This is a genomic window from Algoriphagus aquimarinus (assembly GCF_900112005.1).
Lineage (GTDB): Bacteria > Bacteroidota > Bacteroidia > Cytophagales > Cyclobacteriaceae > Algoriphagus > Algoriphagus aquimarinus.
In genome coordinates, this window is record NZ_FOKK01000016.1 from 57,672 (window position 1) to 109,644 (window position 51,973).

Annotated in this window: 48 protein-coding genes and 1 rRNA gene (1 of these 49 running past the window's edge); 24 read left to right on the forward strand and 25 right to left on the reverse strand. The window is 40.7% G+C overall.

The window, feature by feature from the left end:
* Together BM291_RS17425 and BM291_RS17430 are read right to left on the reverse strand one after the other, a co-directional pair.
* A protein-coding gene (locus BM291_RS17425; protein WP_092899806.1) for a sensor histidine kinase crosses the window boundary here: on the reverse strand, positions 1–13 show its start. 1,277 nt of this gene lie to the left of the window's left edge; the window shows 13 of its 1,290 coding nt (coding positions 1–13); it begins with the start codon at positions 11–13; its stop codon lies beyond the left edge, outside the window.
* A complete protein-coding gene (locus BM291_RS17430) occupies positions 10–684 on the reverse strand; it encodes a response regulator transcription factor (RefSeq protein ID WP_092899808.1) in 675 nt (224 codons plus the stop codon). Before BM291_RS17430 ends, BM291_RS17425 begins: the two co-directional genes overlap by 4 nt.
* 726 nt (positions 685–1,410) lie before the next feature.
* On the opposite strand from BM291_RS17430, the gene BM291_RS17435 reads away from it, so the two are divergent.
* Complete coding sequence (locus BM291_RS17435) at positions 1,411–2,193, forward strand: glycerophosphodiester phosphodiesterase (RefSeq protein ID WP_092899810.1); 783 nt, start codon at positions 1,411–1,413, stop codon at positions 2,191–2,193.
* A gap of 9 nt (positions 2,194–2,202) precedes the next feature.
* Here the strand turns inward: BM291_RS17435 and BM291_RS17440 are convergent, their stop codons facing one another.
* On the reverse strand, positions 2,203–3,213 hold the full coding sequence (locus BM291_RS17440) for a cytochrome d ubiquinol oxidase subunit II (protein ID WP_092899812.1): 1,011 nt from the start codon (positions 3,211–3,213) through the stop codon (positions 2,203–2,205).
* Between the two features lie 11 nt (positions 3,214–3,224).
* On the reverse strand, positions 3,225–4,565 hold the full coding sequence (locus tag BM291_RS17445) for a cytochrome ubiquinol oxidase subunit I (protein WP_092899814.1): 1,341 nt from the start codon (positions 4,563–4,565) through the stop codon (positions 3,225–3,227).
* A gap of 376 nt (positions 4,566–4,941) precedes the next feature.
* On the opposite strand from BM291_RS17445, the gene BM291_RS17450 reads away from it, so the two are divergent.
* From BM291_RS17450 to BM291_RS17485, 8 genes are all read left to right on the forward strand, one after another.
* Complete coding sequence (locus BM291_RS17450; RefSeq protein ID WP_092899816.1) at positions 4,942–6,528, forward strand: glucoamylase family protein; 1,587 nt, start codon at positions 4,942–4,944, stop codon at positions 6,526–6,528.
* Positions 6,529–6,810: 282 nt separating this feature from the next.
* The gene (locus tag BM291_RS17455) at positions 6,811–7,764 is read left to right on the forward strand and encodes a carbon-nitrogen hydrolase family protein (protein WP_092899902.1); all 954 of its coding nucleotides are present in this window, start codon (positions 6,811–6,813) and stop codon (positions 7,762–7,764) included.
* Positions 7,765–8,066: 302 nt separating this feature from the next.
* Positions 8,067–8,939, forward strand: a complete 873-nt coding sequence (locus BM291_RS17460) for a geranylgeranylglycerol-phosphate geranylgeranyltransferase (protein ID WP_092899818.1) — start codon at positions 8,067–8,069, stop codon at positions 8,937–8,939.
* Between the two features lie 169 nt (positions 8,940–9,108).
* Entirely contained in the window at positions 9,109–10,191 is a 1,083-nt protein-coding gene (proB, locus tag BM291_RS17465) for a glutamate 5-kinase (protein ID WP_092899820.1), read from the forward strand.
* A complete protein-coding gene (locus BM291_RS17470; RefSeq protein ID WP_092899822.1) occupies positions 10,184–11,425 on the forward strand; it encodes a glutamate-5-semialdehyde dehydrogenase in 1,242 nt (413 codons plus the stop codon). The genes proB and BM291_RS17470 overlap by 8 nt, the downstream gene beginning before the upstream one ends.
* Before the next feature lie 226 nt (positions 11,426–11,651).
* Positions 11,652–12,209 carry a phosphoribosylglycinamide formyltransferase gene (gene purN / locus BM291_RS17475; RefSeq protein ID WP_092899824.1) on the forward strand — a complete coding sequence of 186 codons (558 nt, stop codon included), beginning with the start codon at positions 11,652–11,654 and terminating at the stop codon, positions 12,207–12,209.
* Positions 12,210–12,354: 145 nt separating this feature from the next.
* Positions 12,355–12,903 carry a DUF2975 domain-containing protein gene (locus BM291_RS17480; RefSeq protein ID WP_092899826.1) on the forward strand — a complete coding sequence of 183 codons (549 nt, stop codon included), beginning with the start codon at positions 12,355–12,357 and terminating at the stop codon, positions 12,901–12,903.
* 3 nt (positions 12,904–12,906) lie between these two features.
* A complete protein-coding gene (locus BM291_RS17485) occupies positions 12,907–13,110 on the forward strand; it encodes a helix-turn-helix domain-containing protein (RefSeq protein ID WP_092899828.1) in 204 nt (67 codons plus the stop codon).
* Positions 13,111–13,135: 25 nt separating this feature from the next.
* Here the strand turns inward: BM291_RS17485 and BM291_RS17490 are convergent, their stop codons facing one another.
* Entirely contained in the window at positions 13,136–14,308 is a 1,173-nt protein-coding gene (locus BM291_RS17490; protein WP_092899830.1) for a dicarboxylate/amino acid:cation symporter, read from the reverse strand.
* Between the two features lie 157 nt (positions 14,309–14,465).
* On the opposite strand from BM291_RS17490, the gene BM291_RS17495 reads away from it, so the two are divergent.
* Together BM291_RS17495 and BM291_RS17500 are read left to right on the forward strand one after the other, a co-directional pair.
* The gene (locus BM291_RS17495; protein ID WP_092899832.1) at positions 14,466–15,005 is read left to right on the forward strand and encodes a DUF4924 family protein; all 540 of its coding nucleotides are present in this window, start codon (positions 14,466–14,468) and stop codon (positions 15,003–15,005) included.
* Positions 15,006–15,029: 24 nt separating this feature from the next.
* Complete coding sequence (locus tag BM291_RS17500) at positions 15,030–15,668, forward strand: exonuclease/endonuclease/phosphatase family protein (RefSeq protein WP_217647341.1); 639 nt, start codon at positions 15,030–15,032, stop codon at positions 15,666–15,668.
* A 114-nt stretch (positions 15,669–15,782) separates the two neighbouring features.
* Here BM291_RS17500 and BM291_RS17505 read toward each other — a convergent pair whose 3' ends face one another.
* Positions 15,783–17,711, reverse strand: coding sequence for an AAA domain-containing protein (locus BM291_RS17505; RefSeq protein WP_092899834.1), 1,929 nt, complete (start codon positions 17,709–17,711; stop codon positions 15,783–15,785).
* A gap of 63 nt (positions 17,712–17,774) precedes the next feature.
* Between BM291_RS17505 and BM291_RS17510 the strand changes: the two genes are divergently transcribed.
* Together BM291_RS17510 and BM291_RS17515 are read left to right on the forward strand one after the other, a co-directional pair.
* On the forward strand, positions 17,775–18,380 hold the full coding sequence (locus tag BM291_RS17510) for an acyl carrier protein phosphodiesterase (protein WP_092899836.1): 606 nt from the start codon (positions 17,775–17,777) through the stop codon (positions 18,378–18,380).
* Entirely contained in the window at positions 18,367–18,822 is a 456-nt protein-coding gene (locus BM291_RS17515) for a hypothetical protein (protein WP_092899838.1), read from the forward strand. Before BM291_RS17510 ends, BM291_RS17515 begins: the two co-directional genes overlap by 14 nt.
* A 375-nt stretch (positions 18,823–19,197) precedes the next feature.
* Here the strand turns inward: BM291_RS17515 and BM291_RS17520 are convergent, their stop codons facing one another.
* The 5 genes from BM291_RS17520 to BM291_RS17540 form a co-directional block, all read right to left on the reverse strand.
* Complete coding sequence (locus BM291_RS17520; protein WP_092899840.1) at positions 19,198–19,737, reverse strand: inorganic diphosphatase; 540 nt, start codon at positions 19,735–19,737, stop codon at positions 19,198–19,200.
* 90 nt (positions 19,738–19,827) lie between these two features.
* Complete coding sequence (locus BM291_RS17525; RefSeq protein WP_092899842.1) at positions 19,828–20,913, reverse strand: hybrid sensor histidine kinase/response regulator; 1,086 nt, start codon at positions 20,911–20,913, stop codon at positions 19,828–19,830.
* Entirely contained in the window at positions 20,906–23,008 is a 2,103-nt protein-coding gene (locus BM291_RS17530; protein ID WP_092899844.1) for a 7TM diverse intracellular signaling domain-containing protein, read from the reverse strand. The genes BM291_RS17525 and BM291_RS17530 overlap by 8 nt, the downstream gene beginning before the upstream one ends.
* Positions 23,005–23,691, reverse strand: a complete 687-nt coding sequence (locus tag BM291_RS17535; RefSeq protein ID WP_092899846.1) for a hypothetical protein — start codon at positions 23,689–23,691, stop codon at positions 23,005–23,007. Before BM291_RS17535 ends, BM291_RS17530 begins: the two co-directional genes overlap by 4 nt.
* A gap of 5 nt (positions 23,692–23,696) precedes the next feature.
* Positions 23,697–25,967 (reverse strand): Rv1355c family protein, encoded by a 2,271-nt coding sequence (locus BM291_RS17540; protein ID WP_092899848.1) that lies wholly within the window; start codon positions 25,965–25,967, stop codon positions 23,697–23,699.
* Positions 25,968–26,178: 211 nt separating this feature from the next.
* Between BM291_RS17540 and BM291_RS17545 the strand changes: the two genes are divergently transcribed.
* The gene (locus BM291_RS17545; protein ID WP_092899850.1) at positions 26,179–26,652 is read left to right on the forward strand and encodes a response regulator; all 474 of its coding nucleotides are present in this window, start codon (positions 26,179–26,181) and stop codon (positions 26,650–26,652) included.
* A 1-nt stretch (position 26,653) separates the two neighbouring features.
* Here BM291_RS17545 and BM291_RS17550 read toward each other — a convergent pair whose 3' ends face one another.
* From BM291_RS17550 to porX, 3 genes are read right to left on the reverse strand one after another with little or no spacing between them, the layout of a single operon-like run.
* Entirely contained in the window at positions 26,654–27,865 is a 1,212-nt protein-coding gene (locus BM291_RS17550) for an alanine dehydrogenase (RefSeq protein ID WP_092899852.1), read from the reverse strand.
* Complete coding sequence (gene tsaE / locus BM291_RS17555; protein WP_217647342.1) at positions 27,855–28,286, reverse strand: tRNA (adenosine(37)-N6)-threonylcarbamoyltransferase complex ATPase subunit type 1 TsaE; 432 nt, start codon at positions 28,284–28,286, stop codon at positions 27,855–27,857. The genes BM291_RS17550 and tsaE overlap by 11 nt, the downstream gene beginning before the upstream one ends.
* Positions 28,287–28,294: 8 nt before the next feature.
* The gene (gene porX / locus BM291_RS17560) at positions 28,295–29,851 is read right to left on the reverse strand and encodes a T9SS response regulator signal transducer PorX (RefSeq protein WP_092899856.1); all 1,557 of its coding nucleotides are present in this window, start codon (positions 29,849–29,851) and stop codon (positions 28,295–28,297) included.
* A 59-nt stretch (positions 29,852–29,910) separates the two neighbouring features.
* Between porX and BM291_RS17565 the strand changes: the two genes are divergently transcribed.
* From BM291_RS17565 to BM291_RS17590, 6 genes are read left to right on the forward strand one after another with little or no spacing between them, the layout of a single operon-like run.
* Positions 29,911–31,143: an HD domain-containing protein gene (locus BM291_RS17565; protein WP_092899858.1), complete on the forward strand. Its 1,233-nt coding sequence runs from the start codon at positions 29,911–29,913 to the stop codon at positions 31,141–31,143.
* A 17-nt stretch (positions 31,144–31,160) separates the two neighbouring features.
* Positions 31,161–32,183, forward strand: a complete 1,023-nt coding sequence (gene lpxD / locus BM291_RS17570; RefSeq protein WP_092899860.1) for a UDP-3-O-(3-hydroxymyristoyl)glucosamine N-acyltransferase — start codon at positions 31,161–31,163, stop codon at positions 32,181–32,183.
* 39 nt (positions 32,184–32,222) lie between these two features.
* Positions 32,223–33,617 (forward strand): bifunctional UDP-3-O-[3-hydroxymyristoyl] N-acetylglucosamine deacetylase/3-hydroxyacyl-ACP dehydratase, encoded by a 1,395-nt coding sequence (locus BM291_RS17575; RefSeq protein WP_092899862.1) that lies wholly within the window; start codon positions 32,223–32,225, stop codon positions 33,615–33,617.
* Positions 33,614–34,393, forward strand: a complete 780-nt coding sequence (gene lpxA, locus BM291_RS17580) for an acyl-ACP--UDP-N-acetylglucosamine O-acyltransferase (protein WP_092899864.1) — start codon at positions 33,614–33,616, stop codon at positions 34,391–34,393. The genes BM291_RS17575 and lpxA overlap by 4 nt, the downstream gene beginning before the upstream one ends.
* Before the next feature lie 2 nt (positions 34,394–34,395).
* A complete protein-coding gene (locus BM291_RS17585) occupies positions 34,396–35,016 on the forward strand; it encodes an ABC transporter ATP-binding protein (RefSeq protein ID WP_092899866.1) in 621 nt (206 codons plus the stop codon).
* A 59-nt stretch (positions 35,017–35,075) separates the two neighbouring features.
* Positions 35,076–35,552 (forward strand): hypothetical protein, encoded by a 477-nt coding sequence (locus BM291_RS17590; protein ID WP_245786908.1) that lies wholly within the window; start codon positions 35,076–35,078, stop codon positions 35,550–35,552.
* Between the two features lie 54 nt (positions 35,553–35,606).
* Here the strand turns inward: BM291_RS17590 and BM291_RS17595 are convergent, their stop codons facing one another.
* Both BM291_RS17595 and BM291_RS17600 read right to left on the reverse strand, forming a co-directional pair.
* Positions 35,607–37,994 (reverse strand): endonuclease MutS2, encoded by a 2,388-nt coding sequence (locus BM291_RS17595; RefSeq protein ID WP_092899870.1) that lies wholly within the window; start codon positions 37,992–37,994, stop codon positions 35,607–35,609.
* Positions 37,994–38,344 carry a DUF4296 domain-containing protein gene (locus BM291_RS17600; RefSeq protein WP_092899872.1) on the reverse strand — a complete coding sequence of 117 codons (351 nt, stop codon included), beginning with the start codon at positions 38,342–38,344 and terminating at the stop codon, positions 37,994–37,996. The genes BM291_RS17595 and BM291_RS17600 overlap by 1 nt, the downstream gene beginning before the upstream one ends.
* A gap of 106 nt (positions 38,345–38,450) precedes the next feature.
* Here BM291_RS17600 and BM291_RS17605 point away from each other — a divergent pair, with 106 nt between their 5' ends.
* The 4 genes from BM291_RS17605 to hemN all read left to right on the forward strand — a co-directional run bounded on the left by BM291_RS17605 (position 38,451) and on the right by hemN (position 42,724).
* Positions 38,451–39,329 (forward strand): DUF58 domain-containing protein, encoded by an 879-nt coding sequence (locus BM291_RS17605; protein ID WP_092899874.1) that lies wholly within the window; start codon positions 38,451–38,453, stop codon positions 39,327–39,329.
* A complete protein-coding gene (locus BM291_RS17610; protein WP_092899876.1) occupies positions 39,322–40,218 on the forward strand; it encodes a hypothetical protein in 897 nt (298 codons plus the stop codon). The genes BM291_RS17605 and BM291_RS17610 overlap by 8 nt, the downstream gene beginning before the upstream one ends.
* Complete coding sequence (locus BM291_RS17615; protein WP_092899878.1) at positions 40,199–41,242, forward strand: vWA domain-containing protein; 1,044 nt, start codon at positions 40,199–40,201, stop codon at positions 41,240–41,242. The genes BM291_RS17610 and BM291_RS17615 overlap by 20 nt, the downstream gene beginning before the upstream one ends.
* Before the next feature lie 123 nt (positions 41,243–41,365).
* Positions 41,366–42,724, forward strand: a complete 1,359-nt coding sequence (gene hemN / locus BM291_RS17620) for an oxygen-independent coproporphyrinogen III oxidase (RefSeq protein ID WP_092899880.1) — start codon at positions 41,366–41,368, stop codon at positions 42,722–42,724.
* Here the strand turns inward: hemN and BM291_RS17625 are convergent.
* The 9 genes from BM291_RS17625 to rrf form a co-directional block, all read right to left on the reverse strand.
* Positions 42,721–43,422, reverse strand: a complete 702-nt coding sequence (locus tag BM291_RS17625; protein ID WP_092899882.1) for a sulfite exporter TauE/SafE family protein — start codon at positions 43,420–43,422, stop codon at positions 42,721–42,723. The genes hemN and BM291_RS17625 overlap by 4 nt on opposite strands.
* The gene (locus tag BM291_RS17630) at positions 43,423–43,848 is read right to left on the reverse strand and encodes a FixH family protein (protein ID WP_092899884.1); all 426 of its coding nucleotides are present in this window, start codon (positions 43,846–43,848) and stop codon (positions 43,423–43,425) included.
* A 25-nt stretch (positions 43,849–43,873) separates the two neighbouring features.
* Positions 43,874–45,286 (reverse strand): cytochrome c oxidase accessory protein CcoG, encoded by a 1,413-nt coding sequence (gene ccoG, locus BM291_RS17635; protein ID WP_092899886.1) that lies wholly within the window; start codon positions 45,284–45,286, stop codon positions 43,874–43,876.
* 55 nt (positions 45,287–45,341) lie between these two features.
* Entirely contained in the window at positions 45,342–46,277 is a 936-nt protein-coding gene (locus BM291_RS17640; protein ID WP_092899888.1) for a cbb3-type cytochrome c oxidase N-terminal domain-containing protein, read from the reverse strand.
* On the reverse strand, positions 46,274–46,459 hold the full coding sequence (locus BM291_RS17645) for a CcoQ/FixQ family Cbb3-type cytochrome c oxidase assembly chaperone (RefSeq protein WP_092899890.1): 186 nt from the start codon (positions 46,457–46,459) through the stop codon (positions 46,274–46,276). The genes BM291_RS17640 and BM291_RS17645 overlap by 4 nt, the downstream gene beginning before the upstream one ends.
* Before the next feature lie 11 nt (positions 46,460–46,470).
* On the reverse strand, positions 46,471–48,600 hold the full coding sequence (gene ccoN, locus BM291_RS17650; RefSeq protein WP_092899892.1) for a cytochrome-c oxidase, cbb3-type subunit I: 2,130 nt from the start codon (positions 48,598–48,600) through the stop codon (positions 46,471–46,473).
* Positions 48,593–48,784: a cbb3-type cytochrome oxidase assembly protein CcoS gene (ccoS, locus tag BM291_RS17655; protein ID WP_092899894.1), complete on the reverse strand. Its 192-nt coding sequence runs from the start codon at positions 48,782–48,784 to the stop codon at positions 48,593–48,595. The genes ccoN and ccoS overlap by 8 nt, the downstream gene beginning before the upstream one ends.
* Before the next feature lies 1 nt (position 48,785).
* Positions 48,786–51,212, reverse strand: coding sequence for a heavy metal translocating P-type ATPase (locus tag BM291_RS17660; RefSeq protein WP_092899896.1), 2,427 nt, complete (start codon positions 51,210–51,212; stop codon positions 48,786–48,788).
* 594 nt (positions 51,213–51,806) lie between these two features.
* A 5S ribosomal RNA gene (rrf, locus tag BM291_RS17665) occupies positions 51,807–51,918 on the reverse strand.
* Positions 51,919–51,973 lie beyond the last annotated feature (55 nt).

Sequence of the window (51,973 nt, forward strand, 5' to 3'; positions counted from 1 at the left end):
GCAGTTTTGTCATATTTCCCACTTATAGCCAGTTCCGTAGATTGTTTTGAGATAGCCAGCATACCCCTGTTCATTGAGCTTTTTCTTAAGGTTTTTCACGTGTGCATAGACGAAATCATGGCTATCAAACATATCCGCCACATCCCCGGAAAGATGCTCAGCCAGAGCGCTTTTTGATAAAACCCTGTTTTTATTACCTATAAAGAACAGTAATAAATCATATTCCTTTTTGGTCAAAAGAATGGGATTCCCCTCTATTTGGACAGTTTTTGAAAGTAAATCAATTTTAATTTCGTTTTGTATGATCAGGTTTGAAGGATCAAATTGTTTCCTGCGAATCACGGAATGTATTCTCGCGGCTAACTCCGAGTGGTGAAATGGCTTGGCCAAGTAATCATCTGCACCGATATTCAAACCTTTGATCTTGTCCTCAAGCGTGTCTTTGGCGGAAATGATAATCACGCCATCCTGCTTATTCTGACTGCGCAAATGCTCCAGAATATCAAATCCATCTCCTCCAGGCAGCATCAGGTCCAGCAAAATGCAATCGTATTGGTAGAGGCTTACTTTTTCTTTGGCTGTCGCAAAATCACTGGCTGTCTCACAGCGGTAATTTTCACCTGAGAGATAGTGCACAATATCACTGGCCAGCTCCTTTTCGTCTTCGATCACCAAGATTTTCATCTGTCTATATATTTTTTCAATGGTCAGATGGAATCTCGCATTTCTGAGGATTACCTCCGTGTGTGTGTGTCTCCTGCTAAATGCTCGATTTCATAGGACTCAAATTAAGCATTCAATTTGGAAGGAATTTAGAAGAAATAACTATTCAATGATCAATGTTCAAATTCATCCCGATAATCATCAGGACAAGGAAGCATGACCAACACTAGCTCAGCAGCCTGTTCGTTCCGTAGGAACGATTCGTTTGTAGCAAAAACAGGATAATTAAAAAATCCTCGTTCCATAGGAACGTCTCGTAATAATAGGTCACCATTCGTTCCTATGGAACGAGGAAACGATCTTTTATCAATCAGCTACAGACCAGTTGTCCCGCTGGGACAAAAACCTTATCTATTTCCAATGAGATTAAGAAGTACTTTTTTCACCGCGTAGTCGTGAAGAGCGCAGAGTTTTAGCCAAGTTTTTTATTGAAAAAAGGAAGTGAAGCCATTGCGTTTTTCTTGGCGAACTCGGCGTCTCGGCGTTAAAAAAAGAATGTTCACTAACCAATTTTCACCCGCAATGCCTAATGGAAAACCACCCTTATCCGTTGCGCCGCCGCGAGCCAATTCCCGCGCATCCGCACCTCAGTGATTAAGTTTTCGTGAATTCTGACAGGTGGGACAGTTCGTATCACTCGATTCTCTATTTTTGGAAAGCTAGTTGACATACTTTAACCCTTACCTCATGAAAACCATACTATTTACTATTCTTACTTTTTTGGTTGCCAGTTCTGCTTCTTTTGCGCAGAAATCCTTTCACAAAAATAAAGTAATCGCTCACCGTGGTGCATGGAAAGCACAGGTACTTCCTCAGAACTCTTTGGCTTCACTCAAAGAAGCGGTAAGACTAGGTTGTGAAGGTTCTGAATTTGATGTCTGGATGACTTCAGATGGAGTTTTGGTGGTAAATCATGATGCAGATTTCGATGGAATGGAAATCGAAACATCTACTTACAAAGACCTTTTGACTATTAAACATGAAAATGGTGAGAAGCTTTCTACCGTAGAAGAATATCTCAAAGCAGGTAAAAAACAGAAAGGCACTAAATTGATTTTTGAGATCAAGCCTTCCAAAATCTCAGTGGCACGAAGTATAGAAGTAGCAGAGAAGTCTGTGCTAGCAGTGAAGAAAATGAAAGCTCAAAAGTGGGTGGATTACATCACTTTCAGTTATGAAGGTGGTTTGAAAGCAATCGAGATGGACCCAGAAGCGAATGTGGCTTACCTCACAGGAGACAAAACACCTGCTGAATTGAAGGAAGCTGGATTCTTTGGTTTCGACTACAATATCAATTTGCTGAAAAAGAATCCTCAGTGGATCAAGGAAGCGAAGGCCCTTGGCTTGACAGTGAATGCCTGGACGGTTAATTCCGCTGAAGATTTGATTTGGTTTCTAGATCAAGAACCTGATTTCATCACTACGGATGAGCCTGAGTTGCTTTTTAGAATCATTAAAGACCGGAAGTAAGCTTAGCTCTCAGAGTTCTGCTGGTCTTCGCTGGAAACTGTAAATAAGGTAAAACAGAGATGGAAGAATCAGCAAACTCCCTAGAAGCAGCGCCCAACCTAATGTTTCGATAGGAAGTCCCATCGCGCCAGAGTTGAAAAGACTGAGGTTTTCTCCTGATTTCACAATGATAAAATTAGGGAAATAGTGATAGCCAAATGAACCCAAAATCAGCGTAATCTGAAAACCCGCCAAGAGACGACAAATGGTTTTATGTCCAGTTCGGAGATATTTCCAGAGCACAAAAAGACAAATCGTAGCCAATATCAAAAAGCTCAAACTGACCCAATCGGTAAATTTCTCTTTGGTCAGACTCAAGCCATCTATCTCAGCAGCTAGGAAAACAAAACCACCAGAAATGAAGGTCAGGAAAGTCAAAACCTTGGCTCGCGGAATAAACAGCGCCTTGATAGCTTCATCCTCTACCTCTCCTATTAAAAACACCGCTGCCAAAAATCCACAGATCGCCACAGTAAAAATCCCCACAGAAATACTGAATAAATGTAGCCAGGATCCTATGTAAGCAGAATAGAAATCTGGGGCATTTGGGTCTATTTGTCCCGAAACCATCGCTCCCGCAATCACTCCCAGGAAAAACGGTGTGATAAAACTGGAATAGGTGAAGATCAAGTTATAAACACGCTGCATGTCGTCCTTTACGGCATCGTAATGACGAAAAATAAAGGCCGTTCCCCTACCGATAATCCCCAAAAGCATCAGCACAAGCGGAATATGCAAGTGCACAGAAAGCATGGTGTAAATAGGCGGAAAACCCACGAATAAAATCACAATCGCGATAATCAACCACATGTGATTTGCTTCCCAGATCGGGCCGATGGTAGAGTAAGTAATCGTCCGAACTTTCTCCCGCACAGCTCGGGGAGTAATCAATTCTACTATTCCAGCTCCAAAATCAGCGCCTCCAAGGAGCAGGTACATCAATATCGCAAGGCAGAGGAACACAATCACTACATACAGCATATCGGTAGAATTTAATGTTGGGTGGAAGATTGATTTTCAGCTGGCTGCTCGCCCTCCATGTTTGGCAGACTTTTGATTTGCCTATAGAGTAAAAAACTCACTATAACCGAAAGCGAAACATACACCGCAGTGAAAATCATAAAGGAAATCTGTATCCCCGGAATCGGAGTCAGCGCATCTTTTGTTTTCATAAAACCATAGATAATCCACGGTTGCCTACCCAATTCAGTCACTGTCCAGCCTGCCTCCACAGCCATAAATCCTATCGGTGTAGCTAATACAAATAGCCAGAGAAACCAGCGTTTTTCCTGCCAGTATTTCTTTTTCCAAGTAGAAAAGAAATACAAAATACTCAAGACCATCATAATCATACCCAAGCCCACCATTATCTGAAAGGCAAAATGAGTGATCATCACCGGTGGTTGTTCATCTTCTGGGAATTGATCCAGTCCTATCACTTCTTTTTCAAAATCCCCATGCGCCAAAAAACTCAGCGCTCCCGGGATTTTAATCCCATAATTCACTTCCTTTTTCTCCACATCAGGAATTCCTCCTATCAATAGAGGAGCACTTTTCGAAGTTTCAAAATGCGCCTCCATAGCAGCGAGTTTGGCGGGTTGACGAACCGCAATATCCTTGGCAGAAATATCTCCTGAAATAGGCTGAAGCAATGCCGCTATCCCTCCATAGACTATCGCGATGCGAAAAGCCTTCCAGTGGAACACCTTGTTTTTGCCATTGATAAGCATCAGCGCGTGAATTCCAGCGACTGCAAATCCTGTAGCAGCAAAGGCAGCCAAGGACATGTGTAGCGCCTGAGTAAACCATGCATCGTTGAAAAGTGCAGCGATAGGATCGATATTGATATACTTTCCATCTACATAATCAAAACCTGTGGGGCTATTCATCCAGCCATTTGCAGACACCACGAGTATCCCGGAAGCCAAACCACTCAATCCGACTACAACTCCGGTAAACCAGTGAAACCACTTGTTAAACCTATCCCAGCCATATAGATAAAAACCCAGCGCGATTGCCTCAATGAAAAAAGCTGTTCCTTCCAGCGAAAAAGGCATTCCAAAAATCGGCCCTGCATGAAGCATAAATTCCGGCCAAAGCAATCCCAACTCAAAGGAAAGCATGGTGCCGGAAACAGCCCCGGTCACGAAGAAAATTGCAACACCCCTACTCCAAGCCTTGGTCAGTGCTTTCTGATGATAATCGTTGGTTTTCAAATATTTGTAATGGGAAGTCGCCATGAAAAAAGGCATTACCATCCCGATACAAGCAAAAATAATGTGAAAGGCCATAGAGAGGGCCATCTGTGAACGTGCTGCTATAAGATCATCCATTTTTAAGTAGATAGAGATTTAGGTCGTCGACTGTGCACTTATGAAGAAGTAAAAATAGTCCCAAAAGATCAGGGATAAAGGATAAATCCACTTTAATAGAATATAATCATCACCCTCAGAATTCGATAAGTAATCTTTTGGGTCTTTAGTCAGAATAGATCTCCAACTTATCGGTTGATCTAGTGAGTGCAGAGGAAGAAAACTCTATAAGAATAAACAAAAACAATCATCATAGTCTTCATACTTGCTTATTATGCTCTTGATCCTGACCGAAGATCCCAATAGAATTGAAATCCATAACATGCCCAAATAACTCCTACCTGCTTTCTGAACGGGGAGTCTCCTATGTTTCTATATTTCATCCTATTTTTAAGCTATGCAAAGCCGTTCACACCTCTTCCTTCTCGCACTATACGCATTTTCTTTTGCCTGCTCCTCACCTCCAGAAGTAGCAAACTCCTTAAAAGTAACTCCTTATGACATCCATGTAGAACTCGCTTGGAATAAAAGCCCAAATGCAGATTCTTATGGCGTGTGGGTAAGTATGGATGACGATCATTATACTAGACGATCCGTCTTGGAGGACACGCTATACCTGGATTTTGTAAATGATCTGGGGATGGAAATTGATCTGAACTATGAGATCCGAGCTTACTCAGGCGAAGATTCCACCATCGTCGGAAAGGCTGCCACCAAAACACATAAGATGACGGACGAGGAGCTGTTGGACATGGTGCAGTTTTATACCTTCCGATACTTCTGGGATGGAGCAGAACCTAATTCTGGGTTGGCCCCTGAGCGCATTCACATGGATGGTGAATACCCTCAAAACGATGCGCATGTAGTAACTACTGGTGGATCTGGCATGGGCATTTTCGGACTTATCTCGGGAATGGAAAGAGGTTGGATTACCAGAGAACAGGGGGTTGAGCGATTTGAGAAAATTGCAGGATTTCTGGAAAAAGCTGATCGATTCAAAGGTGTATGGCCACATTGGATCAATGGACAAACAGGGAAAGTGCAGCCCTTTGGCCAGAAAGATAACGGCGGTGACTTGGTAGAGTCTGCTTTTCTAATCCAAGGGCTAATTGCAGTTCGGGAGTATTTCAAAGATGGAGATGATAGAGAAAAAGCTGTTGCAAATCGATTAGATCAACTTTGGAAAGATATGGACTGGACTTGGTACACTCGAGACGGTGAGGATGTGCTTTATTGGCACTGGTCACCAGAATATGACTGGGATATGAACTTCCCACTTGAAGGATACAATGAATGCCTGATCACCTATGTACTTGCAGCTTCCTCTCCTACGCACACGATTGATGCTGATGTATATCATAAAGGCTGGGCAAGAAGCGGAGGTATCAAATCTGATAAGGAATCTTTTGGCTATGACTTGATTCTAAAGCATAACGGAGCCGAAGAAATGGGCGGCCCACTTTTTTGGGCTCATTATTCCTATTTGGGTTTAAATCCTATGGGATTGAAAGACCAATATTCAGATTATCAAAAATTGAATACAAACCATACGCTGATTAATAGAGCTCATGCTGTAAAGAATCCAAATGAATATGCTGGGTATGGCGAGGATCTTTGGGGCTTAACTGCTTCCTACTCCATCAACGGCTACAATGCGCATTTCCCAGCAAATGACACAGGAGTTATTTCTCCTACAGCCGCTATTTCTTCCATTGTGTACACTCCTGAAGAATCCCTGAAAGTGATCAAGAATCTCTATTACAATTATGGTAAAAAAGTATTGGGTAGATATGGTTTCTATGATGCAATGAGTCCTGAGCACGATTATTTCCCAGATCGATATCTCGCCATAGACCAAGGGCCGATGGTCGCTATGATAGAAAATTACAGAACTGGTCTGGGCTGGAAATTATTTATGGGAGCACCCGAAGTTCAGGAAGGTTTGAAGAAACTTGGTTTTGAAAGTCCGAGTATTTCTAAATAATACAATTCGAGTTTATTCCACATCGACTTTGCTCGGTGACCAGAAGAAAGAATATTATAAGAGAGAAAAGAAGTGCGGCATAGCTGCACTTCTTTCCTCTCTTCTTTTTATCGTGTTAATATGGTGACTAAGATTATGGAAGTCATTTTTATAGAGTAATGATTGAAGTTCAATTTCGGCAATCCCCCTTTCCAAAGGGGGCTAGGGGGATTTCTTTTTGTTACCTTAATTAATTTTGATCCAAGATCACATTCTGGTAATTTCCGATCAAACTTGAATCCCATGAATTCTTCCAATCTTCTGAAAGTAGCCCTTGCCCAGATTTCACCCGTTTGGCTTGACAAAGCAGCCACACTTGAAAAAGTGAAAACGTCCATCACAGACGCAGCAGCTCAAGGTTGTGAGTTGGTTGTTTTCGGAGAAGGTTTAGTACCGGGTTATCCATTTTGGCTTTCGATGACAAATGGAACTGCATGGGATGATAAAATCCAAAAGGAGATCCACGCACATTACTTAAGGAATGCCGTTCAGATCGAGAGTGGAGATTTGTTAGAAATTCAGGACTTAGCAAAAAAGCTCAAAATCGCCATCTACTTGGGGATTATTGAAAGACCAATTGACCGAGGTGGCCACAGCATTTATTGCTCGTTGGTGTATATCAATTCCGACGGGGAGATTAAATCCGTTCATCGTAAACTCCAACCTACCTTCGAAGAGCGGCTGACTTGGGCTCCTGGCGATGGGAATGGACTTCAAGTGCATCCCTTGAAGGATTTTACTGTTGGAGGTTTGAATTGCTGGGAAAATTGGATGCCGCTAGCAAGGACAGCACTGTATGGTTTGGGCGAAAATCTACATATAGCAGTTTGGCCGGGAGCTGTTAGAAATACAGAAAACATCACTCGCATGATCGCTCAGGAAAGCAGGTCTTTTGTGATCTCTGTTTCCAGTTTGATGCGGAAATCAGACTTTCCATCTGACACACCACATTTGGATGTAATTCTTGAAAATGCTCCTGAAGTCTTGGCCGATGGAGGTTCCTGCATTGCTGGGCCGGATGGTAAGTGGATCCTAGAACCTGTCGCAAATACCGAAGGTCTTTTGATAGAAACCTTAGATTTTAACCGGGTATTGGAAGAGCGCCAGAACTTTGATGCGGTTGGGCATTATTCACGGCCAGATGTGTTGCAATTGAATGTCAATCGAGAGCGGCAGACCAGTGTGAAATTTGTTTAACCGACAGTAGAAAGGAAATTGTCAATGTTCAAATTCAATGGTTAATTTTCAATTTGCCTAATCGTGATTGTATCACGGCGAATTTCAATTTATAGCTTCGACTTCCTGCCTACCGGACAGGCAGGAGCTCAGGTTGACTCAATTAAACATCATACTGTAATAAAACATTTCAGTAAACCGCCTGCATCTCTCTGCGAAACCTCTGCGCTCAATGCGGTTACAAACCCCTTAAAAAAACCTTTAATTTCCACATACCTAGCTATTTCCCTAGATGTGAATGGAATTGAATCTATTTTTGACGTATGAACACCCTAACTGTGGACAGAACGATTTCCATCCGAGGACTTTTTCGGATCAGCAGACCGATCAATCTGCTGATGGTAGGTTTCGCACAGTTAATGACAGCTTACTTTTTAGTCAGAACTACCACTTCAGGATTGCCAGTCTTCCACGACTACAAGCTCTATTTAATCGTGATTTCTACGATTTTGATCACCGCAGCTGGCTACATGATCAATGACTATTACGATGTCAAAATCGACTATGTCAATCGACCACAGAATGTAGTGGTAGGCAAAGGTATCAAGAGAAGAGTGGTCATTTTGCTTCATACGATTTTGAATTTCACCGCAATCGGTCTAGGCTATCTAGTAAGTCCTACAATCGCTTTAATCAATTTCGGCGCTGCATTTCTGCTTTGGCTGTATAGCAACCAACTTAAAAGAGAGCCATTCATAGGGAATTTCACCGTAGCCTTACTCACAGGCGTTTCCATCTATTTGATTGGGTTCTATTTTCAAAAATCAGAGCTCCTAGTACTTACTTACGCCATTTTCGCCTTCTTCCTCAATCTCATTCGGGAGATCATCAAAGACATAGAAGATCGACAGGGAGACAGAAAACACGGTTGTCGTACATTGCCGATTGTAATTGGTTTTCGCAGGACAAAGTCTGTTATTTTCCTTATCGCCGCCGTATTTGTCTGTGCCATATTGGTGGTGACTTTCAAATTGAACCGCCCCATGATTTTTATCTATTTCGGTGGGCTAGGAATTTTTTTCACCTATTTCATGTACCGAATTTACATTGCTGATCGAAAAGATCACTTCACCAAACTAAGTGCAATGGCTAAGGTATTGATGCTGGTTGGGACGCTGAGCATGGGATTATTGTAGGTGGGATTTACGAATTACGATTTACGACATCTCCTATAATGGATGCCTATATGGTATAGCAAGGCATCAATGACCAATTTGACCTCGTAAATCTGAATTCGTAAATGAAACAGTATCTTCTTTAGCAATTCCACATCATTTCCTCTATTTTCAGGCAAATTTCTCAATCATGCTAGACAGCAAATTACTTGTAATCAAGATCGGGTCAAATGTCCTGACTCAGGAAAATGGACTTCCTGATTTGGAGCGTATGGAGAAACTTGTGGCGCAAATCCAGCATTTGACCTCTCTTGGGAAGAAAATCGTACTCGTAAGCTCAGGGGCAGTAGCTTTTGGGCGACAGGCCATTCCACTTCCTGAGAAACTTAATCCTGTGATCAAAAAGCAAATTTGGGCTTCCACAGGGCAAATCCGCTTAATCAATCAATACCAAAACTTCTTCGAAAAGCATAAGCAGCACGTTGCACAGATCTTGGTGACCAAGGAGGATTTTCGTGACAGAAAGCATTTCCTGAACATGAAGAACTGCGTGCAAGCCTTGCTTTCACAGGGTATTTTGCCCATCATCAATGAAAATGACACGGTCACGATCACCGAGTTGATGTTCACGGATAACGATGAACTGGCAAGCCTAGCCGCTGCGATGATCAATGCAGACACGATGATGTTACTGACAAATGTGGACGGGATTTTCACTGGAAATCCATCTGATCCAAGTTCGGAACTCATAGAAAAAGTATCTTCCAGCATGCCCGAAGTGTCTAATTACATTTCTGCTTCCAAGTCATCATTTGGTCGCGGCGGGATGCTCACCAAATATGCCATGGCAAAGAAATCTGCTGATCTCGGCATTCAAGTGATTATTGCTAATGGCAAGCGGGAGAATGTATTGGGAGAATTTGCTGACAAAAGCTTGCGATGTACTTGGTTTGAACCCCAAAAAGCAAAGCATGGCGCGAAGAAATGGCTGGCTCACGGTGAACAGTATTACGTGGGTGAAGTTACCATCAATGAGGGTGCAAAAAGCTCCCTCACTGCTGAAGTGATCCGAAGTCTTCTACCGATAGGAATTATTAAACTCGAAGGAGAGTTCTCCAAGGGAGACATCCTGCTGATCCGCGATGAATCCGGACACAAAATCGGTCTCGGCAGAGCGGAATATTCCTCCAAAGTAGCCAATGATCGCATTGGCCAAAAGAACCAAAAAGCATTAATTCACTACGATTACCTCTATATTTTCGATCATGACTGAGTACCAACATATATTTGAAGGAGTAAAAAAAGGAGCTAGAAAACTTACTGGACTCAGCAATGAGAAAGTCAATCAGGTCTTGCATAACCTAGCGATTTTGGCGGTGGAAAACACTTATTTTCTCTTAGAAGAAAATCAAAAAGACCTAGATCGCATGGAGCAGGACAATCCCATGTATGATCGATTATTGCTTACCGAAGATCGAATCCAGAATATCGCTGGAGAGATCATCCAAGTGAGCGCTTTACCAAGTCCTTTACATCATGTACTGGAAAGTAAAACGCTGGAAAACGGGCTTTCTCTGGAGAAAACTACCGTACCTCTCGGCGTGATAGGAATCATCTACGAAGCTAGGCCAAATGTAACTTTTGATGTGTTCACCTTGGCTTTGAAGTCCGGTAACGGCTTGGTGCTGAAAGGCGGTTCGGATGCCGATTTCTCCAATCGCGCGATCATGAGTTTGATTCATCAGGTACTTGAACTTAATGAATTACCGACTTCAGCATTCCAACTTTTACCTGCGGATCGAGCAGCGACTAAAGCGCTTTTGGAAGCAGTTGGCTTTGTGGATGTGATTATACCACGCGGTTCTCAGGGCTTAATCAATTTCGTGAGAGAAAATGCAAAAGTGCCTGTAATCGAAACAGGAGCTGGAATCGTGCATACATATGTCGATGAATCTGCGGATCTGGAAAAGGCTAAGCAAATCATCTTCAATGCCAAAACCCGTAGGCCTAGCGTCTGTAACTCTCTAGATTGCCTAGTAATTCATGAAAGTCACCTATCAGCCTTAAATGATTTAATCCAACCTATGCTGGAAAGCAAGGTTCAGGTTTATGCGGATGAGAAAGCCTATGAAGCTTTGAATTCCAGTGAACTGATTTCAAAAGCTGATGAATCACATTTCGGAACAGAATTTCTCGGACTCAAACTAGCTATCAAAACCGTAGCAAATCTGGATGAGGCACTGGATCATATTGAAGCCTATTCGTCCAAGCATTCCGAAGCTATTGTCGCAGAAAACCAAGAAACCATTAATAGATTCCTACTGGAAGTAGATGCAGCGGCTGTTTATGCAAATGCATCCACAGCATTCACGGACGGCGCACAATTCGGACTTGGAGCCGAAATCGGCATAAGCACCCAAAAATTTCACGCTCGTGGCCCAATGGCGCTGAAAGAACTATGTAGCTATAAGTGGATCGTGCGAGGAAATGGGCAAGTGAGGAGCTGAGGTTAGTTGCTGGTTTTTGGTTGTTGGTTCCCTACTTCGACATTCATAATTCATTATTTGATATTGGAAGATCGAAGAATATGTATGCCTTGTTGAATTGAAAAGAAAGCGACCCTAAAACCTTCGAGGTTTTGTAAACCTCAAAGGTTTAAAACAAATTGCGTCATCGCGTCTTTACAGGAGAATTCCCTTAATTTCGCATCACCCCATCAAAATCTCATATCCCTTGAAACGTCTCGCAATCTTAGCCTCTGGATCTGGCAGTAATGCTGAAAAGATCATGGCCCATTTCCAGAATTCCGAAATAGCAGAAATTGCATTGGTTGCCTCCAATAAGGCTGAAGCTTTTGTGCTGGAGCGGGCAAAGAAATTCGAAGTTCCTAGGTTTACCTTTTCCCGAAAGGAAATGGACGCAGGTGTTTTACTGGAGAAATTACAGGAAGAAAACATCGATTGGGTGATTCTAGCTGGTTTTTTACTAAAAATCCCAGTGGAATTGACGAGAGCTTTCCCTGATAGAATGGTCAATATTCACCCAGCTCTTTTGCCAAAATACGGAGGAAAAGGAATGTATGGAAGCTTCGTCCATGAAGCCGTAAAAGCTGCTGGAGACACCGAAACTGGCATCACTATACACTTGGTCAACGAAAATTACGATGAGGGAAGAATCGTTTTTCAGGCATCTACCCCAGTTACTTCAGAGGACACTCCCGATTCCATCGCAGATAAAGTACATGCCTTGGAGCATAAGCATTTCCCAGAGGTGATCGAAGGACTGTTGTAGTCAAGTTGAAAAACATTCAGTCGCCTATACTACACGCTATCTTTAAAAGCTTACTAACAGTAAATATTTTTTGATATAAGTAATATTTTTATTGTTTATCAATAAAAATAGCTATGTTTGAGCATTGGTTTAAACATCTACTGCTATGTCTATCAAAACAGATTACCTTCTCAAAGCCCTTCATGTCATTTCATGGATCATATTCATTGGTCTCTGCATCGAAGCAGGTGGCTTCTTAGTCAATGCTGTTATGACAATTCTACTCAAGCCAGAGGCCGCAAGCAAATTCTGGATGGAGGTAGATTTATCGGAACTGTATAGGTACAACGACAGTCATTTCATCACGGTGACTTCGCTGATGGTAATTGTATCCGTATTGAGAGCTATCCTATTTTATAGGATAGTGAAGTTATTTCATGACAAAAAATTCGACCTCTCCCAGCCCTTCAATGAGGCAACAAGAGGCTTTATTCAAACCATCGCATACTTGGCTTTAGGAGTTGGCCTTTTTTCCTACGGGGGAGCAAAATATGCTTTAAACCTAATAGCTCAAGGAGTAGCTATCCCAGATCTATACTACTTAAGGCTAGGAGGAGCAGATGTGTGGATTTTTATGGGGATTATATTGTTAATTATCGCTTCGATTTTCAAAAAAGGAATAGAATTGCAAACCGAAAACGACTTAACTGTATAAGCCATGTCTATAATCGTAAACCTAGATGTAATGATGGCAAAGCGGAAAATGTCGTTGAACGAACTTTCAGAGAAAGTAGAGTTAACGCTTTCCAACCTTTCCATTTTGAAAACTGGTAAGGCCAAAGCAATCCGATTCACAACCTTAGAAGCTATTTGCAAAGCGCTGGATTGCCAGCCTGGAGACATCCTAGAATTCAGAGAATGAACTTGAAATAATAGTATAAAGCCTTTTAAGCAGCCTCTTTCTGGGTGATTTTATCCACCACCAAAGCGATAGCGCCATCACCCGTCACGTTGCAAGCCGTGCCAAAACTGTCCATTGCGATATAAAGAGCGATCATCAAACCGATCATTTCTTCGCTGAAACCTAGCATGGATTGTAGCACACCAATTGCCGCCATAATCGCTCCACCTGGCACTCCAGGAGCAGCTACCATCGCAACGCCAAGCATAAAAATAAACCCGGCAAACATCCCGAAGTCATAAGGAACTCCTTCCAGAATCATCAAAGCCATGGCACATGCCGTGATTTTCATAATACTTCCAGAAAGGTGAATTGTAGCACAAAGCGGAATCACAAACCCAGCGATCTTTGGAGAAACTCCATTCTTTTCTGCCTGCTCCAACGTAACCGGAATCGTCGCTGCAGAGGACTGTGTTCCCAATGCTGTGAAATAAGCCGGCATCATGGTAGCCAACAGTTTAAACGGGTTTTTCTTTACTATCGCACCTGTGATCACATACTGCAAAATCAATAGGAAAATGTGCATCGCAAAGATTACTCCGATGATATTGAGGAATACAGAAAGGATGGAATAAACCTGCCCACTGTAAGCCATATTTGCAAAAATCCCTAAAATGAAAATCGGCAAAAGTGGTACAATCACATTCTCGATCACTTGCATAATAATGGTCTCAAAATTCTTAACCACTTTTTTCAACATGGAATTCTCCTGATAGGAAAGACCCAAGCCAATCACAAAAGCCAATACCAAAGCCGACATCACATCGATCACAGCAGGAATAGTAATGCTGAAATAAGGAATTAGATACTTTCCACCCTCAGTGATTTCCGCAGCTTCATTCACATGAGAAGCTAATAAGGAAGGGAAAATAGTAGAGGAAGTGAAATAGCTCATAAACCCAGAAAATAGTGTGGATCCATAAGCGATAGCTGCGGTGATAAGCAACAATCTACCAGCACCTTTACCAAGATCCGAAATGGCCGGCATGATCAGCCCTAGTATGATCAAAGGAATGGCAAAGTTGAGGAATTGACCAAAAAACGCATTGAACGTAGCAAAAATCCTGTTGATAGATTCAGGCAGATAAAGTCCGGAAACTATACCCAAAACAATGGCGATAAATACTTTAAAAAGGAGATTGGAGAATAATTGCTTCATATTTTAACTTGAATTCTGACTTTGTACGCCCTATTTACCCTTACTGGATATGAGTTTGCTAAGATAGAAGGAAAGCAGTCTTTCAGCCTAAAGGCCGGTGAATTATTAACAGCTTTACCACATCTTCCCTACCTTTACCGATCAAAACCCAGTACAAATGCAAGCAGTAGCCGAAAACAAGAAGTCAAGCAACATTGCCGAATACATTATATACATGTACCAAATGGAGGATTTGATTCGATCCTATCAGGGAAATAGAGAAGAAATCAAAACCTTTGTGGTCGAAAAATACCCAGTATCACCTGAAGATAAAGCTAAAATTGCTGATTGGTATTTAGGGCTTCTTGATCAAATGAAAGCTCAGAATATTCTGGAAAAAGGGCATCTGGATGAATTGAACAGTCTGGTTACTGACCTTGCGCAAATCCACTGGAATCAACTGAAAACCGACCCTACCTATTTTGAAGCATACGGAAAAGCCAAGCCATTTATCCTAGATGCGGTGATGCAGGCTAATGGTCAAGATCTAGGGAATGAAATCCAGATCTGCCTGAATGGCGTGTATGGCTTATTGCTTTGCCGACTTCTGGGCAGAAAAGTATCCGATGAGCAACTAAAGTCAGCGGATGCTTATGGAGATATTCTCAGCACGTTGAGCTATCATTATAAAGTGAAGGATTCGATTTCGAAGAATTGAGACCTGGATTGGAAAATTTTAAAATTGAAAAATTTGAAGATTGTCACGTGGAATTGTAACGGTGCATTTAGAAGAAAATTCAACTTTATAGATGAATTTGATGCTGATATCTATGTAATTCAAGAATGCGAGAATCCCACAGAAACTGGACATCTAGACTATATAGAATGGGCGCAAAACTATCTTTGGAAAGGTGATAGTAAGCATAAAGGATTAGGGATATTTGCTAGAGAAGGGATAAGTCTTGAACTTCTTGATTGGACAAATATTTACGAAGACAATCCCTTAAAGTATCTTTTAACCTGTCGGGTAAATTCAGAATTTAGCTTAATTGCTGTATGGACTCATTACAATAAGTCTCCAACTTTTGGATATATAGGCCAATTTTGGAAATATCTTCAGCTTCATAAATCCAATTTCAAAAACTGTTTAATCGTTGGTGATTTCAATAGTAACTCAATTTGGGATAAGCCAAAAAGGGCATGGAATCATAGTGAAGTTGTAAGAGAACTGGAAGAAATAAACATCACAAGTTTATACCATTTCGAAGGAAATCAAACTCAGGGAAATGAAGAGCACCCTACTTTTTTCCTACAAAAAAACTCAACAAACCTTACCATATCGATTACATTTTTGGTAGTTCAGGATTCAGAAACAACCTAGAAAAAATAGAGATAGGCAAAGTTGAGGACTGGATTAGGCTGAGTGACCACCTTCCCTTAATTGCCGAGTTCTCGAGTTAGAATTTTTCAATCTTCAAATTTTTCAATCTTCCAATCACCCCAAAAACTCCCACACAGATCTATACCCATCCCGAGCCTCAAAGTATCGTAGCAATTCATCAAAGAAATGGTTTTGAGTAAGTGTACCAGAATCACCTATTAGCACCAATTTACGCTTCGCGCGGGTCAGGGCTACATTCATTCGACGAGTATCAGCGAGGAAACCTATCTCCCCTTTCTCATTGGATCGAGTCAGGGAAATCATCATCAGATCCCGTTCCTGACCTTGGAAACCATCTACCGTATCGATGGTGATTTGCTCTTTTACAGCAAGCAAACTTGGGTAATCTTCAGAGTCAAAAATCAACCCACGCAATCTCCGAACCTGAGCTCCATAGGGCGCAATCAAACCAATCGTCCAATCATTTTGCAGGAAATTGTCTGACCCAATTCTCTCCACAAGATCATTCAGGTATTTCGCCGCGAATAGTGCTTCCTCAGGATTGAAGGTACTCAAGCTCTCCGCTTCCTTCTGATCCGAATAGCCTGCACCAGCGGTATCTATCCATTCTATGACTGATTCTTCTAAAGGAAATACATGGGTTTTCGTACGCTCATCCGCGATCAATTTCCCCTTATAAAACTGCTCATTGGAAAAACCCATAATTACCTCAGGCATCCTGTATTGCACTTGCAGCATTTGCGCAGCTTGGGGTTTACGAGCGATCACTTTCTCGAAAAGCGTCTCTGCAAGCCCATCCTTTCCTGCCTGATAGGATTTGATCGTAGGCGGCAGCTGGCAGTGATCTCCTGCAAATACCACCTTCTTGGCCTTCAAAATCGGAATCCAAGTTGCTGCTTCCAATCCCTGCGCTGCTTCGTCAATAAATACCACATCAAACTCCATCCCTTTCAGGTTGTAGGACGATGCGCCGACAAGTGTACAAGCAAAAACCTTTGTCTTCTGATAAATATCGTATTGTATGTATTCCTCGAGTGACTTGGACGCTTCACGCAGTCGGGAAACTTCCGCAAACATCATCTTGCGCTGGACACGCTCATTGTGCCCAAAATTGCGTTTGTATTGCTTGGCAATTTTCAGCTGTTGGTCAGTTTCTTTCCGAAGCTTCTTCAGATCTCTGTAGCTGGCATGAAAAGCTGTTTTGGCATCCAAGGTCTGATTCAAAATTTTCTCCTCCACTCGTGCTGGATGTCCAAATCTCAAGGTCTCTATCCCTCGATCAATCAGTTTTTCTACCAAAAGATCTACCGCAGCATTACTTGGCGCACATACTAAAATCGATTCTCCAGCGATCACTGAATCCTGGATCGCATCGATCAGCGTAGTCGTCTTTCCAGTACCTGGAGGCCCATGTACGACTGCTACATCCTTTGCATTGGCGATCAGTTCACAGGCTTGGTTTTGGGAGAAATTGAGATTGGATTTAGAAGCAAGTTGCTTTTCAAAAAACTGAGGGGCTTTTTCACCCAGTAGAATATCTTTCAATTCATCCACCCGCTTGTTTTCCGCCGAAATCACTTTTTTCAGCGCAAACTCCATTTCTCTATAGCTCGCCTCATCAAAAAGCAAATCCACTCCAAGTTTGCTTCCATGCATCCATTCCGGCAATTCATCGGCCTGCAAGGTGACCATCATGGTGTTTTGCTTCACAAAATTGATCACTCCATTAACGCGATCCTCGGAGGAATTGTAAGAATCATGGGTGCTGAAAAATGACACAGACTTACCGGAATTGAAGGACGAAGCATGATTGGAATCCGAGCGCTCCACTTCCACCAAGAGACGCTCACCCATACCGATTTTGCTCTTTTTGAGTTGAACAGGATGCCAAGTGATACCTGCCTTTTTTTTATCCGCAAGAGAGGAATTCAGAAATTTCTGCTTGTATTGGGCGAGATCTTCCTGCCATTCCAGTTTTAAAAGTTTCAGACCTTTCTTTAATTCCTCCGTGACTTTGTCCATCAATGCGTATTTTAGCCCGAAACTAATCAAAACCTATCGAGTTTTCCCATCCAACCGCTTTCAATGAACTATCTAGCACACGCATACCTTTCTTTTGGTCAAGATGAAGTGCTTGTGGGGAATTTCATGGGTGATTTTGTAAAAGGGAAAATGATGAACACCTTTCCTGAGGAAGTCCAGAATGGGATTAAGCTCCATAGAGCAATAGACAAGTTCACAGATACGCATCCTCTTGTACGGGCAGGACAGAGTTATCTGAGACCGCAATTCGGGCATTACGCTACGGTCATCACGGATATTTACTTTGATTATTACCTGTCAAAAAATTGGGAGAAATATTCCCGTATTCCTCTTGAGGACTTTATCCAAAACACCTTTACTACGCTGAAGCATCACCGCCAACTTTTTCCGGATCGCTTCGCAAATATGTTTCAATGGATGGTGCAGGACAATTGGCTTTTGAAATACGGGGAAATTAAAGGAATGGAACAAACGTTCATAGGGATGTCCCGAAGAACCAGTTTTGATTCCAAGATGGAGGTGGCACATTTAGCCTTATTGGAGAAAGAAGCAGAATTTCAGGTGATATTCTTCGCTTTTTTCGAGGATTTGGAGACTTTTGCACGAGAGAAATTACTAGAAATCCAAGAAGCCAATGCTGGTCATTAAACCAAAAGTATCCACTTACATTTCATTGAGCCTAGTGCTGCTCATTCTCATTTCGGGTTTGGTATATATCCTTAGAGATTTTGCCTACACAGGGAGTTTCGGGATTTGGTTTTATCTGATTGCCTGTACGCTGATCACCTTGGTGATCCTGATGCTGCTGGTGAAAATGCTTGCTGGCTATAGATTTATCACTGCAGGAAGGGATCAAATCATCGTCAAACTTCCCTTGAGAGGATACACCAAAACCTATCCCGTTGCTCAGATTCTAGCTTGGGAGGAGGAAATCGTGAAGGCCAATAAGAAGGAATTCCGTCAGGTGACTATAGCTTTCACTGACAAGCAATCTATATCAGTTTCCAATCACGAACATGAGGCCTATGCAGACCTAGTCGCATATTTAGCTAAAAAAGCGGGGAAACAGAAGGTGAAGAGTAAAAAGTGAGAGGTTGGAAGTTAAAAGTAGGAAGTTAGAAGGGATAGGTGAAAAGTATTCAGTATCAGTGATCAGTATCAGATTTATGGTTAGTCCAGCTTCTGGAGAAGCAGGACAACAATAGAGAAACTATGATGTCCGATGCATAATGCCGATGCTGCTGAAAATGAAGTAAGTGGTAAAAGGTGAAAAGTGGGAAGTCTTCGCCACCGTTCGTATCTCACGAATGGTCATGGACAGTCCATTTTCTGATGAAGCAGGAAAACAATTGAAGTAGGAAATCGGATTATACTTCCAAACTGCGCTCTCCGCGTAACCCTATGTATGCTTTGCGGTAAAATCACTAAAAGCAAAAAAGCCTGAGATCAATCTCAGGCTTTTAGTTTATCGTTTCGTTCGGAAATTCTGATCATAAAGATCAACGCTTTCTCTGATGATTCGCATCGCATCTTCTTTGCCAAGGAAGTCTTCTACTTTCACTTCCTTGTTTTCGAGCTTCTTATAGTCTTCAAAGAATCTGTGAACTTCCTTCATCAAATGCGGAGGAAGATCATCAATGTCATTGATGTAATTGACAGATTGATCACCAGCTGCAACAGCGATGATCTTGTCATCAGCTTCACCACCGTCAATCATTCGCATCACACCGATCACCTTAGCTTCTACCAAACACATAGAAGGGATATCAATCTGAGAAATGATCAGAATGTCCAATGGATCATGGTCTTCACAGAAAGTCTGTGGAATAAAACCATAATTTGCTGGGTAATGCACCGCAGAGAAGAGCACACGGTCCAGCATCAGCATCCCGGTTTTCTTGTCCAACTCGTACTTTCCTTTGCTACCCTTTGGTATTTCAATTACTCCTGTTACGAATTCAGGGGCATTTTTCCCGATGTTGACGTCATGCCAGGGATTAATCATAATATCTTTAATTAGTTGATAAAAAGTGAAGCTTTTCGCAAAGCACGTGCAAAGATAGGATTTAGCTTGAAAATGACCAGTAACCTGTCATTATTTCATGTTCGGCAAAGTGACTTTGAAAGTAGTCCCAGTCCCAAACACTGATTCCAAATCAATTTTTCCACCCATTTGCTCTACGGCTTCTTTGACCATATAGAGGCCCAAACCTGTGCCCACATTTCTCTGAGTAGCACGCGTGAATAAATTGAATACATCTGCGTGATGCTTCTCCTCTATCCCTATCCCATTATCTTCCAAGACAATAACAGCTTCAGATGCAGAAGCATCAATTCTAAGACTAATCCTTTTTTCACTCTGGTCTGCTCTCTGAAATTGAACTGAATTACTAAAGAGATTATTGAGTATTACCCGGATTTTCGCATCATCAGAGGAGAAACTATTTTCTTGATTGATCTGAATATCAATATGAATATGACCTATATCAAACTTTGCTTTGTAAGCAGTTAACTGCTGATCTACAATCCCTTTAAAGTCGATTTTCGTAATCTTATTATCAATTTTTGTAGATCTATAGAAGTCTAACATTTTATAGATAAAATCATCCAACTTACCCGTGGCACTATCTATCATGTCAAAATACTCTGCAGCCTCAGGGTCTTTCAATTCCATTTTAGCCAGCTTTGACACCCCAGAAATACTCATTAAAGGACCTCGCAACTCATGCGATAAGCTGTAAACAAACTGATTCATTTCTGAATGCAACTTCTTCAGCTTCAGGTTTTTATCCTTCAACTCTCTGCGCATGAAGAAAATATCAGCCGCATTTTTAATCGAGTTTTTTATCTGCTCAATATTCCAAGGCTTATCAATAAATCTATATACCTCGCCCTTATTAATAGCATCTATTACTGAAGCTATATCCGAATATCCTGTTAGCAGAATACGGATGGGATCGGGATTAAACTTTACCAATTCCTCAAAAAACTCTGTCCCCGTCATTCCGGGCATTCTCTGATCAGCAATTACTACGTGAACTTCTTCCTCCCGTGCAATTCTCAATCCTTCATCTGCATCTATGGCAGTAAAAATTTTAAAATCTTTTCTTAACGTAGCTCTGAAGGACTTAAGGTTATTATCCTCATCATCTATATAGAGGACATGAATTTTATCATTCATAGCGTTGGGTACTTTGATGTATAGGAAGAGTTATTTTAAAGGTAGTACCCTGGTTCTCTTCCGAAATAACTTCCAGCGTTCCTTTGTGATTCTCAATAATAGAATAAACTATTGAAAGACCCAAACCTGTTCCCTTACCTACAGCTTTTGTAGTGAAGAAAGGCTCAAAAATTCGTTTCTTCACATGCTCAGGCATTCCCGGACCATTATCTATAATTTCAATTGTTATAGAATCTAATAGGGATCTGGTTCGTATTTCTATGTTTGGGTCATTAATAGTGTCAATATGATCAGCCAATGCGTGAACCGCATTGTTAATAATATTCATAAATACCTGATTGATTTTACCAGCTAAACACTCAACTAATGGCAACTCACCAAAATCACGGATAATGCGAATCTTGGTTGGCATGGTGCTATTAAGCAAGATGATCGTGCTATTAATACCATCATGGAGATCAACTTTCTTGACATCTTGCTCATCTACACGAGAAAAAAGTCGTAATCCCTTCACTATTTCAACTGTTCTTCTTGCGCCATCATCCATCCCCTTCAGCAGTTGCTCCACTTCATCAAGCACATAGTCTAGTTCCAAATCCGCCTCTAATTGCTTGGCTGCTTTTTGTGAATCAAGAGTAAACTCTTTCGCACCTGTCGTCCTGTAAAACTCTATCACTTCCATGATATCCTTTATGTCTCTTTTTAAGGGCATAATATTAGAACTCACAAAGTTGATCGGGTTATTGATTTCGTGTGCAATTCCGGCTGTCAGTTGGCCAAGAGAAGCCATTTTTTCTTGATTTACCAGCTGACTTTGGGTATTCTGTAGATTACGAAGCACTTGCTCCAATTCATCAGTTCTTATTCGTACTTTTTCCTCTAGCATCGCGTTTTGCTCACGCACTAGTTGATCATTTTTATTCAATGCATCAACGAGTTCTAGCTGTTCTTTCTCCTTTTCTTTTTTCAGTATATTGATTTTGTCAGCAAGTGCAAAAGAAAGTAAAAGAGCCTCACATGCTGATCCAAATGTGAATATATAATTAGTGAAAAAATTGTTTGACAAAACATTAAGATCGGTAAGTAAAAAAATAACCATACTCAAAATCAGTAAGGACCAAGAAATCAGGAAAAACTTAGCGGGTCTATACCCCTTCTTAAAACTATAAATAGATATATATAGAAGATAGAAAGGCACTATCCCTAATAACACTTGTAATACTCGAACGCGAGAATTAATAGTGCCTAAATCAAAAAAGAAGGCCAAGAAAACCAGGATATATACACCAATTATACTAAGACCCGTAAGCCATAAACCCCTATTAAACTCTTTAATTATCAAAAACTTAAGAGAGTAATAAATCCCCACCATATTTACTAAAACAGTAAAAAGGAAATAAGAATTTTGCTTTAAAAACACATTGTTTGGCCAAAGATACACATCCAGATATCCCGCTATAACTCCCTGAGTCATACCTACAACTAATATATAGGCAATATATACTCCATATATCCCATCCTTAGTAGAAAACCATAGGAAAAGGTTGTAAAAAAACATGGCGATTACTATACCAAAATAGATCCCAAACAACACATTTCGCTCATCTATTGTCAGTTGAAAATCGTTTTCATCCACTAGATCAATAGGGACAGTTACACTCCCAAAACTAGTTACTTTAACATAATAGGTTAATCCTTGTTTTTCAGCTAGTCTAGTGGTATTAAAAAAGCTAGCATAATTGTCCTTTACAAAATTCATCCTACCGAGTAAAGCAATCCTTTTTGCATTAGCATCATACACCTCAATCTCCGTTAACATCGGATTATTAAAGCTCAGCAAGATTTCATCGGTCAAAAATCTATCTTCTTTAATTATCAGTTTTATAAAAAGAGATTTTTCAAAGTGCCCCAGAGAAATATACTGATTGGTGATAGGCAATAATAAGTCCGGGTCGTAATTGATAAAAGATTTTATATCATCAACAGTATCCGACTCAATAACATAACCTAAATAAACAAAATCCTGCTCGCTAGACTTGAAAGAACAAGAAGACAGGAGAGCAAAACAAGAGAGATATAAAAATATTTTCGTCATTCTATGTAAGATGTATATTCAAGCACTACTTTTCTACCACGATAATTTTCTTCAATTACCAATCGATCATTTTCTCGAATCTTTGCCACAGACTCTCTAAATTCTGGAGAAGTTAGGGGAAGGTTTATAGCATCATATAGTTTCATTGCCGTGGCTATCAAATCCAGTTTTGGATAATAAAAAGTCCCATTGTTACCAATCTGGCTTAAAATCTCATACCCAGTTTCATGCCCAAGCTTAACAGTAGTAGGTGCTAAAAGTGCATAAAGAGACGTGAGTCCCAATTTAGGAGCTAAGGCTAGACAAGCTTTTGACATAAATATAGCCCCTATTCCTAATCCTGTAATTTTCCTCGAGTTCCAGAGCCCGCATATCTCACCTGTCCCTGCATCAATATCTTCGCTAATAATACTTCTTATTGAGCTATCAAGGTCTTCTATAGCTTCTTCTATTGGCAGTTTAAATTGGGGATTGGCTTTATGAACTCTTGCCCCTCCATAGATCAAACCATCTTCAATAGATTCAACAATCACCACAATTACGTCTGGATTCTTCACCCAAAGGTCATTGGCAGATGTCACCTTCTTTACACCAATGCTTTCCAGCACCTGTCGGTGTCCTTCTATAAATTTTTGACACCTTTCCGGGTCATCAACTGCCTTAAATGCTATTAGTTTAAACATTGAATCTAAAGAATAATCAAACTATCTGATACATCTCTTCTAAAAGAACGCATTGATGGAGCGCTTGCTTTATTTATTCGCACCATAAACATCTCTTCTTTCTGTCTCTTGAGATTAAATATAGTATTGAGTTGGCTTTTAAAATTTATAATCTGAGTTTTTTCCGCGGAATTAAATCCAGTATTTTTTTCTCGATTCACTCTATGAAAAATAAACAATGAGGCTGAAACGGGCTGAATACTATAACCACAAAGGTTTGCCTTCATCCAAATTCTTTGAAGAGCTGCACCAGACTTAAGAAATGCCTCAGGGCTATATTCATCTGCCTGTAGCATCATCACTGCACCGGCTGTAAGTATCGTTTGATCTGAAATCTTGGTCAACCCATATCCCAAATCATTTTTTCTAAAGAATTCCACAGTCCCAGGGTCACGAACAAGGCCAATAGCAGCTCGTTCGACATTGCCCATCTCTAAAGTAGCTATATCTATTCCGTCTTTTGTTTCCAAAGCTTCCTTTTCAGACCAGCGGATTTCACTAATGAAATCTGAATAACCCTGCTCATGGAGTAAACGCAACCGGTCCATTCCTCCTAAAATCGGTGCAAGTTCCCCTAACACTTCTAGATCATCTATCACTTCGAGAGTCACTCCAAGATCTTCTGCTAACGATTTAAAAGCTAGGGTTTCCTCAGTACTTACAAGCTCTCGTTTGTCATTTTTCCTGTTGGTGCACCTCAAGTCTATCCCTTCTGTAAGATCATCGTGTGAAACTACGATTGAACTATCAGCTTTAGAATAAAACAAAACTGAGGCAATCAAATCCTCGCCAAATTGGGATATCTGATAATGGATACTTAATGCAAGCCCCATATTTGCTCCCGTCAATCTAATGATTTCCAGTGCCGCTCCAAAAGCAAGTAAAGAACCGGTACCTAAGAAGTCTAATAGTGATTCACTTTTATCTTTATCATGAATTAAATGCAGAACTCCTTCTTTATCAAAAATCCATTTCCATGGCTGACTGTTCCCCCCTGAAGGAGCTGTGTTGGCCTTTTCTAACAAGTATGTTAGCTCTGCTTCGTTTAATCTATAGGTAGATTTAAGGTTATCCCCAGCAGGAAGAAAATCAACAAATTCAGCTTTAGTTTTGACAGGCTTCTTAGCAGCTTCAGTAATTGGCTCGCTTTCTTTTTTGATTAATTCATCAAGATCTACATAATACCTTCCTGATTCTACTTTTTCACCTAGAAGCAATTTACGAGAAGCATGAGAAACCGTAGCTCCGCCCAAATACACAGCGGATGCCAACTGTGGCCAAGAAGCAATCGTCTGATTCACCTCAAGCAGTGAAACCTTCATTCTAGTTGAAACAGTGCTAATCCCAGTTATTTTTAAAGCCATTGGGACTTTTTGCTTGCTGGTCAACCCTTGTAGATCTGTAAATTTTAGATCACCAATTAATCCATGAAAAATCGCTCTTTCTGGCTCTAAGTCGAATCGTTCCACGTCTAGCATACCTCGATCTGAGGTTTCCATTAAAACAGGGATATGCTTAGCCTTAGCTTTTTCTCTGGCCAAAGCTTTAATATCTAAACTATCGCACTCATCTATCAAAACATCAAGGCTTCCTCCTGCACTGAGAAAATCATCGATATTGTCTTCGCTTATTCCATCTCTGAAGACCGTGACTTTCAAGTAGGGATCTATTTCTGAAATCTCCCGTGCGGCAATGACTACCTTCTCCACTCCAAGATCAGTAACTCCCGCTTTAATTCTATTGAGATTGCTCAATTCCAAAGTATCGAAATCTGCAAGTCTTAATTCACCACAACCTCTCTCTAATGCTATTGCAAAAGCTATACTCTGCCCTACTGATAGTCCAATGATCCCGATTTTCTTCTTTCTTAGATCATTTTGCTCTTTCGAAGTTATTTTGTAATTATTTCTTTGGGTTCTTACCAGTATAAACTCTTCTTCAGGAAGCAATCTTACTAGAATATTTTTCCATGGATAGAAAACCCAAACGCCATATTTTTCTCTGTTATTTTCACTAAAAAATTCGGAAACAAGCTTAGACAACTCTATATCAGAATATGATTTCGCGGGATTTTTTGCTTTGATCAACTCAGCCATCTGACTATCTAGCTGATCAACAGAACGCACATATGGAGTATTAAGTAACTCCTTAACCATCAGACAATCCTGCAAATCATTTAGCTGATAAATAATTGGGGAAATCTGACGGTAGAAATCAAATTGTGAACTAGGAAGCATTTATATTATCGGGGGTGATAAAAACTGGGTAAAGTTAGTTTTTTCAGTTATAAGTCCAATTATTTAGTTTTTATTTTACTCATGCTTAAATATAGTATTTTGAGTGAGTATCAACAGCTTATTAAATACTAATTAAGTTTAGACGAGTTTATTTTTAAGAAAAGAGTCTTTAAATTGTAATGTATCAATCGATTTTAATCAAATTTGTGGAATGGAAGGCACACCGCAGGAAAAAATCAAGATCCTTTACGTAGATGATGAAGAAAATAATCTTCAAGCATTTAAGGCTACTTTTAGAAGAGATTACACAATTTTCTTGGCTATAGATGCGAATGTTGCGCGTGAAACCCTAGAAACTCAAGAAGTTGACATTATCATTACAGATCAAAGAATGCCAGGCGAAACTGGCGTGGAATTTTTAGAATCTATCATTCCTATTTATCCGCATCCTATCCGTATTCTATTGACAGGATACACAGACATCCAGGCGGTTATTGATGCGATCAACAAAGGACAAGTTTATCACTACCTGACCAAACCTTGGGAGGAAGATTACTTACGAACGGTGATCAAAAATGCTTTTGAAATCTATCAGCTTCGCCGAGAAAATGAAAAATTGACTCAAGCGCTGATCAAATCCAATGATCAGCTCGAATTTATCCTGAGACAAAACTTACTTTCATAAGTTAATACCTAGCAGCAAGTAATAGCTGCAATTCCTTATGGCTAATGCCAAACTTCCTACCCATATAGGCATTTGTTAAGCTCCCTCTATAGGTGTACACTCCCCTCAAAAACCATTTATAGTTGAAAATCATTTCTTCGGCACCGCCTAGGTCTGCCATTTGAAGGATGATAGGCGTAAAAATATTGCTCAAGGAATAAGAGGCAGTTCTTGCCACACGTGAAGCAATGTTGGGAACGCAATAATGAATTATATCATGAACTTGGTAGACTGGCTCATCGTGAGAAGTCATTTTCCCTGTCTCAATGCATCCTCCCTCATCAATAGCTACATCGATGATGATACTTCCGTGCATCATATTAGCCACCATTTCTTCAGATACTACAATTTTATTCCTCCCCTTTTCTGCTCGTAAAGCGCCGATGACCACATCTGCTTCTGACAGAGCCTGATTAAGACTGAAATTATCAATTGTTGAAGTATAGATCTGTTGACCAAGTAGCTGCTTGAGTCTTCGAAGTTTATAGATATGATTGTCAAAAACCTTAATGTTAGCTCCTAAACCCAAAGCGGTTCTGGCTGCGTACTCAGCAACAGTTCCAGCCCCTATGATCACTACTTGAGTCGGTGGGACTCCAGTCACGCCTCCCATGATCAACCCCTTACCATTGTTTTCGCTAGAGAGATACTCAGCCGCAATGAGCATCACTGTACTCCCTGCAATCTCTGACATTGCCCTCACTACCGGCATTCCTCCTACTTTGTCTTCCAAATACTCAAAAGCAACAGCGGTGATTTTCTTTCTATTCAGCGTTTGGATAAACTCTTGATCTTGACCCTCGAGCTGCAGCGCCGACATCAGGCAACTTCCCTGATTCATGTATTCTAGCTCTTCTTGCGTAGGCGGATCTATTTTAAGCACAACATCCGATTCAAAAACTTCTTTTTTAGAACTAGTCACTTTGGCGCCAGCATCAGAAAAATCCTGATCAGTGAATTTAGATTGTAGACCAGCTCCTGCCTCAACTACTACGCTGATGCCGTTGTTTGAAAGCAAACCTACCGATTCAGGCGTAATAACAATTCGCTTCTCCTGAGTGGATCTCTCTTTAGGAAGTCCCACCACTAGGGTATAGTCATTCTTTCTCACCTTAGCTGGCGATTCTTTTGGGATTAGTCCCACAGCAGTAAGTTGATCTATTTCAGCTGGCATCTTGGATATGTTGTAAGGTCAGGGTTCGTTGCGTTTCAGAATCGTTGATGATTCGAACAAGTAGAAATTTCTCAGGCAAAAATGCAGCTATTTTTTCAGCCCATTCTAACCAGCAATAATTTCCACTATAAAAATACTCTTCTATTCCGATATCCAAGGCTTCTGTAGGGTCATCCATCCTATAAAAATCAAAGTGGTAAAAAATTTCACCACCTTGATTTTCATAATGATTTACAATACCAAAAGTAGGACTGCTCACTTGGTCTGTGACTGAAAAGGCTTTGGAGAGAGCCTTTATAAGCGTGGTCTTACCCGCACCCATATCGCCTTGAAATATCCATACCTTTTCATCAGCAGCTGTTTCAATCACAACTTTCGCTGCCTTATCTATCTCGTCTAGCTCGTAAGTGAACTGGGTCAAATGCTCAATTATTTTGGTGACAAATGAACGATCGGAATGATCATTTCCTCCAAAGATACACCTCCATGCTGAAAAGTATCCTTGTAGAAGTTCACATAATAATTGTAATTATTCGGGTATGCAAAGAAATAATCCTCCACAGCAAACACATAAGTAGAGGAAACATTTAATCTAGGCAACTTCGCGTCCTCAGGTTTTTTGATTTCAAAGACTTTCCCTGCTTCGAAATTCAAGTTCTTCCCTTGCTTGTAGCGAAGATTTGTAGTTACATTTTTATCACCGATGATTCGGTACGGCTTGTTTACCCGCTTAGTACCATGATCCGTGGTAATAATCACTTCGGCTCCAGCGTCATGGATCTTTTTCAGTAGCTCAAACAAGGAGGAATGCTCAAACCAACTAGTCGTCAACGATCTATAGGCTGACTCATCTGGAGCCAATTCACGAATCATCTTCATATCCGTTCTCGCATGAGAAACCATATCCACAAAGTTATATACCAGAACATTCAGGTCATTCTGAAGAAATGTATGAAACTGCTCCAGGACTGCTTTTCCTTGATGTGTCTGAATAATCTTATTGTAGCTTGACTTAACTGGAAGTCTGTTTTTCTCCAAATTGATCTTCAACCATTCTTCTTCGAAATTATTTTTCCCCTCATCAGAATCTTCATCTTCCCAGAATTCGGGATGAGATTTGGCCATGTCCATCGGCATCATTCCGCTAAACAGTGCGTTTCTAGCAAACGCTGTAGTTGTTGGCAATATGCTATAGTAGGTACCCTTGTCTTTGATATTGAAATAAGGAGAAATAATAGACTCTATATCTTCCCATTGGTCCAATCTGAAGTTATCTATCACGATAAAGAATAGTGGTTTCTTCTCTTTGATATGAGGGAAAACTTTTTGCTTCATCACCTGATGAGAAAGTAATGGCTTCTCAGGGTTTTTCTCCTCCATCCAACTCAAGTAATTCTCTTTGATGAATTTGGAGAAATTTGCATTTGCTTCAATTTTCTGTGATTCTAACACAGGAAGCATGTTTTTATTTTCAGTGTCATCGATCTGCATTTCCCAATAGGTCAGCTTTCGATAGATATCTGCCCAATCTTGATGGTCTTCAGCATCATCAAATGCCATACTGATATTCATGAAATCCTGCTGGTAACTCTGCGTAGTACGCTCGTCAATCAACTGCTTGTTTTGAAGTAGCTTCTTTACAGAAAGCAAAATCTGGCTTGGATTGATAGGCTTGATCAGGTAATCGGCAATTTTCCCACCGATCGCATCATCCATAATGTGTTCCTCCTCACTTTTGGTGATCATCACAACAGGCACTTGAGGCTTCATCTGCTTGATTTGTTGCAGTGTTTCCAGGCCAGTCATACCAGGCATCATTTCATCGAGAAAAATTACATCGAAATTTTTCTGCTCTACTTCCTCTATGGCATCTACCCCGGAATTAACCGTAGTTATTTCATATCCCTTTTGTTCGAGAAAAAGAATGTGTGGTTTGAGCAAGTCGATTTCATCGTCTGCCCATAGTATCTTGAATTTTTGAGACATCTCAGGTTCCGTTTCTTTTAAAATTATAATTACTTTTGAGCCAAACAAAAAAGGCGTCCTTGAAAAGCCAGAAGATATTAAACGACCCGGTTTACGGATTTATCACGATCCCTAGCGAGTTGATTTTTACGATTATTGACCATCCTTATTTTCAACGATTGCGGAGAATAAAGCAACTGGGCTTGACTGATTTTGTCTATCCCGGCGCTCTCCATACCCGATTTCATCACGCGATTGGGGCGATGCATCTGATGAGCATTACGCTAGACAATCTACGAATAAAAGGCACTGAAATCACAGATGAAGAATATGAAGCGGCACTAATCGCAATTCTTCTGCATGACATTGGGCATGGACCTTTTTCGCATGCCTTAGAATATAGCCTCCTCAAGGGCGTACCCCATGAGGAGCTTTCCCTTTTAATTATTGAACTCCTTAATCAGGAGTTTGGTGGCAAACTAGACCTTCCTTTAAGAATATTTAAGAATAAGTACGAGCGAAAATTCTTTCATCAGCTGGTATCCAGCCAATTAGATATTGATAGGCTAGATTACCTGCAACGCGATTGTTTTTTCACTGGTGTTTCCGAAGGAACTATTGGTGCTGACCGTATCATCAAAATGATGGACGTGAAAAATGATCAAGTTGTAATTGAGGAAAAAGGAATCTATTCTATAGAAAATTTTCTAAGTGCACGCCGCCTTATGTATTGGCAAGTTTACCTGCATAAAACCACGGTCAGTGCTGAGAAAATGCTAATTAAGCTGATCCAACGTGCCAAATTTCTTCGTCAATCTGGAGATCATTTTACGGTGACAGAGGAATTTGACTTCTTTCTAAAGAATGACCCTACATTATCTGATTTCCGAACTAATCCGGACCTTTTGCGCTTGTTTCTCGAAATGGATGATTTGGATATCTGGGGCGCTGTAAAGCTTTGGAAAAATCACCCAGATTATGTGTTAAGAAATATTTCGCAGATGTTTTTGACTAGAAATCTTTTCAAGATCAATTTAACAAATGAGCCATTTTCACCAGAAGAAATAGCACATTTAAAAGAAAAGACCATAGCCAAACTTCAAATACCAAGTGAAGACCTTGACTATTTCTTCTCTCATGGCGCTGTGAGTAACTATGGTTACCTAGCCAAGGACAGAATTAATATTTTGACAAAAAAGGGAAAGGTAATTGATGTAGCTCAGGCTGCTGACCTACCGAATATAAAAGTCATGAGTAAAATCGTGGAGAAACATTACGTATGTAAGGCTAAAAGCCTAAATTTAAATTATTAACTCCGTTTATATTGTTTATGGAATTTACCCTCGGACAAGTTGCTGAAATCCTACAGGGAAAAGTAGAAGGCGATGAAAACCAAAAAGTATCGCGCTTGGATAAAATCCAAGAAGGTAAGGCTGGAGGAATAAGTTTTTTAGCGAATGAAAAATATACTCCTTTCATCTATGAGACAGCGGCTACAGCAGTAATTGTATCCAACACCTTTGTCCCTACCAAACCCCTGAAAACTAATTTAATTAGGGTTGAAGATGCCTACACAGGATTCACCATGCTTTTAGAAGCTTACGCTATGATGATGAAAAGCAGCGTAGTGGGAATCGAAGAACCTTCCTATATGGACTCTAGTTCTCAGATGGGTGAACATGCCTACCGCGGAGCATTTTCTTATATAGGGAAAAATTGCAAAATCGGAACGTCAGTAAAACTTTACAGCCATGTGCACATAGGAGATCGTGTGCAGATAGGTGATAATACTATAATTCATACTGGCGCAAAAATCTGTGCAGATACCATTATTGGTAATAATTGTGAAATCCATCCAGGAGCGGTCATCGGTTCAGATGGATTTGGTTTTGCACCGCAACAGGACGGCACCTACAAAGCAATCCCACAAATAGGAAATGTAATTCTAGAGGACAATGTAAGTGTAGGCGCAAATAGCACGATTGATTGTGCTACTATGGGATCTACGCTGATTAAAAAAGGCGCGAAAATAGACAACATGGTTCAAATCGCCCATAATGTAATCATTGGTGAGAACACGGTCATTGCTTCACAAACCGGGATTTCAGGCTCAACAGAAATTGGGAAAAACTGTGTAATAGCAGGTAAAGCTGGAATCGTAGGCCATATAAAAATCGCAGACAACACCACAATAGGTGCCAATACCGGCGTTAGTAAGTCTATCCCCACCCCAGGCACAACCTTATTTGGATACATTGGATTTGACATGAAAAATTTTCTCAAGTCCTATTCACTTTTCAAAAAGCTGGGCTCAATAGAAGACCGCATAAGAGAACTAGAAAAAAAGCAGTAAATTTGCAGCCTTTAGCTTGCTGAACGGTTCAAAAATCAGATGAAAGTAAAACAACACACCATTAAAAAACAGGTGGAATTATCCGGAGTGGGTCTCCACACGGGCGTCATTTCAAACATGACATTTCTACCTGCACCCCCAAATCACGGATATAAATTTCAGCGTATTGACCTGGAAGGCAGACCTACTGTAGATGCAGATTGCGACCTGGTTGTAGATGTATCTAGAGGAACTACCTTGGAACAAAATGGTGCTCGGGTATACACCGTAGAGCACGTTTTAGCAGCTTTAGTTGGATTAGAGATTGACAACGTGCTTATTCAATTGGACGGCCCAGAACCTCCTATTATGGATGGATCCTCTATTCAGTTTATAGAGGTTTTAGAAGAGGCTGGTCTAGAAGAGCAAAATGCACTTCGTAGATTCTACGAAGTACAAGAGAGTATCCAATATAAAGACACCGCACGCGAAGTAGAAATGGTAGCTCTGCCTACCGATAATTACCGCGTGACAGTGATGGTTGATTACAACTCCCCTGTTTTGGGAAGTCAGCATGCCTCTATCACTGACATCGGTCAATTCAGATCAGAAATTGCTTCGTGTCGTACTTTTTGCTTTTTGCACGAATTAGAAATGCTATATAACTCTAACCTCATCAAGGGTGGAGATTTGAATAATGCCATCGTAGTGGTGGATAGAATAGTAGAAGAAGCAGAATTAGTCAATCTGGCTAAGATGTTTAATAAGCCAAAAGTTGAAGTAAAGAAAGAAGGCATTTTAAACAATGTTGATCTTCGCTACCGAAATGAGCCAGCAAGGCACAAATTACTTGACGTAGTGGGAGATTTGGCTTTGGTTGGAAGACCGCTAAAAGCTCAAATTTTGGCAGCTAGACCAGGGCATGCAGCTAATGTAGCCTTCGCTAAAAAAATAAAGCGTGCTATGGAGAAGTCCTCGACTTCGCACATTCCATATTACGACCCAAGACTTCCTCCAGTAATGGATATCAACCAGATAAGCAGTATTTTACCGCATAGATATCCATTCCAGTTACTTGATAAAATCATCTATTTAGATGATACAGTAGTAGCGGGAGTGAAAAATGTAACTATAAACGAACCGTTTTTTATGGGTCATTTCCCTTCTAATCCAGTAATGCCAGGTGTATTGCAAGTAGAAGCTATGGCTCAAACAGGCGGTATTTTAGTATTGAGTACAGTGGATGATCCAGAAAATTACTGGACTTATTTTCTGGGAATCGAAAACTGTAAGTTTAGAAAAATGGTACTTCCTGGTGATACTCTAATTTTTAAATGTGAACTTTTGGCCCCGATAAGAAGAGGTATAGCAAAAATGCGTGGTGAGGCTTATGTCGGAAATACCCTAGTATGTGAGGCCGTAATGACAGCAAGCATAACCCGAAAAGAATCATGATCAGCCCATTAGCTCATATTGACCCAAAAGCAACAATAGGAAAAAATGTTCATATCGATCCATTCACTATGATCGGCGAGAATGTTACTATTGGTGATAATACTTGGATCGGACCAAATGTTACTATTTTTTCTGGTGCATCTATTGGAAAAAACTGCAAGATTTTTCCAGGTGCCGTAATAGCAGGAATTCCTCAAGATCTAAAATTCCAAGGTGAAGACTCTACTGTAATGATCGGTGATAACACGACTATTAGAGAGTGTGTTACAATCAGCAGAGGGACTGTAGAAAAACAAACAACCGTCATCGGAAGTCACTGCCTACTAATGGCTTATGTCCATGTAGCCCACGATTGTGTGATAGGAAGTCATGTCATTATTGCTAACTCTGTACAGATAGCAGGTCATGTTGCCATTGATGATTGGGCGATTGTAGGTGGATCAAGTGCAGTGCATCAATTTGTAAAAATCGGAATGCACGCTATGATATCCGGAGGCTCTTTGGTAAGAAAAGACGTGCCTCCATTCACTAAAGCTGCGCGTGAGCCACTTTCGTATGCAGGCGTTAATTCCCTAGGACTTCGAAGAAGAGGCTTTTCTAGCGAGTCTATCTCTCACATACAAGAGGTATACCGCTACCTTTTCCTTAACAGCATGAACAATAGCCGTGCATTGGAAGAAATTGAAGTTAATCTACCTGCTACCAAAGAAAGAGATGAAATATTGAATTTCATTCGCTCTTCTGAACGTGGTGTGATGAAGGGATACATCAATTAACTATGCTGAAAATCCACTTAGAAGAAGCTTCAAAGCGCTTCCAATACGAATGGATTTTTAAAAATCTAAACCTTGAGCTATCTCAAGGGAATTCCCTCGCTATAACTGGAAGTAATGGATCAGGCAAATCTACTTTGCTGAAATGCCTAAGTGGCTCGATCCCGATCTCCTCCGGGAAAATCGACTATATACTTGACGGAAAACCAATCTCAGAAACTGATTGGTTTTCCTATTTGAGTATTTCTGCACCTTATATGGAAGTGCCAGAAGAGTTCAGTCTGGAAGAATTACTCGATTTCCATTTCAAGTTCAAAAAGCCATTAGATGGGATTTCATCTAAAGAAATCATCGAGCAGCTCTACCTTTCTCAACACGCTTTAAAAGCCGTAGGACAATTCTCCTCTGGAATGAAACAGCGACTTAAATTAGGCTTGGCGCTTTTTTCTGATGTTCCTTTAATATTACTTGATGAACCCACTTCTAATCTCGACAAGAAAGGAATAGATTGGTATCAAGAAATGATGAGGGAATATGGCAAAAACAGAATTTTGGTGATTTGCTCTAATGAGCCGCGAGAATACACTTTTTGTGAACAAAAAATCACGCTCGAAGACTTTAAGTAAGTACTAGCTTTAAACTTAAATTCCTATCTTTAATTCTATAGGAATTAATTGTTAAGACCATGAAATCAAACTTTTTCAGATTATACATTTTGGCGTTTGCCATGATTGCAATTCAAAGTTGTGGTGGAGATGACCCTATGCCAGATCCGCCACAGAAGACGGCTGAGGAGACTGCAATTGAAGCCTTGACTGGAACCTGGGGATTGACCGGAGGAGGAACTGTACTTCGTGATGGAACTGCAGTCACTGACTTGTATACTGGATTTGAATTAGCTTTAAAATCAGGTTCTTCCAAAACTTTCACCTCCAAAAACAATAATGACCTTTTCGATACATCAGGCACTTGGAGTTTTGCAGGACTTAATTTCGATAAATTCATGCTTTCTGGCATCAAACCAGCCGCTGGAAGAGAGATCTCTTTTACTCGGAATAATGATAATTTGATTTTGACATTTACTATACCAGCTCCTAATGCTAGAGTCAATGGTGTTACGGCCGTAGCAGGAAGCTATACCTTTAATTTGCGAAAGCTGTAGATTTAAAAACCACTCGCACCAAAAAAAGGGAGCATTAATGCTCCCTTTTACTTTTTATTTTAAGGTCACTAAGGTGACTCCTGCTCCTCCTCGATCTGCATGCTCATCCTCCATATGCTGGACTTGGCTCATGTCTCTCAGGAAATTACGCGTCAAATCCCTTAGTATTCCGTTGCCCTTGCCGTGAACTATACGCAGATCTTTCAAACCCAGCATAAAACCTTCATCGACAAATGTCTGGATCAAGTGGAGAATTTCTTCACCTCTTTTACCTCTGATATCTAGATTGAGGGAATAATCCATCATTTTCTCATTGGTATTGTATCCACTTCGAGACACAGCAGCTTTCTTTTCCTTCTTGACTTCGCCTTGCGATATTTTCTCCAATCTCGATAGTTTAACCTTCGATTTGAGCTCGCCGATAGAAACCTCCAGCTCATTGCCTTTAATACTCAGCACTTCGGCTATGGCCCCATTGTCTTTCACTCGCACCCAATCTCCTATTGCGATCTTCCCTGTCAAGACCTTAATCTCTGGTGCTTTTACAATGTTCTTCTCAGGCTTTACTTTTTCCTTGAATTCTTCCAGATCCTTTCGAACCTGCTTCGTAGCTTCCTTCTCAGCCTTGCCTTCTTTGATCTCACGAATAGTCGCCTCAATCTTCTTGTTTGCTTGATCTAGCAACTGCTTAGCCTCCTGCTTTGCTTCTTGGATATACCGCTTTTTGGTATTTTCCATGGTCTCTTTCAGGTCATTGTATTCCTGAAGTCTCGTTTTCAGCAAGCGCTCCTTAGCTTTGACATCGGCGAGCAAAGTAGCGTACTGGTTTTTCTCATTCTCCACCTGCGTGAGCAATCTATCGTAGCGAACTCGCTCCTCACCGATTTGCTCTTTGGCATATTTCAAAATCTCCTTTGGGATACCGATTTTCGACGCTATCTCCAAAGCGAATGAAGAACCTGGCTTACCAATTTCAAGCTGATAGAGGGGCTCTAATTTATCCACATCATAGCGCATGGCACCATTCACCATTCCCTGATTCTTATTGGCGATTTGCTTCAAATTACCATAGTGGGTGGTGAGCACTCCATAGGCACCTAATTTATTCAATGCCAAAAGAATGGATTCAGCGATCGCTCCACCAAACTGCGGCTCCGTCCCTGTACCAAATTCATCAATGAAGAGAATGGTTTTCTTATTGGAGAATAGCGAAAAATGCTTCATACTCATCAGGTGAGAACTGTAGGTACTCAGGTCATTCTCCAGGTTTTGCTCATCACCTATATCGATAAAGAAATTATCGAAGAGTGAGCTTTTGGAATCAGGATGAACTGGTATCAATATTCCACACTGAAGCATATACTGCAGCAAAGCAACAGTTTTAAGTGTCACAGACTTTCCTCCGGCATTTGGACCTGAGATGACCAGCAATCGCTCATGGCCGCTTAGTTTCACATCAAGAGGGACAATACTTTTCCCTTGGGTCTTTAGCGCCATCTCCAAAATAGGATGCCTTGCCTTAGTCCAGGTTAATTGCCTTTCCTTGGTGATTTCCGGTCTGCAACTATCTGTCTTCTGGGCAAATTTTGCTTTGGCACGAATGAAATCCATCAAGCCAAGAAAATTAGTTGCCTTTCTTAAAGCTGGGATAGCAGGCCGGATTTTATCTGTCAGCTGAGTCAGGATCTTTATAATCTCCCGACGTTCCATGTATTCGAGATCTCGGATTTCATTATTGATATCCAAAGCTTCCTCAGGCTCCATGAAAACCGTCTGCCCTGTTGCTGATTCATCATGAATAAAGCCACGAAGTTTCCGCTTGTTTTCAGCAGCTACAGGGATCACTAATCTTCCTGACCGTACAGTAATAGCAGAATCCTCTGGCGTTAGTCCTTTCGCTCTGGCTTCTTTGAAAACCCGCTCCATTACTTTGCGCAAGCGGCTTTCTTCATAAATAATCTGACTTCTGATCAGCTGCAAGTCCTTACTTGCATTGCTTCGCATCTTGCCCTTTTCATCGATAATCAACTCGATGGCTTTGAGCAAGCTCATATCAAGATCCATCAGCAAGCCTAATAATTGGCTCAAGACAGGATAATCTTCTCCTCTTTTCTGGAAAAAAGAAACACAGCTTCTGAGTGTTTCCAGGGAAAGCTTTATCTCATAAAAATCCTCCACGTCAAGAAAAGCATTCTCCAACTTAGCTTTCTCTAAATAAGGGTTAAGGTTGGTGAAATTGGAAGAGGGGAAAAGCTCGCCTGAAATTAAGATGTGGCGAAATTCCTCCGTCTGATCTAGTAACTTGGTAACCAAATTATAGTCAGAAGAGAACACCAAGCGATCAACGTACTGCTGTCCAAGAAGAGAAGTACACTCCGTCTTGAGTAGCTCTTTAACCTTTAGAAAATTTACTTTTTGTTCGAGATTGCGTGGGTATAGCATTAGAATTGGTCTAAAACTCCTCCGGAAGATTCCCTTACTACTAAAGAATCAACCACACGAGAATAAATCTGCTCCATCTGAGCGGGATCTTGAAGGTAGTACAACATACTTTGTGTGAAAACTGAATCACTCACCTGATGTTTAAGAAAAACATCCATTTCAAGTAAATTATATAACACCTTAGATGAGTCGTAGGAAACAGGAATTGCACCCGTAAGCCCCTCAGTAATATGTATATCTATCAGTACCTCTACCATCTTATCCTCAGACAATAAACCTGCTGGCTTATTGCCAGATCCACAACTTCCTAGGGAAAGGAGGCAAAAACTTAGTATCAGAAATCTTTTCACAGCTCAAAATTAGGTTTTTTTAACGGAAAATCTCCCCACCCTTCATGTAACTGAAATTTTATAATTCAGCTTAGAAGCATAACTTAGGCCGTTCAAATCACCATTCATGAACGAATTATTCAGCAAGCTCAGAAAATACGAAGTCATGATCCGAAAGGTGGCTAATAATCACCTACAAGGAGAATACCAGTCGCTCTTTAAAGGGTCTGGATTGGAGTTTGACGATCTCCGTCCATACCAGTATGGCGACGACATTCGTACGATTGAGTGGAAGGTATCTGCTAAGGGACACGGAACTTTTGTCAAAACGTTTCGCGAAGACAAAGAACAGTCGGTTTTCTTTCTTTTAGACATCAGCGGTAGCCAGGATATTGGTCAGCCAGGAAACAAGAAGATCGATCAGGGAAAGATCATCGCAGGTGTATTGACTTTGGCCGCAGTATTTGAAGGAAGTCAAGTCGGACTGATCAGTTATTCGGATCAAAAGGAAAAACTGATCCTGCCTTCGAAAGGTAGCAAGCAAGGTGTGAAAATGATTCGTGGCATATTTAACCATGAAAACAATTCTTTGAAAACAGATTTGAACTCCATGTTCATGTTTGCACTGAATTTGATCAAGAAAAGAGCTGTGATCGTGATCATTTCTGACTTCATTGATGAAGGATATGAGCGGCCATTCAGAGCGCTTGCAGAGCGTCATGATGTCGTGGCAATACAGCTTACAGATCCTCGTGAGTCAGCTTTGCCTTCATTGGGAATTATTCCTGTTTTTGATAAAGAAAAAGGGAAAACTACTTGGGTGAATACTGCCTTTGGAAGCTTTTCTAAAAAAATTGCAGATACCTTTACTTCCGAGCGAGAGCATTTAAAAACTATTTGCAAAAAGAACCAAATAAACTACCTAGCTATCGATACCACTCAGGACATAGTAGGTCCACTTCTAGAGTTATTTAAGTACCGAAACAAAAGCATGAAACGTGGGTAAAGCGCTCAAACTCTTTTTATTTCTCCTGATTCCAGTTCTGAGCAATGCTCAGCAAATCACCGTGGATGGCTACTTCATGCAGGATTCAGCCAAGCTAGGTGAGCGTGTAGGTTATGTGTTAAAAGCGTCCTACCCCGAGTCGGTTCAGATTATATTTCCAGATTCTACGTTTGATTTTTCTCCGTTGGTTTTACTGGAAAAGAAAACATTCATATCTCATACAGAGGAGAGTATCACTCAAGATAGCACGGTATATTATTTATCTAATTTTTCGCTAGATCCAAGTTCTTACTTGACTTTGCCAGTGTACGAACTGGCACGATATGACAGTATAGTTCACTATCCTCTGGAAGCTGAACTCAAGTTGAAACTTACGTTAGATAGTATTCCTGAGCAGTTGGTGTTTCAGGAAAACAACATCTATCAGACACTTGAAAAGTCCTTCAATTGGATTATCATCGGAATAATTCTTGGAGTTATTCTAGTTCTGTTAGTAGTACTTTACTTCCTTTTTGCAGATAAAATCCAAGAGTATTGGAAAGAAAGAAGAGAGAAAAGACGCTGGGCTCAATTTGAAAAAAGATGGAAAACTCAGACTGCTCTGCTATCAGAAAACCCATCTATTGAAGCAGCTGATGAAGTCATTGGACTTTGGAAAGGCTATATGGAAAGCATCACTAAGCTTCCGGTAAAGGAGTGGACATCTAGCGAAATCGGAGAAAGAATGGATAACGTAGAGATCTTCAAAGCTCTCCGAGCAATCGATTTGATTATTTACGCAGGTGAGTCTTCGAAAAGTGAGGAAGCTACTACCTATTTATTAGAAGTGGCAAGAGAAAATTATCAGGAAAAACAAACCAAAACCACCCATGAGAGAGCAGCTGTCTGAATTCTTTAGCTGGTCTTGGTTTCAGCCTGAGACCTTCAAAAGCTACGAATGGCAAAATCCGATTTTACTGAATCTGATCTGGATTATTCCTGTGGTCATGCTTTTCAGGACATTCGTCAAATTCCTGAAAAACCCAGTATTGGAACTTTCCCTACCGAAACGTGTAGCAAACAACAATCCTTGGACATATTTACGACTCATACCTGCAGGCTTCTTTTACCTATTCCTGATCATGCTAGTCGTGGCTTTGGCTCGCCCGCAGCGAAGTAATGAGCGCGTAGAGCAATTTACAGAAGGCATAGACATCATGTTGGTATTGGATATTTCGGAATCCATGGACTTACAGGATTTCACGCCTAATCGACTCGAAGCAGCCAAAGCAACGGCTATTGAATTCATCAACGGCAGAGTTGGAGATCGAATAGGAATGGTTGTATTCGCTGGAGAAGCTTATTCCCTCGCTCCATTGACCAATGATTATGAATTACTCACTGACCTTGTCAATGAGATTTCTTTTAGCATGATGGAAGCAAAAGGAACAGCTATAGGTTCTGCATTGGCATCAGGGACAAACCGAATGAAAGAATCGGAATCTGCATCGAAAGTCATGATTTTATTGAGTGATGGTGAGAGCAATGCCGGAAATGTGGACCCACTTTTTGCAGCAAACCTAGCCTCTGCCTTGGACATTAAGATCTACACCATTGCGATGGGCAAGGATGGACTCGTTCCTTACGGCACAGACTTCTTTGGTCGACCTCAGATGGTAGAAAGTTACTTGGATGAATCCACCTTACGAGAGATAGCTAAAATTGGAAATGGAGAGTTTTTCAGAGCTTCTGACGCTGGAACTTTAATTTCGATTTTCGATAGAATTGACACCCTGGAGAAAACCGAAGTGATCGAAAACCGCTACAAGGAAACAGCAGATTACTATAGAACTTATCTCTTCTGGGGTTTGATGTTTTTCTTCGTTTGGTTAGGTCTTAAGAGTAGTTTCTTAAACAATTTCCTTTTGGATTAATCATCAATCAGCAAAATTTCAGGTCTGCAATTAAAAATAAGATGATATTAGTCACATTTGAGGCTTTCACTTATCATCTGAAGAAATGTGAAAACAAGCTTAGTTTGCATAAAGCAATTTCTTATGCAACTACCAGCCGAACTACTTAAAAAATACAATAGTCAAGCTCCCCGATACACATCCTATCCTACTGTCCCTCTGTGGGAAAATAACCTGGATACTTCCGAATGGAGTGAACTTGTAAAAAAGGCATTTCAGGAGTTTGGAAGTGAAGAAGGCATATCCATTTATATTCATTTGCCCTTTTGCGAGAGCTTGTGTACCTATTGCGGATGCAACAAGCGGATCACAAAAAACAATGGTGTCAAAGATCCATATATTCAAGCCCTGTTAGCTGAATGGAATAAATACAAGCTGATCTTTACCGGAAAGCCAAAAATTGCGGGGATACACCTTGGCGGAGGAACCCCAACATTCTTTGAACCATTCTATCTTCAACACCTGATCTCGTCTCTACTTGATGGCGCTGAAATCACAACTAACGCAGAGTTTAGCTTTGAAGGCCATCCTAACAACACAACTTTTGAACACTTAAAAACTCTCCATGATTTAGGTTTCGATCGTGTCAGTTACGGCATTCAAGATTTTGATGTACGGGTACAAACGGCAATTCATAGAATGCAGCCTTTCGAAAAAGTAAAACATGCCACTGATTCCGCACGGATTTTAGGCTACACATCCATCAATTATGATTTAATCTATGGTCTGCCACATCAAACCGTAGAAACCATGGGGGAAACTTTCAGTAAGGTTTATCAATTAAGACCGGATCGTATTGCATTTTATAGTTACGCACACTTAACTAGTGCATTTCCTGCACAGAAAAGCTTCGAAAAATTCCTCCCGAGTGATTCAGAAAAGAGTGATTTATATGAATTTGGAAGATCACTTTTGCTGAAAATGGGATATGTGGAAGTTGGGATGGATCATTTCGCTCTACCCAATGATCCCCTTACTCTGGCCAAAAACAACGGTGACTTGCACAGAAATTTCATGGGATATACCACGTTGCCTTCTAAAATCCTTATTGGATTAGGAGCCAGCAGCATTAGCGATATCTACTACGCTTATGCCCAAAATGAAAAGCACATTAGTAAATATGAGTCCTTCGTGATGAAAGATACTTTTGCAATTCAGAAAGGGCATTTTCAAACTAAGTTGGATATTATAGTTAGGGAGGTGATTCAAAATTTGATTTGTAGAAAGCTGGCTAGAATCCCCAGAGAAGTTTCTGAGAGACTTTCAGATGATCAGCTAATGACCCTCAAAGACATGGAAAAGGATGGGCTTCTAGCTATTAACGATGATGAAATCACTGTATCCGAACCAGGAATGAAAGTTATCAGAAATATCTGCTCTCAATTTGATCTTAGGCTAGCAGAAAATCAAAGCAAAAAAGTTCTATTCAGCAAAACGATTTAAGGACACATGGTAATCTCTACCTGTGCACTTCCATAATCAAACACTTGAAGATTCGGGCTAAAGAAAACCCCTAAGCCAAGTCCACGAAAAATAAAAAGTATACCTATCATAGCCCCTAGGTAAGGAATAGCTTTCTGAAAATTTTGTCTGGTTTTGAGGGAAATTAAACTTCCAGAATACATCAATACAAGTAGCATGGGGATCGTTCCAATCCCAAAAAAGAACATGTAAGTAGCACCTAAAAATGGACTTTGAAATGCTAGAGCAGCCACAAGAGCCATATAAACCATTCCGCAGGGCAGAAGTCCATTAGCCAAACCAGTTGCGAAAAAAGCAAAGGCTCCACCAGCTTTTAGAAATCGATTCAGTTGCCTCTTGATCCAAATTATTATGCCTGACAAAGCTGGAATTGTTAAAAATCGATCAGCATTTTTATAACTAAGGGCCAAAATCAATATTAGAACACCCATGGCAATCGAAAAACCTTGCTGCACTCCCGCCAAAGATAAAGAGAAGCCTAAACTTCCTACGATCAAGCCAAGCATGGCATAGGTAAGGCTTCGGCCAATATTGTATAGGATTTTGTGATAAAAAAAAGAGGAATTGTTTTTACCTCCCACAGCCAGAGCAATCGGTCCACACATTCCAACACAATGGAATGAGCCAAGAAAACCTAGCAAAAAGGCTGTCCAGAGCATTTAAATAGTTATTTTTTTCTCCTCGTAATAATCTACTCCATCCACATTCCAGCTGAGTTTCACTCTCCAATAGCCCGATTTCAGCTGAAGGAGTGACACCGAAGTTTTCCCGATTTCTGTGACACTCACCGCTAATTCCTGATCCAATGATGAATCGGATGGCCTAAATAAGTGCAGCATAGCTTCGCTGCCGTTAGGCAAGTCTAAAAGCACTGATTTATTCTGCGCATCATAGGAGATTACCTCTTTGTCCAGACTGGACGCCTGATTAGTTTGGTCTATTCGGTCTTGATACTTTATTTCTTCCTCGTAGTAGTTTTCAGTGACTAACTCTATACCGTCCATCCTCACCGATATCACCACCAAAGTCATGATCAGCGCTACAAAACCTATAATTGTCAACAATATTCCTTTTCCCCAATCCATCTTTCCCTTCTTTAATAAATTAGATTTATTTTATTGGTGCAGTGAAATTTGTTTCAATCTGATCAATTTCCTCCCCATTATGAAATAGTGCCAAATCCACTTTTTCCTGATTTAATTTCACCTCATTCTGATTCCTTACCAAGAAGAACCTGCCTTCATACTTCGATTGTGGTTCCAGTATCAGATGTTGAGCGCCTATGATTTCTACGTCCATCCCTTCAGCAAGTGACTTCAACTCTACTTCCTGCGATTCAAACGTTTTATTGATCAAGGTGATTTGATACAGATTAGTCACCATTCCATCCTCCCGTTCTTGATACGTCATCCCAGGATACCTGGTCACCGTAGCCGAAATATCATCTCTAGTAGCTATTAGCGATACAAACGCGATCGTTAGCAAAACCAGTACTGCGATGTAAATCTTAACTTTATTTGTTATCAGTTTTTGAAAACCTTGTTGAATACTATTCTCGGAGGCGTACCGGATTAAGCCAGTTGGCCGATCCACTTTCAACATTACCTCATCACAGGCATCAATACAAGCAGTACAATTCACGCATTCCATCTGAATGCCATTTCGGATATCTATTCCAGTAGGACAAACCTGAACGCAGAGTGTACAATCCACACAATCCCCTTTGTTTTCATTCTCCTCCTGATTTTTACGAATAGGTGATCTAGGTTCTCCTCGAACGTAATCATACATTACGTTAATGGAATTGACATCCAACAATACCCCCTGCAATCTTCCATATGGACAAACCACCAAACAGGCTTGCTCTCTGAACCAGGTGAACACGAACATGAATATTCCAGAAAAAGCGAGCAAACCCATAAACCCCGCCATGTTGGCTGAAGGGGGCTGAGTGACTATCGTATACACTTCCTTCACTCCAATCAGGTAGGCCATCACCAAATGCCCTATCATCAATGAAATAATTGCGAAAACCGTAATCTTACTTGTCTTCTTTATTACTTTTTCGGTATTCCAAGCTTGAGCATTTAGCGCTCTTTGCTGATTTGCATCACCTTCGATTGCATATTCTATTTTCCTAAAAACCATCTCCATGAATAGCGTCTGAGGACATGCCCAACCGCACCAGACTCGCCCAAAGGCTACAGTGAATAGAATAATAAAAACGAAAAAAATAAGCAATAGAAAAATGAGGAGATAGGTATCTTGAGGCCAAAATACTGCTCCAAAAATGATGAACTTTCGCTCAAAAATATTGAATAATAACCATGGTCTTCCATCCACTTGGATGAAAGGCCCTGCGAATAAAATTGCGAGAAGGAACCAGGAGAAATACGTTCTATACTTGTAAAATAAACCTTTTATCTTCTTCGGGTAAACCCAGTTTCTTTTCCCATCATCTTGGACTGTTGCCAACGAATCGCGGAAAGTATCTGGATTCAAATGTGGATTCTTCTTTGCCATAATAGATACAAGGCTTTAATTCTACCGGGAACATTTGTCCCCGGTAGTTAAACGTTTATTCGGCAGGCGTCACTACAGCAGTAGTATCAGCCGCAGTCATTGATTCGGCAGGTGCTTCACTCTCACTAGTAGAGCCACCTGAATACAACTCACCCTGTGGATCCTTAGGAGCTGCTGGGGTAGTCCCTTGCAGACTGAGAATATAACTCGACACCTCTTGAATTTCTTTAGGATTCAATTGATCCTCCCAAGGAACCATTCCTTTTTCAATCACTCCGTATTTTACTACTGCAAATACATCTTTGATGTCACCTCCATGAAGCCAATACTTATCTGTAAGATTCGGGCCTACTCCGCCGCCGCCGTCAATAGCGTGACAGGCCGCACAGTTTGCTTCGAAGATAGTTTTACCAGCTCCAAGTGCAGGGCCAGAATCATCTAAGGTCACATTAGTCTCATCTATACTAGCATCAGCGGTAAGACTTCGAGATTCAGCAGCTATAGCCTCTATCCTCAACTCTTCTTCATATTCCTCTATGCCAGTCATACCAATACCGAAAACCGTATAATTCGCATAATATCCTACGGCAAATACGATGGTACCAATAAAGACATATTGCAACCAAGGAGGCATAAAATTATCCAGTTCTTGAATCCCGTCATAAGAATGATCTGACATCAATTTCTCGTGAGCTTGCTCCTCTTCTATATCTCCAGTGACAAATCGCTCTTTGAATGAATCCCACCAAGATGGCTCCTCTGCCAACGCAGGATTTTCCTTACGGAAAACAGCTGAAATAAAAGACATCAAATAAATCATCAATATCAATAGCAGAATAATCACGCCTATGATGACACCTATGATGATCAGCAATGCCATTTGATTAGAATCCATTGACATCATTCCCCCAGAGGAGGCTTCAGTTTGAGCCCATGCCGAAGGAGAAACCATCAGGCCAATGAGGGCAAAAAGGGTTAAGTATTTTTTCATGGCTGTGTGTTGGTTAATTCGTTGTCATCATCCATTGGTAAGGAACTCATATGATCTACGTAATCCTTTGGGATTCTAATCGCCCATATAGCTATACCTATGAAAAACAGGACAAATATGACTAGAGAAATAATCGGAAATATTTCTATGTCTTCGATCGATCTTAATACTTCTTTGTACATGATATATCTGATTATTTACTAGTTGACTCTCCTTTAATATCTGTCCCCAAACGCTGTAAGTAGGCAATCAAGGCTACTATCTCAGTATTTGGCATTACAGCAACACCAGCATCCTTCAGACCGGCAGCTATCTTCGCCGCTTGAGCTTCTAAATCCGCAGATGCCTGTTGATCATATCCCTCCGGATAGGGAACTCCCAGCTTCTGCATAGTTCTGATTTTTGCAGGTAAATCTGAATAATCAAGCTCAGCTGTAACCAACCAAGGATATGGAGGCATCAGTGAACCTGGAGACATACTTCTAGGATTTTCCATATGGAAATAATGCCAGCTATCTGGATACTTGCCTCCGATACGATGTAAATCTGGACCAGTACGCTTAGAACCCCATAGGAATGGATGATCGTAGACGAACTCCCCTGCTTTGGAATATTCCCCATAGCGCTCGGTCTCAAATCTAAATGGACGCACCATCTGAGAGTGACAGCCTACACAACCATTTTCTATGTAAATATCTCTCCCTTCAAGTTCCAAAGCGGTATATGGTTTCACCGAACTGATCGTAGGGATATTGGACTTCACCAGAATAGTAGGAACAATCTCCACTATACCTCCAATGGAGATCGCTATAGTAGCCAAAACAGCAAAGAATACAGGCTTTCTCTCCCATGCTCTATGCCAGAACTCACCTTTAGGGTTGTAGTTTCTAGCGAGTGCCGGAGCCTGATCCTCCTCCTCTTCCGCGAATTGTCCTTGTTGAGCAGTCTTAATCATATTGTATCCCATAAGGATAGCCCCACTCACATACATTAATCCACCAAAGGCTCTCAACATATACATTGGAACCAATTCCACTACTGTCTGAAGAAAATTGCCATAAGCCAATTTGCCCATCTCATCAAATTCTCTCAACATCAAGAACTGAGTCAACGCAGCAACATACATTGGTAGAGCGTAGAATATGATCCCCATCACACCTAACCAAAAGTGAACATTGGCAAGCTTAGTCGAATATATCTTAGTTCTAAACAATCTAGGCCACATCCAGTAAAGCATACCGAAGGTCAAGAAACCATTCCAACCAAGTCCGCCTACGTGCACGTGTGCAATAATCCAATCCGTATAATGCGCTATGGCACTTACACTTTTAAAGGAAAGCATTGGTCCCTCGAAAGTCGCCATACCATAAGCTGTGATCGCCACGACCATGAATTTCAGTACTGGATCAGTAGCTACTTTATCCCATGCACCACGCAAAGTCAGCAGACCATTCACCATGCCACCCCAAGAAGGAGCTAAGAGCATCACTGAGAAAACTGTCCCAAGCACTTGGGCCCATTCAGGCAAAGCAGTATAAAGCAAGTGATGCGGTCCAGCCCACATGTATAGGAAAATCAAGGACCAAAAGTGAACAATAGAGAGCTTATAGGAGTAAACTGGTCTATTCGCAGCTTTCGGAAGGAAATAATACATCAATCCTAGGAAAGGAGTAGTCAGGAAAAATGCAACTGCATTATGACCGTACCACCACTGAACCAACGCATCCTGAACCCCTGCGTAGGCGGAGTAACTTTTCATAAAGCTAACTGGTAGCTCTAAGGAATTAAATATATGCAACACTGCAACCGTAAGGAAGGAAGCTAAGTAAAACCATATGGCTACGTACATATGTCGCTCTCTTCGCTTAAGAATAGTAGCAATCATATTCACCCCAAAGGCTACCCAAACCACGGCAATGGCAATATCTATTGGCCACTCTAATTCAGCGTATTCTTTGGAAGAAGTAAATCCTAAAGGAAGTGTAATTACCGCGGCTACAATTATGAGTTGCCAGCCCCAAAAGTGAAACCAACTGAGACTTTTGTTCCACATCGCAGCCTTGAGAAGTCGCGGCATGGAGTAATAAACTCCCGCAAAAATCGCATTACCAACGAATGCAAAAATCACAGCATTAGTGTGAAGTGGGCGAATACGCCCAAATGTAGTGTAGGGATTTCCTAGGTTGGCTGCAGGTAAAAATAACTGTGTGGCTATTAATACACCGACTAGCATCCCTATTACACCCCAGATAATAGTAGCGGCTCCAAAATACTTGACAATTTTATTGTCATAGTAGAACCTCTCCAGAGTAGTGTCATTCATAGGATTTTTGTTTTGTTGATGGATTCTTTTTGGTTGATTTTTTTGGAGGATTCTCAAAGAGAATTCTCACGGAAGGAGTATAATCATCGTCGAACTGCCCACCTTTCATTGCTTTGAAAAACAAAAAAAGAAAAGTACCAGCCAGTAGAAGACTAATCGCAATTAATAGAAAGATGACCTCCATATTAGCTAGGTTTTAGGTTAAATAGACCTCTCCTCCAAGCCACTGCATTAGTAGCTAGCGAAGTGAAAACCACCACCGAAATACTACTCAGTGGCATTAAAATAGCGCAAATCACTGGACTCAATAGACCTTGAACAGCCAGAGTAATTCCAACTGCATTGTATAGAAAACTGAGAATAAAACTTGCCTTAATGATTAATCTACTTGATTTGGCAAAGCCCAAAAATGCTGGAATCATTCCAAAAACGTCGGAATCCAATATAGCATCACTTGCAGGTGAGAAATGACTGACCCGATCTGAAACAGCCACACCTACTTCACTTTCTTGCAAAGCTCCTGCGTCATTTAAGCCGTCACCGATCATCAATGTATGCCGAGAAATGTTAAGATTCTTGATATAGGAAAGTTTATCTGATGGGCCTCGTTTAAAATTAAAACTTATGCCCTCTCCTAATTTCTCTTCCAGAGAAGTTTGCTCGTGGGAATAATCTCCAGAAAGCACATGCAGCTGATAGTCTGATTTCAGACTTTTCACCACATGCTCAGCGGAGCTTCTCAGACCTGATTCTATATGGAAATATCCAATTTCTAACTTCTCAATAGTTAAGAAAACAAGGTTTCCTCCTTCACTTTCTACAACAGATCTATACCCAGTAAATTCTGGAGATCCCAAACGAATTACCTGACCTTTGAAAATTGCCTCTATACCTCCGCCTTTAATTTCTGCTACATGCTCAAGTGCCATTCCATCTTGCAAGCCTAACCAATGATTGATTCGATTGCTTAAAGGATGTGTGGAGCGTTCCACCATTGATTTCAAAATTGTGGCAGTTTCCGTAGAAAGAGACTCACCATAATAAGTAATTTTAGCATTCGCAGGATCAGTCAATGTTCCCGTTTTATCAAATACGATCGTATCTATCAATGCCATACGCTCAATGACACTCGCATTTTTCAAATAGAATCTACATTTCCCAAAGATTCTCAATGTATTCCCTAAGGTGAATGGCGTGGACATTGCCAACGCACATGGGCATGCAACTATAAGTACAGAAGCAAATGTTTTAACAGCCAGAGAAAAATCGAGAAATGACCAATACGCGAAGGAAGAAAAAGCAATTGCCAAAACTACCCACGTAAAGACTCCGCTTATTTTTGATGCCAAAGGCTCAAGCAATCGATCTTTGTTTTTAGCAAAAGATTCATGGTTCCATAGATCCGTCAAATAACCCTGAGAAGGTGATTTCTGAATAGTTAGCATAATAGGTTCACCTATTTGGCGACCTCCAGCATAGATCAATTCTCCCTTTTGCTTGAATACTGGGATTTCTTCTCCGGTGATAAAGCTGTAATCTACATTAGCCTGGTCACTAAGCAAAAGGGAATCCGCAGGGATTAATTCCTCATCCCTCACCAAAATCACATCACCTACCTGCAACTTAGAAAGTGGAATAACCTCTTCACGATTATGAGACATTTTGGTCACGGCTATAGGGAAATAGGATTTGTAATCCCTATCAAATTCAAGAGTTGCAAATGTTTTCTGCTGATAAAGCTTACCAAGCAAAAGGAAGAATAACAGTCCACCCAAGCTATCCATAAAACCAGCCTGATTATTAGCAAAAATTTCCCATAAAGAATAAAAAAATAATGAGATAATCCCTAATACGATTGGGACATCCATATTGATTCGCCATTGCTTGATAGAATTCCAGGCTGATTGATAATAATCACTTGCGGCATAGGACACCACAGGAAGAGCAAGGACTACGTTTAAATAACTAAACAATCCTCTAAATCCTTCGTCGATAAGATCTGCTTCTGAAAAATATTCAGGTACGCTAAAGAGCATCATATTTCCAAAGCAAAATCCTGCCACGGCAAGTCTTTTTACAGTTCGCTTGTCAACTGCATTAGGCATTTTTTGCTCCAAATTAGATAGACTAATCTTCGGTTCATAACCAATTGTAGCAAGAAGACTAACCAGCTCTTTCAAGCTGATTTTGTCATTTTTAAATTTGATTTGGACTCTCTTCTTAACAAAATCAACTCTACTGGAAAGAATACCAGAATGAACATGAAACAGATTTTCCAAAAGCCAAATACATGATGCACAATGGATTATCGGAATAAAAAAGGTAACATGACTTTCATGCTCATTCTGAAAATCCAAAAGATTCAATTGAGTATCCGAGTCATTAAGATAGTCAAATCTATTCGTAGAGCCTGTTTTAGACTTTTGGCTACCACCTGGATATGCTTCCAAGGTGTAGTAATTACAAAGTTCATTTTCAGAGAGAACTTCATAAACCAACTTACACCCTTGGCAGCAGAAATTCTGATCATCTACTACCAGCTGCACCCCCTCACAGTCCTCACCACAGTGAAAGCAAATGACAATATTCTGCTTAGGTAGCTTTGAATGCATTGTTTTAAAACTTACTAATCATCCTAATAATTATAAAGACCTCAATTGCTTTATCCCATTATAACCAAACAACTAGAATAATCAAATTACGTCTAGCGGAGAGGTCTTTAAATGCAACAACTATCGCCCTATTTGATTCAGCAAAACTACACGAGGAAAACGTGTAAGCACTTGAGGTAAGTCCTATAAAAAACTGACAAAAATCATATTTCTATAACATGATCTGAAAAGATAATCAAGACAATACAAGGACAAAAACCAAATTCATAACTGTATCGGATGAAATTCAATACCATGGAAGACTAATAAGCCTCAAAACATGGAATTGAGTCAAAATAATAATCAATTGATAGTTATAATGGCTTCAATGGCATTTGGTAAAGTAGAATTCCAAAGAATAACTAAGCCTAAGTATCGCAAAATAAAATAAAAATTAGCTCATAAAACCCATACATCCCTATTTCCTTACCCCACATGTTAGAGTAAACGAGTGTATTTTCGTTTGTTAAGGTGGGCTACGTTGCTGGGAGGATGGTCTATAAAAAGGCTATAAAACCAAAAAGCCCTTTGGAATGAACCAAAGGGCTTGAATAAATGAGGCGGCGACCTACTCTCCCGGGTGTAACCCCAGTACCATCGGCGCTGCAGGGCTTAACTTCTCTGTTCGGGATGGGAAGAGGTGGGACCCCTGCGCTAGGCCGCCTAAATTGTAAGACTTCAGTAGCTAGTAGCAAGTAGCAAGATCTCTTTCGTATCTCAAC

Coding starts and splice junctions, on each gene's coding strand:
- BM291_RS17430 (WP_092899808.1), bottom strand. CDS start 684: ATGAAAATCTTGGTGATCGAAGACGAAAAGGAGCTGGCCAGTGATATT.
- BM291_RS17435 (WP_092899810.1), top strand. CDS start 1,411: ATGAAAACCATACTATTTACTATTCTTACTTTTTTGGTTGCCAGTTCT.
- BM291_RS17440 (WP_092899812.1), bottom strand. CDS start 3,213: ATGCTGTATGTAGTGATTGTGTTCCTCTGCCTTGCGATATTGATGTAC.
- BM291_RS17445 (WP_092899814.1), bottom strand. CDS start 4,565: ATGGATGATCTTATAGCAGCACGTTCACAGATGGCCCTCTCTATGGCC.
- BM291_RS17450 (WP_092899816.1), top strand. CDS start 4,942: ATGCAAAGCCGTTCACACCTCTTCCTTCTCGCACTATACGCATTTTCT.
- BM291_RS17455 (WP_092899902.1), top strand. CDS start 6,811: ATGAATTCTTCCAATCTTCTGAAAGTAGCCCTTGCCCAGATTTCACCC.
- BM291_RS17460 (WP_092899818.1), top strand. CDS start 8,067: ATGAACACCCTAACTGTGGACAGAACGATTTCCATCCGAGGACTTTTT.
- proB (WP_092899820.1), top strand. CDS start 9,109: ATGCTAGACAGCAAATTACTTGTAATCAAGATCGGGTCAAATGTCCTG.
- BM291_RS17470 (WP_092899822.1), top strand. CDS start 10,184: ATGACTGAGTACCAACATATATTTGAAGGAGTAAAAAAAGGAGCTAGA.
- BM291_RS17480 (WP_092899826.1), top strand. CDS start 12,355: ATGTCTATCAAAACAGATTACCTTCTCAAAGCCCTTCATGTCATTTCA.
- BM291_RS17485 (WP_092899828.1), top strand. CDS start 12,907: ATGTCTATAATCGTAAACCTAGATGTAATGATGGCAAAGCGGAAAATG.
- BM291_RS17490 (WP_092899830.1), bottom strand. CDS start 14,308: ATGAAGCAATTATTCTCCAATCTCCTTTTTAAAGTATTTATCGCCATT.
- BM291_RS17495 (WP_092899832.1), top strand. CDS start 14,466: ATGCAAGCAGTAGCCGAAAACAAGAAGTCAAGCAACATTGCCGAATAC.
- BM291_RS17505 (WP_092899834.1), bottom strand. CDS start 17,711: ATGGACAAAGTCACGGAGGAATTAAAGAAAGGTCTGAAACTTTTAAAA.
- BM291_RS17510 (WP_092899836.1), top strand. CDS start 17,775: ATGAACTATCTAGCACACGCATACCTTTCTTTTGGTCAAGATGAAGTG.
- BM291_RS17515 (WP_092899838.1), top strand. CDS start 18,367: ATGCTGGTCATTAAACCAAAAGTATCCACTTACATTTCATTGAGCCTA.
- BM291_RS17520 (WP_092899840.1), bottom strand. CDS start 19,737: ATGATTAATCCCTGGCATGACGTCAACATCGGGAAAAATGCCCCTGAA.
- BM291_RS17525 (WP_092899842.1), bottom strand. CDS start 20,913: ATGAATGATAAAATTCATGTCCTCTATATAGATGATGAGGATAATAAC.
- BM291_RS17530 (WP_092899844.1), bottom strand. CDS start 23,008: ATGACGAAAATATTTTTATATCTCTCTTGTTTTGCTCTCCTGTCTTCT.
- BM291_RS17535 (WP_092899846.1), bottom strand. CDS start 23,691: ATGTTTAAACTAATAGCATTTAAGGCAGTTGATGACCCGGAAAGGTGT.
- BM291_RS17540 (WP_092899848.1), bottom strand. CDS start 25,967: ATGCTTCCTAGTTCACAATTTGATTTCTACCGTCAGATTTCCCCAATT.
- BM291_RS17545 (WP_092899850.1), top strand. CDS start 26,179: ATGGAAGGCACACCGCAGGAAAAAATCAAGATCCTTTACGTAGATGAT.
- BM291_RS17550 (WP_092899852.1), bottom strand. CDS start 27,865: ATGCCAGCTGAAATAGATCAACTTACTGCTGTGGGACTAATCCCAAAA.
- porX (WP_092899856.1), bottom strand. CDS start 29,851: ATGTCTCAAAAATTCAAGATACTATGGGCAGACGATGAAATCGACTTG.
- lpxD (WP_092899860.1), top strand. CDS start 31,161: ATGGAATTTACCCTCGGACAAGTTGCTGAAATCCTACAGGGAAAAGTA.
- BM291_RS17575 (WP_092899862.1), top strand. CDS start 32,223: ATGAAAGTAAAACAACACACCATTAAAAAACAGGTGGAATTATCCGGA.
- lpxA (WP_092899864.1), top strand. CDS start 33,614: ATGATCAGCCCATTAGCTCATATTGACCCAAAAGCAACAATAGGAAAA.
- BM291_RS17585 (WP_092899866.1), top strand. CDS start 34,396: ATGCTGAAAATCCACTTAGAAGAAGCTTCAAAGCGCTTCCAATACGAA.
- BM291_RS17590 (WP_245786908.1), top strand. CDS start 35,076: ATGAAATCAAACTTTTTCAGATTATACATTTTGGCGTTTGCCATGATT.
- BM291_RS17595 (WP_092899870.1), bottom strand. CDS start 37,994: ATGCTATACCCACGCAATCTCGAACAAAAAGTAAATTTTCTAAAGGTT.
- BM291_RS17605 (WP_092899874.1), top strand. CDS start 38,451: ATGAACGAATTATTCAGCAAGCTCAGAAAATACGAAGTCATGATCCGA.
- BM291_RS17615 (WP_092899878.1), top strand. CDS start 40,199: ATGAGAGAGCAGCTGTCTGAATTCTTTAGCTGGTCTTGGTTTCAGCCT.
- hemN (WP_092899880.1), top strand. CDS start 41,366: ATGCAACTACCAGCCGAACTACTTAAAAAATACAATAGTCAAGCTCCC.
- BM291_RS17625 (WP_092899882.1), bottom strand. CDS start 43,422: ATGCTCTGGACAGCCTTTTTGCTAGGTTTTCTTGGCTCATTCCATTGT.
- BM291_RS17630 (WP_092899884.1), bottom strand. CDS start 43,848: ATGGATTGGGGAAAAGGAATATTGTTGACAATTATAGGTTTTGTAGCG.
- ccoG (WP_092899886.1), bottom strand. CDS start 45,286: ATGGCAAAGAAGAATCCACATTTGAATCCAGATACTTTCCGCGATTCG.
- BM291_RS17640 (WP_092899888.1), bottom strand. CDS start 46,277: ATGAAAAAATACTTAACCCTTTTTGCCCTCATTGGCCTGATGGTTTCT.
- BM291_RS17645 (WP_092899890.1), bottom strand. CDS start 46,459: ATGTACAAAGAAGTATTAAGATCGATCGAAGACATAGAAATATTTCCG.
- ccoN (WP_092899892.1), bottom strand. CDS start 48,600: ATGAATGACACTACTCTGGAGAGGTTCTACTATGACAATAAAATTGTC.
- ccoS (WP_092899894.1), bottom strand. CDS start 48,784: ATGGAGGTCATCTTTCTATTAATTGCGATTAGTCTTCTACTGGCTGGT.
- BM291_RS17660 (WP_092899896.1), bottom strand. CDS start 51,212: ATGCATTCAAAGCTACCTAAGCAGAATATTGTCATTTGCTTTCACTGT.